The sequence below is a fragment of the Lactococcus sp. KTH0-1S genome, from assembly GCF_052544945.1.
The window spans coordinates 1153429-1211099 of sequence record NZ_CP195165.1; the positions used below are offsets into that span (position 1 = coordinate 1153429).

55 protein-coding genes (2 of these 55 only partly in view) are annotated in these 57671 nt (G+C 34.3%); 43 read left to right on the plus strand and 12 right to left on the minus strand.

What is annotated here, in order from left to right; genetic code table 11:
• The 27 genes from rlmD to ACRYLU_RS05815 form a co-directional block, all read left to right on the plus strand.
• Positions 1–93, plus strand: the 3' end of a protein-coding gene (gene rlmD / locus ACRYLU_RS05685) for a 23S rRNA (uracil(1939)-C(5))-methyltransferase RlmD (protein ID WP_445081376.1). 1278 nt of this gene lie to the left of the window's left edge; the window shows 93 of its 1371 coding nt (coding positions 1279–1371); the start codon falls outside the window, past its left edge; its stop codon occupies positions 91–93.
• Between the two features lie 36 nt (positions 94–129).
• A complete protein-coding gene (locus tag ACRYLU_RS05690; RefSeq protein ID WP_058205670.1) occupies positions 130–1737 on the plus strand; it encodes an NAD(P)/FAD-dependent oxidoreductase in 1608 nt (535 codons plus the stop codon).
• Position 1738: 1 nt separating this feature from the next.
• Positions 1739–2359: a class I SAM-dependent methyltransferase gene (locus ACRYLU_RS05695; protein ID WP_445081354.1), complete on the plus strand. Its 621-nt coding sequence runs from the start codon at positions 1739–1741 to the stop codon at positions 2357–2359.
• 66 nt (positions 2360–2425) lie between these two features.
• Positions 2426–3598: an AI-2E family transporter gene (locus tag ACRYLU_RS05700; RefSeq protein WP_003130134.1), complete on the plus strand. Its 1173-nt coding sequence runs from the start codon at positions 2426–2428 to the stop codon at positions 3596–3598.
• Between the two features lie 27 nt (positions 3599–3625).
• Complete coding sequence (locus ACRYLU_RS05705) at positions 3626–4882, plus strand: tetratricopeptide repeat protein (protein WP_445081355.1); 1257 nt, start codon at positions 3626–3628, stop codon at positions 4880–4882.
• A 154-nt stretch (positions 4883–5036) separates the two neighbouring features.
• Positions 5037–6701: an acetolactate synthase AlsS gene (gene alsS, locus ACRYLU_RS05710; protein WP_003130131.1), complete on the plus strand. Its 1665-nt coding sequence runs from the start codon at positions 5037–5039 to the stop codon at positions 6699–6701.
• Positions 6702–7344: 643 nt separating this feature from the next.
• Complete coding sequence (locus ACRYLU_RS05715) at positions 7345–9975, plus strand: DUF4118 domain-containing protein (protein ID WP_445081356.1); 2631 nt, start codon at positions 7345–7347, stop codon at positions 9973–9975.
• Complete coding sequence (locus tag ACRYLU_RS05720) at positions 9965–10675, plus strand: response regulator transcription factor (RefSeq protein WP_038601017.1); 711 nt, start codon at positions 9965–9967, stop codon at positions 10673–10675. The genes ACRYLU_RS05715 and ACRYLU_RS05720 overlap by 11 nt, the downstream gene beginning before the upstream one ends.
• Positions 10676–10921: 246 nt before the next feature.
• A complete protein-coding gene (gene kdpF, locus ACRYLU_RS05725) occupies positions 10922–11002 on the plus strand; it encodes a K(+)-transporting ATPase subunit F (protein ID WP_072285303.1) in 81 nt (26 codons plus the stop codon).
• Between the two features lie 9 nt (positions 11003–11011).
• Positions 11012–12739 carry a potassium-transporting ATPase subunit KdpA gene (locus ACRYLU_RS05730; protein ID WP_058205674.1) on the plus strand — a complete coding sequence of 576 codons (1728 nt, stop codon included), beginning with the start codon at positions 11012–11014 and terminating at the stop codon, positions 12737–12739.
• An 8-nt stretch (positions 12740–12747) separates the two neighbouring features.
• Positions 12748–14814: a potassium-transporting ATPase subunit KdpB gene (gene kdpB / locus ACRYLU_RS05735; protein WP_445081377.1), complete on the plus strand. Its 2067-nt coding sequence runs from the start codon at positions 12748–12750 to the stop codon at positions 14812–14814.
• A gap of 17 nt (positions 14815–14831) precedes the next feature.
• The gene (locus tag ACRYLU_RS05740) at positions 14832–15461 is read left to right on the plus strand and encodes a K(+)-transporting ATPase subunit C (RefSeq protein ID WP_058205676.1); all 630 of its coding nucleotides are present in this window, start codon (positions 14832–14834) and stop codon (positions 15459–15461) included.
• Positions 15462–15629: 168 nt separating this feature from the next.
• Entirely contained in the window at positions 15630–16094 is a 465-nt protein-coding gene (locus ACRYLU_RS05745) for a pyridoxamine 5'-phosphate oxidase family protein (protein WP_058205677.1), read from the plus strand.
• A gap of 445 nt (positions 16095–16539) precedes the next feature.
• Positions 16540–16884, plus strand: a complete 345-nt coding sequence (locus tag ACRYLU_RS05750; protein WP_038601001.1) for a helix-turn-helix domain-containing protein — start codon at positions 16540–16542, stop codon at positions 16882–16884.
• Positions 16885–16941: 57 nt separating this feature from the next.
• Positions 16942–18423, plus strand: a complete 1482-nt coding sequence (locus tag ACRYLU_RS05755) for a MucBP domain-containing protein (protein ID WP_428924055.1) — start codon at positions 16942–16944, stop codon at positions 18421–18423.
• A gap of 100 nt (positions 18424–18523) precedes the next feature.
• Complete coding sequence (gene rnr, locus ACRYLU_RS05760; protein WP_195927931.1) at positions 18524–20521, plus strand: ribonuclease R; 1998 nt, start codon at positions 18524–18526, stop codon at positions 20519–20521.
• A 469-nt stretch (positions 20522–20990) separates the two neighbouring features.
• Positions 20991–22073: a histidinol-phosphate transaminase gene (gene hisC / locus ACRYLU_RS05765; RefSeq protein ID WP_445081357.1), complete on the plus strand. Its 1083-nt coding sequence runs from the start codon at positions 20991–20993 to the stop codon at positions 22071–22073.
• Positions 22061–23047: an ATP phosphoribosyltransferase regulatory subunit gene (locus ACRYLU_RS05770; protein WP_445081358.1), complete on the plus strand. Its 987-nt coding sequence runs from the start codon at positions 22061–22063 to the stop codon at positions 23045–23047. Before hisC ends, ACRYLU_RS05770 begins: the two co-directional genes overlap by 13 nt.
• On the plus strand, positions 23040–23666 hold the full coding sequence (gene hisG, locus ACRYLU_RS05775; protein WP_038600989.1) for an ATP phosphoribosyltransferase: 627 nt from the start codon (positions 23040–23042) through the stop codon (positions 23664–23666). Before ACRYLU_RS05770 ends, hisG begins: the two co-directional genes overlap by 8 nt.
• On the plus strand, positions 23650–24942 hold the full coding sequence (gene hisD, locus ACRYLU_RS05780) for a histidinol dehydrogenase (protein ID WP_445081359.1): 1293 nt from the start codon (positions 23650–23652) through the stop codon (positions 24940–24942). The genes hisG and hisD overlap by 17 nt, the downstream gene beginning before the upstream one ends.
• Positions 24943–25040: 98 nt before the next feature.
• Entirely contained in the window at positions 25041–25787 is a 747-nt protein-coding gene (locus ACRYLU_RS05785; protein WP_235589891.1) for a class I SAM-dependent methyltransferase, read from the plus strand.
• Positions 25784–26386: an imidazoleglycerol-phosphate dehydratase HisB gene (gene hisB / locus ACRYLU_RS05790; RefSeq protein WP_195362400.1), complete on the plus strand. Its 603-nt coding sequence runs from the start codon at positions 25784–25786 to the stop codon at positions 26384–26386. The genes ACRYLU_RS05785 and hisB overlap by 4 nt, the downstream gene beginning before the upstream one ends.
• Positions 26387–26989: an imidazole glycerol phosphate synthase subunit HisH gene (gene hisH, locus ACRYLU_RS05795; protein ID WP_058205685.1), complete on the plus strand. Its 603-nt coding sequence runs from the start codon at positions 26387–26389 to the stop codon at positions 26987–26989.
• Positions 26989–27708, plus strand: a complete 720-nt coding sequence (gene hisA / locus ACRYLU_RS05800) for a 1-(5-phosphoribosyl)-5-[(5-phosphoribosylamino)methylideneamino]imidazole-4-carboxamide isomerase (RefSeq protein ID WP_038600973.1) — start codon at positions 26989–26991, stop codon at positions 27706–27708. Before hisH ends, hisA begins: the two co-directional genes overlap by 1 nt.
• Positions 27698–28477, plus strand: coding sequence for an imidazole glycerol phosphate synthase subunit HisF (hisF, locus tag ACRYLU_RS05805; RefSeq protein WP_195362399.1), 780 nt, complete (start codon positions 27698–27700; stop codon positions 28475–28477). The genes hisA and hisF overlap by 11 nt, the downstream gene beginning before the upstream one ends.
• On the plus strand, positions 28474–29112 hold the full coding sequence (gene hisIE / locus ACRYLU_RS05810) for a bifunctional phosphoribosyl-AMP cyclohydrolase/phosphoribosyl-ATP diphosphatase HisIE (protein WP_195362398.1): 639 nt from the start codon (positions 28474–28476) through the stop codon (positions 29110–29112). The genes hisF and hisIE overlap by 4 nt, the downstream gene beginning before the upstream one ends.
• The gene (locus ACRYLU_RS05815; protein WP_445081360.1) at positions 29113–29922 is read left to right on the plus strand and encodes a histidinol-phosphatase; all 810 of its coding nucleotides are present in this window, start codon (positions 29113–29115) and stop codon (positions 29920–29922) included.
• A gap of 13 nt (positions 29923–29935) precedes the next feature.
• Here ACRYLU_RS05815 and trhO read toward each other — a convergent pair whose 3' ends face one another.
• Positions 29936–30895: an oxygen-dependent tRNA uridine(34) hydroxylase TrhO gene (gene trhO / locus ACRYLU_RS05820; RefSeq protein WP_098393842.1), complete on the minus strand. Its 960-nt coding sequence runs from the start codon at positions 30893–30895 to the stop codon at positions 29936–29938.
• Between the two features lie 425 nt (positions 30896–31320).
• On the opposite strand from trhO, the gene ACRYLU_RS05825 reads away from it, so the two are divergent.
• From ACRYLU_RS05825 to trmFO, 15 genes are all read left to right on the plus strand, one after another.
• Positions 31321–32862 carry a 2-isopropylmalate synthase gene (locus ACRYLU_RS05825; RefSeq protein WP_311865923.1) on the plus strand — a complete coding sequence of 514 codons (1542 nt, stop codon included), beginning with the start codon at positions 31321–31323 and terminating at the stop codon, positions 32860–32862.
• Positions 32863–32873: 11 nt separating this feature from the next.
• On the plus strand, positions 32874–33911 hold the full coding sequence (leuB, locus tag ACRYLU_RS05830; protein ID WP_200984564.1) for a 3-isopropylmalate dehydrogenase: 1038 nt from the start codon (positions 32874–32876) through the stop codon (positions 33909–33911).
• Between the two features lie 361 nt (positions 33912–34272).
• Positions 34273–35655, plus strand: a complete 1383-nt coding sequence (leuC, locus tag ACRYLU_RS05835; RefSeq protein ID WP_195927920.1) for a 3-isopropylmalate dehydratase large subunit — start codon at positions 34273–34275, stop codon at positions 35653–35655.
• Between the two features lie 19 nt (positions 35656–35674).
• Positions 35675–36250: a 3-isopropylmalate dehydratase small subunit gene (gene leuD, locus ACRYLU_RS05840; protein ID WP_195362392.1), complete on the plus strand. Its 576-nt coding sequence runs from the start codon at positions 35675–35677 to the stop codon at positions 36248–36250.
• Positions 36251–36263: 13 nt separating this feature from the next.
• Positions 36264–37043: an ABC transporter ATP-binding protein gene (locus tag ACRYLU_RS05845; RefSeq protein ID WP_237579825.1), complete on the plus strand. Its 780-nt coding sequence runs from the start codon at positions 36264–36266 to the stop codon at positions 37041–37043.
• A 121-nt stretch (positions 37044–37164) separates the two neighbouring features.
• Entirely contained in the window at positions 37165–38877 is a 1713-nt protein-coding gene (gene ilvD / locus ACRYLU_RS05850) for a dihydroxy-acid dehydratase (RefSeq protein WP_058205691.1), read from the plus strand.
• Positions 38878–38887: 10 nt separating this feature from the next.
• Positions 38888–40615, plus strand: coding sequence for an acetolactate synthase large subunit (locus tag ACRYLU_RS05855; RefSeq protein WP_445080753.1), 1728 nt, complete (start codon positions 38888–38890; stop codon positions 40613–40615).
• Positions 40608–41084: an acetolactate synthase small subunit gene (gene ilvN / locus ACRYLU_RS05860; protein ID WP_010905839.1), complete on the plus strand. Its 477-nt coding sequence runs from the start codon at positions 40608–40610 to the stop codon at positions 41082–41084. The genes ACRYLU_RS05855 and ilvN overlap by 8 nt, the downstream gene beginning before the upstream one ends.
• 44 nt (positions 41085–41128) lie before the next feature.
• Positions 41129–42151 (plus strand): ketol-acid reductoisomerase, encoded by a 1023-nt coding sequence (gene ilvC, locus ACRYLU_RS05865; protein ID WP_445080754.1) that lies wholly within the window; start codon positions 41129–41131, stop codon positions 42149–42151.
• Between the two features lie 55 nt (positions 42152–42206).
• Complete coding sequence (gene ilvA, locus ACRYLU_RS05870; protein WP_038600936.1) at positions 42207–43457, plus strand: threonine ammonia-lyase IlvA; 1251 nt, start codon at positions 42207–42209, stop codon at positions 43455–43457.
• Positions 43458–43572: 115 nt separating this feature from the next.
• Complete coding sequence (gene budA, locus ACRYLU_RS05875; protein ID WP_038600933.1) at positions 43573–44283, plus strand: acetolactate decarboxylase; 711 nt, start codon at positions 43573–43575, stop codon at positions 44281–44283.
• A 40-nt stretch (positions 44284–44323) separates the two neighbouring features.
• A complete protein-coding gene (locus tag ACRYLU_RS05880; RefSeq protein WP_058205694.1) occupies positions 44324–44704 on the plus strand; it encodes a RidA family protein in 381 nt (126 codons plus the stop codon).
• Positions 44705–44849: 145 nt separating this feature from the next.
• A complete protein-coding gene (dprA, locus tag ACRYLU_RS05885) occupies positions 44850–45698 on the plus strand; it encodes a DNA-processing protein DprA (RefSeq protein ID WP_038600928.1) in 849 nt (282 codons plus the stop codon).
• 261 nt (positions 45699–45959) lie between these two features.
• The gene (topA, locus tag ACRYLU_RS05890; RefSeq protein ID WP_098393837.1) at positions 45960–48098 is read left to right on the plus strand and encodes a type I DNA topoisomerase; all 2139 of its coding nucleotides are present in this window, start codon (positions 45960–45962) and stop codon (positions 48096–48098) included.
• A 71-nt stretch (positions 48099–48169) separates the two neighbouring features.
• Complete coding sequence (gene trmFO / locus ACRYLU_RS05895; RefSeq protein WP_445080755.1) at positions 48170–49513, plus strand: methylenetetrahydrofolate--tRNA-(uracil(54)-C(5))-methyltransferase (FADH(2)-oxidizing) TrmFO; 1344 nt, start codon at positions 48170–48172, stop codon at positions 49511–49513.
• Between the two features lie 44 nt (positions 49514–49557).
• Here trmFO and xerS (ACRYLU_RS05900) read toward each other — a convergent pair whose 3' ends face one another.
• From xerS (ACRYLU_RS05900) to xerS (ACRYLU_RS05910), 3 genes are all read right to left on the minus strand, one after another.
• Entirely contained in the window at positions 49558–50628 is a 1071-nt protein-coding gene (gene xerS / locus ACRYLU_RS05900; protein WP_038600916.1) for a tyrosine recombinase XerS, read from the minus strand.
• A gap of 482 nt (positions 50629–51110) precedes the next feature.
• Positions 51111–51398: a hypothetical protein gene (locus tag ACRYLU_RS05905; protein ID WP_015426413.1), complete on the minus strand. Its 288-nt coding sequence runs from the start codon at positions 51396–51398 to the stop codon at positions 51111–51113.
• 83 nt (positions 51399–51481) lie between these two features.
• The gene (gene xerS, locus ACRYLU_RS05910; protein ID WP_445080756.1) at positions 51482–52537 is read right to left on the minus strand and encodes a tyrosine recombinase XerS; all 1056 of its coding nucleotides are present in this window, start codon (positions 52535–52537) and stop codon (positions 51482–51484) included.
• 547 nt (positions 52538–53084) lie between these two features.
• Between xerS (ACRYLU_RS05910) and ACRYLU_RS05915 the strand changes: the two genes are divergently transcribed.
• Positions 53085–53255 (plus strand): hypothetical protein, encoded by a 171-nt coding sequence (locus ACRYLU_RS05915; RefSeq protein WP_445080757.1) that lies wholly within the window; start codon positions 53085–53087, stop codon positions 53253–53255.
• 62 nt (positions 53256–53317) lie between these two features.
• Here ACRYLU_RS05915 and ACRYLU_RS05920 read toward each other — a convergent pair whose 3' ends face one another.
• The 8 genes from ACRYLU_RS05920 to arsB form a co-directional block, all read right to left on the minus strand.
• On the minus strand, positions 53318–53782 hold the full coding sequence (locus ACRYLU_RS05920; protein ID WP_445080758.1) for a dihydrodipicolinate synthase family protein: 465 nt from the start codon (positions 53780–53782) through the stop codon (positions 53318–53320).
• 41 nt (positions 53783–53823) lie between these two features.
• Positions 53824–54138 carry a dihydrodipicolinate synthase family protein gene (locus tag ACRYLU_RS05925; RefSeq protein WP_445080759.1) on the minus strand — a complete coding sequence of 105 codons (315 nt, stop codon included), beginning with the start codon at positions 54136–54138 and terminating at the stop codon, positions 53824–53826.
• Positions 54139–54221: 83 nt separating this feature from the next.
• On the minus strand, positions 54222–55424 hold the full coding sequence (locus ACRYLU_RS05930) for an MFS transporter (RefSeq protein ID WP_260317814.1): 1203 nt from the start codon (positions 55422–55424) through the stop codon (positions 54222–54224).
• Positions 55396–56097 (minus strand): B3/B4 domain-containing protein, encoded by a 702-nt coding sequence (locus ACRYLU_RS05935; protein ID WP_012897832.1) that lies wholly within the window; start codon positions 56095–56097, stop codon positions 55396–55398. The genes ACRYLU_RS05930 and ACRYLU_RS05935 overlap by 29 nt, the downstream gene beginning before the upstream one ends.
• 18 nt (positions 56098–56115) lie before the next feature.
• Positions 56116–56649: a GNAT family N-acetyltransferase gene (locus tag ACRYLU_RS05940; protein ID WP_445080760.1), complete on the minus strand. Its 534-nt coding sequence runs from the start codon at positions 56647–56649 to the stop codon at positions 56116–56118.
• Complete coding sequence (locus ACRYLU_RS05945) at positions 56650–57105, minus strand: MarR family winged helix-turn-helix transcriptional regulator (RefSeq protein WP_445080761.1); 456 nt, start codon at positions 57103–57105, stop codon at positions 56650–56652. It abuts the gene before it with no gap.
• Between the two features lie 294 nt (positions 57106–57399).
• Positions 57400–57603, minus strand: coding sequence for a hypothetical protein (locus tag ACRYLU_RS05950; RefSeq protein WP_023189252.1), 204 nt, complete (start codon positions 57601–57603; stop codon positions 57400–57402).
• 8 nt (positions 57604–57611) lie between these two features.
• A protein-coding gene (arsB, locus tag ACRYLU_RS05955; protein ID WP_445080762.1) for an ACR3 family arsenite efflux transporter crosses the window boundary here: on the minus strand, positions 57612–57671 show its 3' end. 993 nt of this gene lie beyond the right edge of the window; 60 of the gene's 1053 nt are visible here — the last part of the coding sequence; its start codon lies off the right edge, out of view — the gene reads right to left on this strand; its stop codon occupies positions 57612–57614.

Below are 57671 nucleotides of genomic sequence, written 5' to 3' on the forward strand. Positions count from 1 at the left end.
GCTGAAGGGTATTTGTTGGATAAAGTTCAACCAGTTGATTTATTCCCACAAACGCATCATATTGAATTAGTTGCTAGTTTTAATAAAAAATAAAAGAGGATAATAAATCCTATTCATAGAAAGAAAATCATGATTCGCATAACACAAATCAAAATTTCAATTGATGAACCTGTCAGTAAGGTTAAAAGTCTTGTTTTGAAAAAACTAAGACTACAAGAATCTGACTTACTGGATTATCGAATTTACAAAGAATCAATTGATGCAAGACATAGAGGCGAAATTGATTTTATTTATACTGTTGATATTAAACTTAAAGATGAAGCAAGAATTCTGTCTAAAAAAATAAAAAATGTTTCCTTGGCACCTGAATTAGATTATGTCAATCCAGTTATAGGAAATAAAAAAATGCTTCATCGACCTGTGGTCATTGGTTTTGGTCCCGCAGGAATGTTTGCGGCTTTATTATTGGCTCAAAATGGTTATCGTCCAATTGTTCTTGAAAGAGGCCAAGCTGTTGACGAGCGTGTAAAATCAATTGATAAGTTTTGGCTTGAAGGAAAACTTAATCCAAAATCGAATGTTCAATTTGGTGAAGGTGGTGCAGGAACTTTTTCTGATGGGAAATTAACGAGTCGTGTTCGTGATTTACGTGGTCGTAAGGTTTTGGAGGAGTTTGTACAAGCTGGTGCCCCAGAAGATATTCTATATAAGGCACATCCTCATGTCGGAACTGATTTACTTCGTGACATTGTTAAAAATATCCGAAAACAAATTATTGAGTTGGGCGGAGAAGTTCATTTTGATGCTCAAGTTGAAGAATTTTTAATTGAAGATGAACAATTACAGGCTGTAAAACTTGCTGACGGAAATATTATTAAAACAAATCAGGCTATTTTAGCCATTGGTCATTCGGCACGTGATACTTTCTCAGAACTTTATGATAAAGGGGTAACGATTACAGCTAAACCCTTTGCTGTTGGAGTCAGAATTGAACATCCCCAATCTTTAATCAATAAAGCACAATATAAAGAATTTGCTGACCATCCACGTCTTGGAGCAGCAGAATACCGCTTAACTTATAAGGCATCATCAGGCCGTGGCGTTTATACTTTCTGTATGTGTCCAGGAGGATTGGTTGTCCCAGCTGCATCAGAAGAGGGTGGACTTGTGACTAATGGGATGTCTGAACATGCTAGAGACCAAAAAAATGCAAATTCTGGACTTTTAGTCCAAGTTTTTCCAGAAGATTTTCCAACTGACCATCCCCTTGCTGGAGTAGAGTTTCAAAAGGAATTAGAACATAAAGCCTTTGAATTAGGTGGTTCTAATTATCAAGCACCAGCTCAACTTGTTGGAGATTTTCTTGATGGAAAAGCCTCTAAAGCAATGGGATCAGTTGAACCTAGTTATGCTTTGGGAGTGAAACCAACTAATCTTGAATCACTATTCCCAGACTATGTTACACAATCGATGCGTGAAGCAATTATTGGATTAGATAAAAAAATGCATGGCTTTGCCCTTTCTGATGCTGTAATGACAGGAGTTGAATCTCGTTCATCTTCACCGGTCAGAATTAATCGTGATGAAGAAAATTATCAATCTGTTTCGACAAAAGGAATCTATCCTTCAGGTGAAGGGGCTGGTTTTGCTGGCGGAATTGTCTCAGCAGGTATTGACGGTTTGAAATGTGCTGAGAGCATGATTGCAGAATTCGCTAAACCTTTGATGGAGGACTAAAATGGCTCAAAAGACTCATGATTACGAAAGAGAATCTGAAGACTTTTATGACCATATTGCGAGTCGTTTTGATCATAGTTTTGATGGATTTTTAGCCAGTTTTTTCAAGAGATTTATTATAAAACATTTAAAAGTTGAAAAAGATTCAAGAATCTTAGATGTTGGTTGTGCTAATGGAAAGCTTTTGGCAATGTTAAATCAAAAAGAGAAAATTTTTGGAAGTGGCTTAGATATTTCGTCAGAAATGATAAAAATTGCTCAAGCTAAGCATCCTAATTTTACTTTTAAGCAAGGTTCTGCTCAAAAAATTCCCTTTGAGGATGCTAATTTTGATTTGATTATTTGTTCAGCGAGTTTTCATCATTTTCCTTCACCTGAAGTTTTTTTAGCAGAAGCTAAACGACTGCTGGCACCAGAGGGGAAACTGGTCATCGCTGAGATTCATATTCCATTTATTACAAAAGCCTATAATTGGCGACTTAATAAATTTTCAACAGAAGGAGATGTAAAAGTCTATCAGCCAAAAGAACTGACAAGAATTTTTAATCACAACGGTTGGAAAATTACTGACAAAAAGAATTTTTTACAGATTCAATATTATGAACTAGAAAAAAGTTACTGACAGAAAAACAAAAAGACTTTGAACAATATCTGTCAGTAATTCTAAAAAAAGAATTAGGAAAAAAATATGGAACAAGAACAACACCGAGGTTTCAAAGCCTCTTGGTTTTTCAAGTGGTTTATTAATAATAAAGTAGTTGCAGCTTTAGCAATCGTCCTTCTCTTATTACTGAATATTCTCTTACTTAATAAAGTTGGATTTATTTTTAAACCTGTTGGAGAATTTATAACGGTTATCTCGCTGCCCGTTATTTTGGCAGCTGTATTTTATTATCTTCTTAACCCAATTGTTGATTTTTTGGAAAAGAAAAGAGTCCCACGAGTTGTTACGATTATTGTTCTTTTCTTAATAATTGCAGCTTTGATTGCTTGGGGCTTAATTGTTGCTATTCCTAATATTATCAGTGGAGTAGATAATTTTGCTTCGTCAGTCCCTCACTATGTGAATACAGCTCAAAAAGAGATTAATGCTTTAGCAAAAAACCCACATTTTGAACAATTTAGACCACAAGTTGACCAGTTTGCTAAGTCAATTGGTAATCAATTGATTGATTGGTCAAAAGCTTTCTCTGTTAATGCTGTTACGACTCTTTCACATCTCATCAGTAAAACAACAAGTATCTTAATTTCATTAATTGTATTCCCATTTGTTCTTTTTTACTTATTGAGAGATGGTCAAAGATTAAATGGTTTTGTCACTCATTTATTGCCAAATGATTGGCGTAAAGAAACTTCAAAAGTTTTGCACGAAATTAATAGTCAGCTTTCAAATTATGTCCGTGGCCAAGTTTTGGTCGCAATTGCGGTTGCTATCATGTTTATGATTGGTTTACCTATTATTGGTTTGCGTTATGCAGTTGCTTTAGCAATCACCGCTGGATTTTTGAATTTAGTTCCATTTTTAGGCTCATTTTTAGCTGCTATCCCAATGGTAATTGTTGGTTTAGCAATTGGTGGACCTTTGATGCTTGTAAAAGTAATCATTGTCCTTATTATTGAGCAAACACTTGAAGGAAGATTTATTTCTCCTTTAGTTCTTGGAAAACAAATGTCAATTCATCCAATTACAATATTATTTGTTTTACTGACAGCAGGTCAAATTCTTGGTGTCTGGGGAGTATTACTTGCTATCCCATTCTATGCAACTTTGAAAGTTATTATTGTCCATGTTTACGAATGGTATCGTGAAATTTCAGTTCTTTATCGTGAAGAAACGGCTACAGAAGAAGCAAATGAGTAATTAATAGAATAAAAAATAAGGAGAAAAATGTCTTATTCAGAAGATACAATTGATTTCTTACATCAGGGAGATCTGATTGGAATGCAAAATTCACTTGCTAAAGCATTAAAAAATGATAATAGTGAAATGTTGGCTGACCTAGCCGAATATTTGCAAATGATGGGTTTCATTGATGAAAGTCAAAAAATTTATGACCAAATCATGTCAGAAGATCCGGAAACAACTGATTACCTGATTAACTTAGCAGAAATTGCAGAAGATAACGGTAATTTGGATGAAGCATTAAATTACCTTTATCAAATCCCGGTGAATGATGAAAATTATATTGCTGCTTTAGTCAAAATTGCTGACTTATACCAATTTGAAGGTGATTTTGAAACAGCAATTTCTAAGTTAGAAGAAGCAAGAGAATTATCGGATTCTCCTCTGATTACTTTTGCTTTGGCTGAGTCCTACTTTGAACAAGGTGATTATTCAGCTGCCATTACCGAATATGCAAAACTTTCAGAACGCAAAATTTTACATGAAACAAAAATTTCTATTTATCAAAGAATTGGTGACTCTTATGCCCAATTAGGTAATTTTGAGAATGCCATATCATTTCTTGAAAAATCACTAGAATTTGATGAAAAACCGGAAACCTTGTATAAAATTGCTCTTCTTTATGGAGAAACTCATAATGAAACAAGAGCCATTGCTAATTTCAAACGATTAGAAAAAATGGATGTCGAATTTTTGAACTATGAATTAGCCTATGCCCAAACCCTAGAAGCTAATCAAGAATTTGAAGCTGCACTAGAAATGGCAAAGAAAGGGATGAAAAAAAATCCTAATGCCGTTCCTCTCTTACACTTCGCTTCAAAAATTAGTTTCAAACTTAAGGACAAAGCTGCAGCAGAACGTTATCTCATGGATGCTTTAAATTTACCAGAATTACATGACGAAACAGTCTTTTTGCTTGCTAATTTATACTTCAAGGAAGAAGATTTTGAAGCTGTCATTAATCTCGAAGAGCTTTTAGAAGATGAACATTTATTAGCTAAATGGCTTTTTGCAGGAGCGCATAAAGCTTTGGAAAATGATTCTGAAGCGGCTGCTTTGTATGAAGAACTCATTCAAACCAATCTGTCAGAGAATCCAGAGTTTTTAGAAGACTATATTGATTTTCTTAAAGAAATTGGTCAAATTTCTAAAACAGAACCAATTATTGAACAATATTTGGAACTTGTTCCGGATGATGAAAATATGAGAAATTTACTGACAGACTTAAAAAATAATTACTGACAAAGCTGTCAGTAATTATTTTTATTGTAAGCTAGAAAATTCACAAACTTGCGTCAAAATAATTGTAAAAGGTCCTATTATCTGATAAAATGATTGTGAAGTAATCCAAGAGATTATGAAATATGAATTAGAACAAATAGAGGTAAAATAAAAAATGTCTGAGAAACAATTTGGGGCAAACTTGGTTGTCGATAGTTTGATTAACCATAAAGTGAAATATGTATTTGGGATTCCAGGAGCAAAAATTGACCGGGTTTTTGATTTATTAGAAAATGAAGAAGGCCCTCAAATGGTCGTGACTCGTCATGAGCAAGGAGCTGCTTTCATGGCTCAAGCTGTTGGTCGTTTGACTGGCGAACCTGGTGTAGTAGTTGTTACGAGTGGGCCTGGTGTATCAAACCTTGCGACTCCGCTTTTGACCGCGACATCAGAAGGTGATGCTATTTTGGCTATCGGTGGACAAGTTAAACGAAGTGACCGTCTTAAACGGGCGCACCAATCAATGGATAATGCTGGAATGATGCAATCAGCAACAAAATATTCAGCAGAAGTTCTTGACCCTGATACACTTTCTGAATCAATTGCCAATGCTTATCGTATTGCAAAATCAGGACATCCAGGTGCAACTTTCTTATCAATCCCCCAAGATGTAACGGATGCCGAAGTATCAATCAAAGCGATTCAACCACTTTCAGACCCTAAAATGGGGAATGCCTCTATTGATGACATTAATTATTTAGCACAAGCAATTAAAAATGCTGTATTGCCAGTAATTTTGGTTGGAGCTGGTGCTTCAGATGCTAAAGTCGCTTCATCATTGCGTAATCTATTAACTCATGTTAATATTCCTGTCGTTGAAACATTCCAAGGTGCAGGGGTTATTTCACATGATTTAGAACATACTTTTTATGGACGTATCGGTCTTTTCCGCAATCAACCAGGAGATATGCTTCTGAAACGTTCTGACCTTGTTATTGCTGTTGGTTACGACCCAATTGAATATGAAGCTCGTAACTGGAATGCAGAAATTGATAGTCGAATTATCGTTATTGATAATGCCATTGCTGAAATTGATACTTACTACCAACCAGAACGTGAATTAATTGGTGATATCGCAGCAACATTGGATAATCTTTTGCCAGCTGTTCGTGGGTACAAAATTCCAAAAGGAACAAAAGATTATCTCGATGGCCTTCATGAAGTAGCTGAGCAACACGAATTTGATACTGAAAATACTGAAGAAGGTAGAATGCACCCTCTTGATTTGGTCAGCACTTTCCAAGAAATCGTCAAAGATGATGAAACAGTAACCGTTGACGTAGGTTCACTCTACATTTGGATGGCACGTCATTTCAAATCATACGAACCACGTCATCTCCTCTTCTCAAACGGAATGCAAACACTCGGAGTTGCACTCCCTTGGGCAATTACAGCCGCATTGTTGCGCCCAGGTAAAAAAGTTTATTCACACTCTGGTGATGGAGGCTTCCTTTTCACAGGGCAAGAGTTGGAAACAGCTGTACGTTTGAATCTTCCAATCGTTCAAATTATCTGGAATGACGGCCATTATGATATGGTTAAATTCCAAGAAGAAATGAAATATGGTCGTTCAGCAGCCGTTGATTTTGGCTATGTTGATTACGTAAAATATGCTGAAGCAATGGGAGCAAAAGGTTACCGTGCACATAGCAAAGAAGAACTTGCTGAAATTCTTAAATCAATTCCAGATACTACTGGACCAGTGGTAATTGACGTTCCTTTGGACTATTCTGATAACATTAAATTAGCAGAAAAATTATTGCCAGAAGAATTTTACTGATAAGAAACAAGAAATTTGTGAAATAACAAAAACAATAGAAGAAGTCCCTGAACCTCTAAGCGTTCAGGGACTTTTTTTGTGAAAATAACAGATGAAATCTTAAACAATTTTTGTGAAACTCCCCCTCAGTTTGTGAAAAATTGCCTATAATTTCCGAATAAAATAACATTTTACCACTCTAAGAGATGCTTCAAATTAGCCAAATACCCTTTTTAGAGGATGTGGAAAACAACAAAAGAGGATGAGTATAAACAGATAAATTTTTTATCGGCTGAAAGAATTGAAGGTAATATAATATGTAGGTATTGTACAATAAATATGTCCTTAACATCACTCATATTCATATACATAATATAATTATATTTATATTTATATCAAAACCCATGATATATTATTTATGTTTGCGATAACTTTATATTTTAAATTTACTATTGAAAAATAGTAACATAAGCCATAATGTTTCGTGCACTATCAAAAAAATTAAACAGATTTATTTATCAATCTAAGCTTAGTGATTTAGTTAAGTGGAAATCTAAAAAATAATTTTATAAGATAGTAAAATTAGGAAGGCCAAAAAGTTTATGTCATTAATGGACTACGTTTTTTATGCTATAATATGGACAAGAAAATTTAGAGGCAACCAATGAAAAAGGGAAAACTAAAAATATATTTTGGCTATGCTGCTGGTGTTGGAAAAACATTTGCTATGCTCGAAGGGGCGCGTGAGGTTCAGGAATCTGGAATTGATGTTGTTTCAGGTTACATTGAACCTCATAATCGACCAGAGACCTCAAGATTAATTGAAGGGCTGGAAACCTTACCTTTAAAAAAAATAAATTATAAAGGAATTCAATTAAAAGAGTTCAATTTAGAAGAAGCTTTGATTCGTCGACCTCAGGTTATCCTAGTTGATGAATTAGCCCACACAAATTGCCATGGTTCAAGGAATAAGAAGAGATTTCAAGACATTGAAGAACTTTTGAAAGCAGGAATAGATGTTTTTACAACAATAAATATTCAGCATCTTGAAGGTTTAAATGATGTAATTGAAAAAATAACTGGGATTATTGTTAATGAAAAAATTCCTGATTACATATTTGAAGAGGCTGATCAAATTGAGCTAATTGATATTGAACCCGTTGATTTATTAGAACGACTAGATAAAGGAAAAATTTATCAGTTAAACAAAGTAAATCAAGCAAAAGAAAATTTTTTTACATTAGAAAAACTTATCGCCCTTCGGGAAATTGCTTTACGAAAAACTGCTGACCAAGTCAATAAGAGCGCTATTCGTAAAGCTCAAAATAAAAAAAGCATTTATGCAAAAGAACATGTTTTAGTATGTGTTTCAGCTTCACCCTCAGCCTCTCATGTTATTCATGCAGCGGCGAGACTTGCAGTTGCATTTAAAGCAGAATTTACGGCATTGTATATTGGTGATTTAGAAAATTCTTCCAAAGAAGAAAAAGATAGATTGAGACAGAGTTTACGTTTAGCTGAACAGTTAGGTGCAAAAATATCTGTCCTTTACGGAGATAATGTTTCTAAGCAAATTGTCGAATATGCTAAAATTAGTCAAATATCAAAGCTGGTAATTGGTAAAAGTGTGCAAAGTTCATTTTGGAATAGGGAAAATATTGTAGATCTTATAAGTCAGGAAGCACCAGAACTTGATATCTATGTCATTCCTAATGCAAGGGGACAACAAAAAAATACTTCTGAAACTTTGTATAATTTTAAAAAAATCCGGTTTTCATTAAGTGATTTATTGAAAACAATACTGATGCTAGCTCTTGTCACTTCATGTGGGTTAGCCTTCAAATATTGGAACTTCAATGTTGCTAATATAATTATGCTTTATATTCTAGGAGTTCAGATTAATGCTATTTTTACAAAAGGAAGAATTTTTAGTCTCATTTCCTCAGTCTTATCTGTACTTTGCTTTAATTATTTTTTCACAGAACCTTATTACACTTTTGTAGCTTTTAGCTCTAATTATCCAATTACTTTCTTAATTATGTTGGCTGCTGGATTAATTACGTCGACATTAATCAAAAGAATTCAAGAACAAGTTCGAGTCTCTACGGAAAAATCATATCGAACAGAAGTACTTTTACAAACGAATAAAGATTTAGCACAGGTTGATTCGGTAGCAGAAATTCTAGAAGCAACAGTTCAACAGTTAAAAAAATTACTTGATCGAGATATTGTGATTTATCCAATCAAAGATAAAGTTTTAGGAGATGAATCATATTTTTCAACTGAGTCTTCTAAGTATAATTTAGAAAAATACCAGAATTTTAATGAGAGAGGTGTAGCTGAGTGGGTAATGCACAATAATAAACGTGCAGGAGCAACGACCAATACATTATCATCTGCTAATTACTTATATTTGTCAATTCGTGGGAAAAATCAATCTTTTGCGGTGATCGGTATCTTAATGAAGGATAAAAATGAGTTGGAAACATTTGAAAAATCTATAATTCTTGCTATATTAGGTGAAGCGGGATTAGCTTTAGAAAAAGAAATTCTTCGAGAAGTCCAACAAAAAAACGAAATTCAAATTGAGCAAGAACAGTTACGTGTAAATTTGTTACGTGCTATTTCGCATGATTTAAGAACTCCACTAACTAGTATTTCTGGACATGCAAAATTACTGATGAAAAATGATAGCACAATAAACAAACTTCAAATTCAAGAATTATCAGCTTATATCTATGATGATTCAATGTGGTTGATTAATTTAGTTGAAAATCTTTTATCTATCACAAGATTGGATGAAAAAATAGAATTAAAGTTGGAAGCAAATATTATTGATGAAGTAGTTGAAGAAGCCCTTAAACATGTAGACAGGCATTTTGAACAGCATGAATTTAGTTTAAATTTAGCCGACGAACTCTTAATGGCAAAAATGGATGTGGCTCTTATGATACAAGTGATTGTAAACTTGATTAATAATGCGGTGAAATATACGCCAATTAATTCTAAGATAAAACTACAAACCAAAAAATTTAATGATGAGTTAGTTCTTGAAGTTTCTGATAATGGGCCTGGGATTACTGATAAAGCCAAAGAAAGAATTTTTGATTTATTTTATACTGATGAAAATCGGCAAGTTGATTCTAAGCGTGGTTTAGGTTTAGGACTTTCTTTGTGTAAAAGTATTATTTTAGCACATGGAGGACAAATTTATGTTAAAGATAATCAGCCAAATGGAGCAATTATTGGTTTCAAATTACCTTTGGAGGAGGTTTTAATTTCTGATGAACAATGATGATATAAAAATATTGATTTGTGAAGATGATTTGTCAATTAATAAACTCTTATCTTTGACAATGGAGGTTGAAGACTATAATTATGTAGCCGTTCAAAATGGAAAGGAAGCGTTAAGAGAAATTATCTCTCAGCGCCCAAATTTACTAATTTTAGATTTAGGCTTACCGGATATGGACGGAAAAGAAATTATTTCTAAAGTTCGTGGATTCTCTCAACTTCCAATTATCGTAGTCAGCGCCAGAGGAGAAGATGCTGATAAAATTTCAGCTTTAGATGCTGGTGCAGATGATTATTTGACAAAACCATTTAGTACTGATGAACTTTTGGCTCGACTTAGGGTAAGTTTGAGAAGAGCTAAGTTTTCTGGAAATAATCAAAATTTACTGACAGAAGTAACAACTTTTACTAATGGCTGGTTGAAAATAAATTATTTATCAAAGTGTGTTTTTGTAAATGAAAAAGAGATTCATCTCACACCTATTGAGTACAAACTTCTTTGTTTATTAGCAGAAAATTTGGACCGTGTAATGACCTATAACTATCTTGTCAAAGAAATCTGGGGGTATTATGAGGAAGATTTTTCAGCACTTAGAGTATTTGCAAATACGCTACGTAAGAAGATTGAACTTGATTCCAATTATCCAAAGATGATACAAACACATATTGGCGTCGGCTATCGTATGATAAAAATTGACTAAAAAGTACTGACAGATTTGTCAGTACTTTTTTTATGAGAATCTTTAGATTATCTTTATACAAACAAGCTAATCTTTACACTCTTTTTATTTTTCAAGTGTTAAAATAATTTCAACATCAAGGAGGAGGAAAATATTTTGATGGATTTATTAATGCTTGGAGGACTAGTAGTAAGTTTTTTACTAATTCTGGCTCTAATAGCTTGGTGTGACAAGCAAATTAAAGAAAATTAGAAAGAAGTTTTTAAAATGTTTATTATTTTAGGGATTATTATCATGTTATTGGCGATTTATCTCTTTTATGCTCTGATTTATCCAGAGAGGTTTTAGGGGGAACAAATGTTACAAATTATTTTCGTATTGGCAGTGGCCATATTATTAATGATACCTACAGGTAAATACCTTTATCACATAGCGACAGATCAAAAGACCTTTGCAGATCCGGTCATGGATAAATTTGATGGCTTTATATATAAATTGATTGCTATGAAAAAACAGCCCATGACTTGGAAAAAATACGCGCTATCTCTAGTATTAACAAATGCTGTAATGGTTTTTATTGGTTATTTAATTTTGAGAATTCAAGAAATTCCCTTTCTAAATCCTAACCATATTGGGGCAATGGAGCAAAGTCTAAGTTTTAATACAGTAATTTCATTTATCACTAATACTAACTTACAAAACTATTCTGGAGAGTCTGCCCTTTCCTATATGAGTCAAATGATTGTCATTACCTTTATGATGTTCACATCAGCAGCTTCTGGTTTTGCAGCCTCAATGGCTTTCATTCGAGGATTGTCTGGAAAATACAAAGATATGGGAAATTTCTATTATGATTTTGTACGAGTAATTACTCGTGTATTACTTCCATTTTCTATTATTGGCGCTTTATTATTGATATCACAAGGCGTACCTCAGACATTAGTACATAATTTAACAATTACAACCCTTGAAGGGAAAATGCAAGATATTGCTCTAGGCCCAGTGGCAGCTCTTGAAATCATAAAACATTTGGGAACAAATGGTGGCGGATTTTTTGCGGCAAATTCGGCAATGCCTTTTGAAAATCCAAATATTATTACAAATATAATTGAAATGCTATCAATGATGCTATTACCTGGTTCGATATTATTTGCTTTTGGATATATGGTTTCAGATAGTCATCAAGAAAATAAATTATTAAATTCTCAATTAAAAAGTAAAAGAAGATTTTTCTTAGGAAAAGAGGCTCGACCATTATTTATCGTAATGAGTGTTTTATTTTTAATCGGGCTTACAATAATTATTTGGGCTGAGTCCAAAGGTAATCCTATTTTACAGCACCTAGGCTTAAGTCAAGCTATGGGTAACATGGAAGGGAAAGAAACTAGATTTGGCACAAATATGTCAGCCTTATTTACCGAAATTACTACTGCTTTTACAACAGGTTCTGTAAATAACATGCATGATAGTCTGACTCCATTAGGTGGTGGTATTGCCATGATTAATATGATGCTTAATCTTGTTTTTGGAGGAAAAGGCGTTGGATTAATGAATATGATTCTCTACGTTCTTTTGACAGTATTCATCTGTGGTTTAATGATTGGCCGAACTCCTGTTTACTTAGGGAAAAAAATTGAAGGAAAAGAAATGAAATTGACTGCTCTAGCAATTATCATTCACCCTTTAATTATTTTAAGTTTTACGGCACTAGCCGTTTCTGTTTCCGCGGGTATTGCTGGAGTATCCAATCCTGGCTTTCACGGTTTATCGCAAATTGTTTATCAGTATACATCTTCGGCGGCGAACAACGGTTCGGGTTTTGAGGGGTTAAAAGATAATACCGCTTTTTGGAATATTACGACTGGAGTTGCTATATTTTTAGGCCGCTATCTCACTTTAATTATTCAACTTGCGATTGCTTCATCATTAATGATGAAAAGGTCGGTAAATAATTCTGTAGGTTCACTTAAAACAGATAGTGGAACTTTCACCGTCGTTCTATTTGTAATAGTGATTGTAATATCAGCATTAACATTTTTACCAGTTTTGGTTCTTGGACCAATCGCTGAATCTTTAACATTATGAGGCTTATGATGATTTCTAAAAATAAAAAACTATTGAATCAAGAGATTCTAAAAAGTTCTATCAAAGGAGCTTTTATCAAACTTAATCCGGCATATATGATGAAAAATCCAGTCATGTTTGTCGTTGAGGTTGGATTTACTATTACATTAATTCTATCTATTTTTCCTAACTTATTTGGGACAGTTCAATCGTCAAGTCAAATTTATAATATAATTGTGACTTTAATCTTATTCTTAACAATTCTTTTTGCTAATTTTGCAGAATCTGTCGCTGAAGGCAGAGGAAAAGCTCAGGCGGAGAGCTTGAAAAAGACGCAAAAAAATATGAAAGCAAGAATTATTAATAAAGATAAAGCTACTAATCAGATTAAGGAAACTATTATTGATGCAATTGAGTTAAAAAAAGATGATATAGTTCTAGTTAAATCAGGAGAATTGATACCAAGTGATGGGGAAGTGATTGAGGGAATTGCTTCCGTTGATGAATCAGCAATAACAGGAGAATCTGCTCCTGTTGTAAAAGAATCTGGTGGTGATTTTGCCTCAGTAACAGGAGGAACAACTGTTTCAAGCGACTGGCTCAAGATAAAAATCACTTCTAGTTCAGGAGAATCATTTCTTGATAAAATGATCTCTCTTGTTGAAGGAGCCTCACGGAAAAAAACGCCGAATGAAATAGCATTAAATACTCTACTTGTGAGTTTAACTATTATTTTCTTAATAGTTATTGTGACACTCTACCCCATTGCTTCTTTTGTTCATGTGAAGTTAAGTGTAACAACACTCATTGCCCTTACGGTCTGCTTAATTCCAACAACAATAGGTGGTTTACTATCGGCAATAGGGATTGCTGGAATGGATAGAGTCACACGTTTTAATGTGATTGCAATGTCTGGTAAAGCAGTTGAAGCCAGTGGTGATGTGGATACTATGATTTTAGATAAAACGGGAACAATTACATTTGGTAATAGAATGGCCGCAAAATTTCTTCCAGTAAACGGTGTATCTTTAGAAGAGTTAACAGAAAATGCTGTTTTAACTTCATTGAAAGATGAAACACCAGAAGGCAAGTCTATTATTAGATTGGCAGAAGAACAAGAAGATAAGGATTTTATGACTCCAGCTGAAATGACTTTTGTAGAGTTCACAGCTCAAACAAGAATGAGTGGAGTTGATTTTCTGACAGGAAAAACAATTCGCAAAGGAGCAACAGATGCTGTGATTGATTATATTCAACAACAAGGAGGGGCAGTTCCTAATGATTTGAAGAGAATTACCGATGAAATATCTTCAGTAGGTGGCACCCCATTGGTAGTTTCAGAAGATTCAAAGATTCTGGGAGTTATCTATTTAAAAGATACAATAAAGCCAGGATTGGTAGAACGGTTTGCTCGTTTACGAGAAATGGGAATTAAAACAATTATGTGTACTGGTGATAATCCTTTGACGGCCGCAACGATTGCTCAAGAAGCTGGGGTTGATAGTTATATCGCTGAATGTAAACCAGAGGATAAAATCAAAGCAATAAAAGTTGAACAAAACGATGGAAAAGTTGTTGCAATGACAGGGGATGGAACTAATGATGCACCAGCACTAGCACAAGCTGACGTTGGTATTGCAATGAATTCAGGGACAAGCGCGGCCAAAGAAGCAGCAAATATGGTAGATTTAGACAGTGATCCGACTAAAATTCTTGATATTGTAGAGATTGGTAAACAACTTTTAATTACGAGAGGAGCATTAACAACATTTTCTATTGCCAATGATATCGCCAAATATTTTGCGATTATTCCCGCAATGTTTATGCTTGCTATTCCACAAATTCATGTTTTAAATATCATGAATCTTGCAACGCCTTCCAGTGCAATATTATCAGCATTAATTTTTAATGCAATAATCATTCCACTTTTAATTCCTCTAGCGATGAAGGGCGTAAAATATAAACCACAGCATTCGGATAAAATGCTGACACATAATATGTTAGTTTATGGCTTAGGGGGAGTTATTGCTCCATTCATTGGAATAAAAATTATTGACTTAATCATTGCTCCGTTACTGCACATGATTGGTCTTTAATGCTGAAAGGAGAAGTGATGAGAAAAATATTTAAAGAATTAAAAACACCTTTTCTAGTTACAGTAGTTTTTACAGTGATTTGTGGTCTTTTCTATCCATTGCTCATAACAGGTCTGGGACAAAGTATCTTTCCTTATCAGGCTAACGGTAGTCTTATCGTTAATAAGGGGAAAGTGATAGGATCTCAATTAATTGGCCAACAATTTTCTGATGAAGGATTCATGAAGGGACGTCCCTCAGCCGTTAATTATAATACTTATACCGCAAAAGAAAAATCTGAGGATAAATATTTGGGAGTGGCTTCAGGTTCTCAAAATTTATCACCTAGTAATCCCTTACTAAAAAAACGAGTAGAGAGTGATTTACAAAACTTTCTAAATAATAATCCGAGCATAAATAAAAAGGATATCCCTACAGATTTATTGACATCATCAGGATCAGGCCTTGATCCTAGCATTAGCCAACAAAGTGCCCTGATTCAAATTCCTCAAATTTCGAAGTCTACAGGTATAAGCGTGGATAATTTGAGAAAAATTATTGATAAAAATACTCAAAATAAAACTTTAGGATTTCTAGGTGAAAAAACAGTTAATGTATTAAAAGTTAATCTTGAAATTTACAATCAATTAAGTGAAAAAAGTGATTAATAACGGTAAAAAAGAAAAACTATAAATCATAATAATTTATAGTTTTTTTGTAGATATTTTTTCATTATTAAAGCTCTATTGAAAGATTTTTAAAATACTTTTTCGGTTGTAAACTTTTAAAAATAAGCATATACTGACAGTAGGATAAAGAAAAGAAAGGGGTATCAAATGAGTTACAAATTAAATCAAAGTGACTTGGAATATACGCTTTTAAATGGTACTTATTTAGTTTTAGGACTTCTTAACATGGATAAAGAGGTAGAAACGATTCCGATGATGTATGTTTGGGATAAGGAAAAAAACGTTATATATCTCCATACTTCTAGTAAAAAGAAAGTTGTTAAATATCTCCAAAAGAATGCGAGCGTATCATTAAATATTGTTGATGCAATAAAATTGGATAAGGATAATTTTACTTTGCATTATAAATCGATTATCATTCACGGAAAACCAAAGGAAATAATAGATGAAGTCACTAAAAGAAAATCAATGGCCTTAGTTTGTAAGAAATATATTGGTGAGGATTATCCTATAGAACACTTTCAAAGAACCTACAAAAACACTAGTGAAGTATTGATGGTTTTTGAAATTTCTATCGAAGAAATTAGTGGATTGGGGCATGAAACGGAATAAAGGTGTTCTGACGGAATTAATGTATATAAAAAACATGTTGGCAAAAATAATAAAAAAATGTATAATATAGAGTACATGTAACTAATGTAATATTTTTATAATTTAAAAAGAAAGTCTAATAAAGTAGATATTTAAACAGTCTGTTGTATAAATATCATGATGCTTTGTAAAATACCATAAAAAGACTCCGAAAAATTAAGATTTTTCGGAGTCTTTTTATGCCGACAAACACTTAATAAGCCACTTATAATTCTTTAACATTCTTATATCATGACTTTTGTTTACTAAAGTATGTTATTTTAAATGCTGTATTTTATATACTGTTTTAATAAATGTTAGTATTAGTGAATTTTCCATAAGTGATTATAACAGAATAATCACAGTACTTTCAGAAAAATCTTAATTTTTCTGAAAATTAGATTTTGATATTTTGAAAGGAAAAATGATGGAAGAAAGTATATTTTATAAGAGAATTAAAAAACTAGCAAATGAGTTAGGAAAGTCATTCAATCAAATTGAAAAAGAATTAGGGTATTCTCGCAATGCCTTGAGCAATTATAAAACACAAACGATTCCTTCAGCTATTCGTTTATTAGAATTAGCAGAGTATTTTGATGTAACACCAAGATATTTATTGGGAATGGATAGTATTTACTCAAAAAAACAGGATAAAGCAAATTTTGCTGAGTTTCTTTTTAAAAATCTTGATAAAAATCAAAAACTTGAAATATGTAAGTTTTCGCAAATTTGGATGTTGCAAGAGCTAAAAGAGGAGCAATCTCAAAATTAAGAGAAGCATTACTTTTAGTGAAAAAATATTTTACAGATTTTATGGAGTTTATTTATTATGATTAAAAAAGCCAAAATGGAGAAGATGATGACAAAAAAATTAATCAGAGACTTATTTATATCATTGTTATTTGCAACAATAATAGCAGTGTTTGGAGTTGGAAAAGTATACGCTCAAGGTTCAGTTTCGAGTAAGAGTTTGCAGGTTTCTGCAGATGGATCAGACTATTATACTTTAGGTTCTGACTTTTATAATCACTTTGTTAAACCTACAACTGTTGATTTAACGAAGAATAAGATTGTATATAATAAACAGACACTGATAGTATTTAATGGCAGAATTGATAAATGGAAGATGTCCTTTATAAATCAGGATTCATCAGGAAAATCTTGGTTCAAATTTTTATCTTATCCAGAAGCAACTAAAGGAGACATAAAAATTACTTATACAACGGATGGGATGAACTATTCTGATAGTAAACCAAGTCTAGACCAACTCAAAGGCTATATGGTCGAACTTCTTAAACCAATTGTATATCCAGATGATGCAAATAACCAAGAGAATGATATAGAGGTCTCTTTTCAACTTTCTCCAGATACTGATTACATATTGAGTAATTTCAATTTAAATAAACAGTTTATTCCTTTTAGCGGAGAGTCATGGTTACAAAATTATAGTCCTGATCCCTTCTTTACTGATCGAAATCAACTCCAATTCATTTATCCCAATTATTCTAAAGGAGTGACAGTAGAGTACGTTGATGAGGAAGGAAACAAAATTCATAACTCACAAACTATTAGTGGTTCAAAAGGAGACGTTTATGACGCCAGTACAGAACAGTACAAGTTGGCATTGGATGGTTACACATTAGACACAACTAAACTACCACAAAATAGTACAGGAAATTTTGAAGAAGAGCTTCAAACGGTTACTTACGTATATTCTAAAAATCCAGTGGTTGCAGCTGATGTGACAGTAAGGTATGTAGATATAAAGAATATTCCCATTTCAGAAGACATCATTTTACAAGGAAATATTGGTGAAAACTATTATACTGATAAAAAAGATATTAAAGATTATACTTTAAAAGAAGTTCAAGGAAATTCATCAGGTCAGTTTTCAGAAAAGGCACAAACAGTTACTTATATATACAAAAAAAATGAGTTACCTATTGCTACAGGAAAAGTTGTTATAAAATATATAGATACAGATGGAAAATCAATTTTAAAAGATGTTATTAGAACTGGAACTGTTGGGGAAGATTATATAACTGAAGAAAAAAATATTTCTGGTTATACTTTTCAAGAAATTCGAGGTAATTCAAAAGGTAAATATACGGATAAAATTCAGACCATAACTTATGTTTATACTAAAAATCATATTATAAAACCAAAAGATAAAAACTTCAGTTCGGAAAAATCCCAAAAACTACCTGAAACTGGTGAAAACAAAAAAAGGAGTATATTGTTTTTTATTAGTGGACTCACTCTTATAACTTTAGGATCAACTATTATAGTATTTCGACATAAAAAAGAATAAATAAAAGGCTATCAAAGGCCTTTTTATTATTAATAGTCGAATATTGCTTACTGATTATGTTATGATAGAAAGATACAATTGGAGGAAGAAATAAATATATATGGTTCAGCTATCAGAATTAGCATCAGCACTTAATCAAACAGAAAGTAAAGGAGTATTTTCTAAACATCCTAAAGGTTTCGGATTTGTTCATCCAGAAGACGCAACAGATAAAACAAATGATATCTATATCGGTAAAAATGATACTAAATTTGCGATGGATGGGGATAAAGTTACTGTTAAAGTTACCTATCCTAAAACTGAAAAACGCGGTGCAAGTGGACAAATTACTAAAATAAATGAACGAGCAGTAGTTGATACGGTCGGGACTTACCGTTCTTTGTCTAATCGTCAAGTCAAAGCATTAGGATACAAAGGGAGAATCGAACTCTATAATGACCGAATTTCCGATACTTTATATATCAAACAACCTTTATCAGGGGTTCAAGAAGAAGATGTGGTGAGTCTTAAAATCACCCAATATCCAACCGATACGAAGACATTTGAAGGGAAAATTACCGGTATTATTGGACATAAAGGTGAAGTAGGACTAGATATTTTAGAAGTGCTTTGTGCTATGAAAATTCCACAAGAATTCTCTTCTGAAACTATAGCTGAGGCTGAGACATTTTCCGAAAAATTAACTGATTCAGATCTGCACAATCGTGTAGATTATCGGAATGAAATCACCTATACCATTGATGGAGATGATTCTAAGGATTTGGATGATGCCATCCACGTTAAAAAATTATCAAATGGACATTTTGAATTAGGAGTCCATATCGCTGACGTCAGTCATTATGTGACTGAGGGTTCTTCTTTAGATGAAGAAGCCTACTCACGCGCAACATCAGTCTATGTAACTGACCGAGTTGTTCCGATGTTGCCTGTTAGGTTATCCAATAATTTGTGTTCACTCAATGAAGCTCAAGAGCGACTGACAATGTCTTGTCTAATGGAAATTGATGACAAAGGTAAGATTGTCAGTTATAAAATATCACCTTCAGTCATAAAAACAACTTATCGAATGACTTATAATAATGTCAATAAAATGATTCATCAAGGACAAGAAGGTCATAGAGAAGCCCTTGAAAACTTCACTAAAATTACCGATTCGATTAAAGTGGCCGTTGAACTTCATGAAATTCTTGAAACAATGCGAAAAGACAGAGGAATGATTGAATTTGACGAGAGTGAAGCAAAAATTATTTTAGATGAAAAAGGTCATCCAATCGAAATTGTAAAACGCAATCGCGATACTGCAGAACGAATGATTGAATCCTTTATGTTGATGGCAAATGAAACTGTTGCCCTTGATTTTCAAAAGAAAAAACTACCTTCCTTATATCGAGTTCACGATAACCCTAAAGAGAAAGCTTTTGCTAAATTGATGGAAGCTGCTGCTAATGCTGGCTTTTCCTTGAATTCAGATTCTCATCAAGCCATTAATTTCTTTGCTGATGAGATTAAAGGAACAAGTTCTGAAAAGGCATTGACTTATCAACTTCGACATACGATGTCAACAGCTGTTTACTCTGAAAAAAATACAAAACATTTTGGGCTCGCAGCGACTAACTATACGCATTTCACAAGCCCAATTAGACGTTATCCTGATTTAATTATCCATCGTTTATTACATTTATATCCTTCTGACCATTCTAACCGTACTAAAGACGAATGGAAAGAACGTTTACCTGAAATTGCTAACCATTCTTCTGATATGGAACACCGTGCGGTCGTCACTGAACGAATTATTGATGCAATGAAAAAAGCAGAATATATGTTAGAGCGAATCGGAGAAGTTTATACAGGTACAATTACAGGTGTTCAAAAATTTGGAATTTTTGTTGCATTAGATAATACAGTCGAAGGTTTAGTTCGTGTGCCTAATTTACATACTGGGACTACGGAAGAACTTGAATTTGATGAAGAAGCAAGTATTTTTAAAGGAAAAAAATCAGAAACAGTCTATCAAATAGGACAAGAAATAAAAATTCGTGTTATTGCTGCTAATAAACGAAAAGGAACAGTTGATTTTGAACAAATTGCTCCTGAATAAATCCAGTCTACTATTATGTCGAATAAATAAAGGGCTAATAAGATAAATTAAACTATTGAAATTTAAATATTTTCGAGTAAAATACCAGTATTTTCTGGTATTTTTATTATGCTAAATAACAAGATAGATATCTTATTAAAATAAATGTTGACTTTTAAAAATATAAGTATTATAATTCAGATAATTAAGAATTAACAAACAAGAGATGAAAGAGTAGTCTTAGGTATCAGTTGAGAGAGCCTTGTTGCTGAGAAAAGGTCTGATAATGGGATGAACCACACTCATCGCTATCTTACTCACATTATTATGTGAGCGTTAGCTGCGTTAATGCTAAGTTGTTATAACTTACCGAGGTCACTTTTGTGAAAAAGTGATAAATTAAGGTGGAACCACGATTAAACCGTCCTTTAAGCCAAGTGCTTTTAGGCGTTTTTTTATATTATCTTTCTATTCTCGAAAGGAGAAATCTATGAGTTGGCAAAATAACCTTCGGTCAGTAAGTCCCTATATTGCAGGTGAACAACCTGAACTTACTGACATGATCAAATTAAACACTAACGAAAATCCATATCCGCCCACTGGTGTAGCTCAATTATTTAATGAACGTTATAAGACAAAAAATTTGCGTCTTTACCCAAGTACTGACGCGAAAAGTTTAAGAAAAAAATTGGCCGAATATCATCATTTAGAAGTTGAACAGGTTTTTATTGGAAATGGCTCTGACGAAGTTTTGTCACTTAGTTTTCTGACTTTTTTTAATAGTCAAAGTCCTTTATTAATGCCTGACATTACTTATTCTTTTTACCATATTTATTGCGAACTCTATCGAATTCCCTTTCAAAAAGTCCCTGTGGATGATGATTTTAAAGTTTCAATAAAAGATTATTGTATTGAAAATGGCGGAATTGTGATTGCAAATCCTAATGCTCCAACGGCTTTGGCACTAAATCTTAAAGATATAGAAGAAATTCTGAAAAAAAATCAAAACTCAATTGTCTTGATTGATGAAGCCTATATTGATTTTGGCGGTGAAACATGTCTTCCTTTGCTTAAAAAATACGATAATTTAGTAGTGGTTCAAACTTTTTCTAAATCACGGAGTTTGGCAGGAATTCGTTTGGGTGTAGCTTATGGCTCTGCTGAAGCAATTTCTCATTTGTATGATGTGAAAAATTCATTTAATTCCTATCCAATTGATAGTTTGGCACAAATTATTGGAGAAGCAAGTTTAATGGATGAACATTATTTTCAAAAAAATATTCAGAAAATCATTAAGACAAGAGAAGATTTTAAAGATAATCTGATTAATTTAGGATTTGAAGTGACTGATTCAAAGGCTAACTTTGTTTTTGTTCATCATCCAAAAGTAAAAGCAGAAGAACTTTTTAAGGCACTTTATGAGGCAAAAATTATTGTCAGGCATTGGAATCAACCACGGATTGATGATTGGTTACGGATAACTATTGGGACTAATAAAGAAATGAACAAAGTGATTGAATTTTTAAAAGGCTATTTAAAAAAGAATGAGGAAATTGACGAATGGAAAAAATAAATTATCTGCTTCCTGAAGAATCGGCAGAAATGACCTTGAATCAAGTTAAAAGTCTACGGCAGATAGAAGGTCGTTTAAGGAAATTATTTGGCTTGAAGAATTATCAGGAAGTCATGCCCCCAAGCTTTGAATATACACAACTCTATACAGCACTTGAAAGTAATGGAAAAACTTTTAATCAAGAAAAAATGTTTCAGTTTATCAATCATGAGGGACAATCAATTACACTCCGTTATGATTTTACACTTCCTTTAGTGAGACTTTATTCGCAAATCAAGGATTCTACTAGTGCTCGTTATTCATATTTTGGAAAAATATTTAGAAAAGAAAAACGGCATAAAGGTCGTTCAACGGAAAATTATCAGATTGGTATTGAACTTTTTGGTGAATCAGCCGATAAGTCAGAATTAGAAATTCTTAGTTTAGCCCTTCAAGTGATTGAACAGTTAGGTTTGAATGAAACTGTCTTTGAAATAGGCTCAGCAAAATTTTTTCAACGTTTATGTCAGTTAGCTGATGGTTCAACAGAGTTACTTACAGAACTTTTACTCAAGAAAGATTTGAGTGGCCTCAATGCTTTTATCGAAAAACATAATTTTTCTAATGAATTAAGAGGACTTTTCAAAGAAATATTTATTACTAATGATTTATCAAGGTTGGAAAATTTAGTGACAAATACAAAAGATGAAGTGCTCATTTCTTCCTTTGATCAGCTCAAAGAGTTTTCAGAAAAACTTTCAGTGATCAAACCAGTTATCATTGATTTGGGTATGGTTCCTAAAATGGATTATTATACTGATTTGATGTTCAAGGCTTACAGTTCAGCAACTAATCAACCTGTTTTATCAGGAGGAAGATATGACCAGCTATTAAGTAATTTTCAAAAAGAGGCGGTTGCCATTGGTTTTTGTTGTCATATGGACACCATTCTAAAGGCTCTGGAAAGACAAGAATTGGAGGAAGACAATGATTAAAATTGCCATAACTAAAGGACGAATCCAAAAACAAGTCACCAAACTTTTAGAAAATGCGAACTATGATGTTGAACCAATTTTAAATCTAGGACGTGAACTACAAATTAAAACGAAAGATGATTTACAAATCATTTTTGGAAAAGCTAATGATGTCATTACTTTTTTAGAACATGGAATTGTTGATATTGGCTTTGTTGGTAAAGATACGCTTGATGAAAATGATTTTGATGATTATTATGAATTATTGGATTTAAAAATTGGGCAGTGTATTTTTGCTCTTGCTTCCTATCCTGACTTTTCAAATAAAAATTTTCAAAGACGTAAACGAATTGCTTCAAAATATCCAAGAGTGACAAAAAAATATTTTGCTCAAAAGCAAGAAGATATTGAAATTATCAAGTTGGAAGGTTCTGTTGAGCTTGGACCAGTTGTTGGTTTAGCCGATGCAATTGTTGACATTGTCGAAACAGGAAATACTTTATCTGCAAATGGTTTAGAGATCATTGAAAAAATCAGTGACATTTCAACACGGATGATTGTCAATAAATCTAGTTTCAAATTTAAAAAAAATAAAATTATTGAAATGGTGGAGAGGATAGAAGATGCTCAAACAAATTGATTATCAAGGAAAGCTTGAAGAAATTGCTGAAAAATTTCAAGGTCGAAAAACAGAAGTATCAAAAGAAGTTAATAAAACAGTTCAACAGATTGTAGAAGATATTCAAAAAAATGGAGATACTGCCTTATTTAACTATGCTAAAAAGTTCGATAGTTATGATGTGAATACTAGTAATTTACTCGTCACGCTCATGGAACGTGAAACAGGACTAGAACAAATTGATGAGGATTATTTTAGAATTCTTAGACGCACCAAATCACAAATCGAAAAATTTCATAAACATCAACTAGGAAATTCATGGAATATTTTTAAGGAAAATGGTGTTATCATGGGACAAATTGCACGTCCTCTGGAACGCGTTGCTCTCTATGTTCCTGGAGGAACGGCTGCATATCCCTCAACAGTCATTATGAATGCTGTTCCAGCACTTTTAGCAGGCGTCAAAGAAATTGTTATGATTACTCCAGTTAAAGCTGATGGAAAAGTAAATCCTAATATTTTAGCAGCTGCTGAAGTTTGTGGAATAGAAACAATCTATAAAGTGGGTGGAGCACAAGGTGTTGCTGCCGTCGCGTATGGGACAGAATCTATTCCTAAAGTTGATAAGATTGTGGGACCCGGAAATATTTTTGTAGCTACGGCTAAGAAAATTTGTTACGGAGTGGTAGATATTGATATGATAGCCGGTCCGTCAGAAGTTCTAGTTATTGCTGACGAACAAGCCAATCCAAAGTATATTGCTGCTGATTTAATGGCGCAAGCAGAACATGATAAACTTGCGTCAGCGATTTTAGTGACGACTTCTGAAAAACTTGTTCAACGAGTAGATGAGGAATTAAATAGACAAGTTCAAAATTTGGAACGTCGTGAAATCATTGAAAGTTCCATCAGTAATTACGGTGGAGCCATTGTTGTGAAAAATATTGTTGAAGCCTTTGATGTTTCCAATCAATTGGCTCCAGAACATTTAGAAGTTTTGACTAGTGAACCTTTAACCCAGCTTCCAAAAATCAAAAATGCTGGCTCAATTTTTCTTGGAGAGTATACGCCAGAACCGTTAGGCGACTATATGTCAGGAAGCAATCATGTTTTACCAACTGGAGGAACAGCCAAATTTTACTCTGGTTTGGGTGTCTATAATTTCATAAAATATTCGACTTATAGCTATTATCCTAAAGAAGTTTTGGCTGACTTTAAAGAGGATGTTGAGACATTTGCTAAATCAGAAGGGTTGACGGCTCATGCTAACTCAATTTCTGTGAGATTTGAGGAGTAGTAATACTTGAGAAAAGATTTTATAAATTTATTGGTCAAGGCGTGAGGGGCCACATGGATTTTAAAATATTGAATAAGAAAAATAGTAGGGAGAAAAACATGACAAAACAAGAAAATTATTACGCAGAAGTTTTCGAAAAACCATGGGGTCGGATGTTCTATGACTTACTTTTTCCACAGCTCCTACCAAATTTGACAAAAGATTCAAAAATTCTGAGTTTCGGCTCTGGATTTGGACGGACGGAAACATTTTTGATGGAACAGGGATTTGAAGTCACGGGCTATGAGCCTGACGTAGAAAAACTCGAGATGATGTCTGACCAAACTTTTCGTCAGTTGACAGGAACTTTTGACGACTTTGCAGAAACTGTTAAAAATGAGCGTTACGACGTGATTCTCATTCACAATGTTCTAGAATACCTCCCCGACCGAAAAGTCGTGTTGGAATTGCTCTTGTCACTTTTGACAGATGGCGGCACGCTTTCTATTGTCAAGCACAGCAAGTACGGTAGCATGATAGAAATGGCAGCAGGACGTGATAATCCGCAGGCAGCGCTTGATGTTTATGAAAATGAAGCTGTCGCTTCTCACAACCACGGCGATATCCTAGTTTATGACGATGATTGGCTGACAGATTTTGTGGCAAATTACAAACTGAAACTCCAAGAAAAATTTGGCATTCGCCATTTTTACGGTATTTCACAAAACGCAGAAATCAAAGAAACAGACAACTGGTATCAACCCATGCTTAAGTTAGAGCAAAAAGTAGCGAAAGACCAAACGCTGTATCCAGTCGCACGATTACACCATTTGATATTAAAAAAAACTAAGGAGAATCTGTTATGACACGCATATCACACATCACGCGTAAGACCAAAGAAACACAAATCGAACTTTCCATCAATCTTGACGGCACAGGTCAAGCGGACATTAGTACAGGTATTGGTTTTTTCGACCACATGCTGACACTTCTCACCTTTCACAGCGATTTTGACTTAAAAATCATAGGACATGGGGATCATGAAACAGTAGGGATGGACCCGCACCATCTCATTGAAGATGTTGCGATTGCTCTTGGCAAATGTATCAGCGAAGCATTAGGTAATAAGCTCGGTATTCGACGTTATGGAAGTTTTACCATTCCAATGGATGAAGCTTTGGTGACTTGTGATTTAGATATTAGTGGACGACCTTATTTGGTATTTCATGCTGATTTATCAGGAAATCAAAAACTTGGTGGCTATGATACAGAAATGACCGAAGAATTTTTTCGTGCCCTTGCTTTTAATGCTGGGATTACGTTACATCTGAACGAACATTATGGGCAAAATACGCATCATATTATTGAAGGCATGTTTAAATCTACAGCGAGAGCGCTAAAACAAGCTGTAAGTATTGATGAAGCGAAAGCTAATTTAATTCCGTCATCGAAAGGATTACTATAAATGATTGTTATCATCGACTACAATATCGGAAATCTTCAAAGTGTACAGGCCGCATTTTTACGATTGGGACAAGAAACAGTGATTTCAAGAGATTTAGAGGAAATTCGTAAAGCAGATGCACTTATTCTTCCAGGAGTTGGGGCTTTTCCTACAGCAATGAATAATCTAAAAAAGTTTAATTTGATTGAACTTATACAAGAACGAGCTGCTGCTGGAATACCAATATTGGGAATTTGTTTAGGGATGCAAGTACTTTTTGAAAAAGGATACGAGATAGAAGAAAAACAAGGTCTTGGACTTTTAAAGGGAGAGGTAATTCCAATCAAAACTAATGAGAAAATTCCGCATATGGGATGGAATCAATTAAAACTGGCTAAAACCAGTCCAACAACTCATTATTTGTCTGATAATGATGAGGTCTATTTTGTCCATTCTTATCAGGCGACTTGTCCTGATGATGAACTCATTGCCTACACCACTTATGGCGAAGTAAAAATTCCGGCAATTGTTGGAAAAAATAATGTGATAGGCTGTCAATTTCACCCTGAAAAGAGTGGAGTAATTGGCAGAAAGATACTAAAAGCATTCTTGGAGGAAATTTAATGAAGATTATTCCAGCAATTGATTTACAAAATGGAGAAGCCGTGCGTCTCTACAAAGGTGATTATGATAAAAAAACGGTCTATTCAAAAAATCCACTTGAAATTGCTCAAAAATTTGAAAGAATGGGCGCGACTGACCTCCATTTGGTTGATTTAGATGGTGCTAAGGTAGGACAAACTCGCAATTTAGAGCTTGTGCGAAAAATAAAAGATGAAACAAGATTGAAAATCGAAATTGGTGGTGGGATTAGAGATTTAGATACAGTTAGACTTTATCTTGAACAAATTGGTGTGGAACGAGTAGTTTTAGGAACCGCAGCAGTAGAAAAGCCTGATTTTCTTAAGGAACTATTAATTAAATATGGCCCAAGCAGAATCGTTGTTGGGGTTGATATTAGAGAGGGGTTTGTATCAACAAGTGGTTGGTTAGAAAAAACGAGTCTTCCTTATCTGTCATTTTTAAAAAAATTAGAGAGAATCGGGGTTAAAACCACTATTGTTACTGATATCTCCAAAGACGGAACACTGACAGGTCCAAATTTTAAACTTTATGACGAAATTTCAAAGGAATGTTCTCTAAACGTGATTATTTCTGGAGGTGTAAAGGATAGTTCTGATATTCAACGTGCAACTCGTTCTGATTTCTATGGGATTATTGTTGGGAAAGCTTACTATGAGGGGAAAATAAATCTTGAAAAGGAGTTCAGGAATGCTAACTAAAAGAATTATCCCTTGTCTTGATATTAAAAATGGTAAGGTTGTTAAAGGAATCAATTTTGTGGGTTTAAGAGAAATAGGTGATCCAGTGGAATTGGCCAAAATATATGAAGAACAGTGTGCAGATGAAATTGTTTTTCTTGATATTACGGCATCTTTTGAAGAACGTGAAATTATTGGTGAATTAATTGGTCGGGCGGCGCGTGAACTTTCAATTCCATTAACCGTTGGTGGAGGAATACGTTCAATTGATGATTTTAGAAGAATTCTTGCTAGAGGAGCTGATAAAGTATCCGTCAATTCAGCTGCAATTGAAAATCCTGAACTTATTCGTCAAGCGGCTAACGAATTTGGCGTTCAATGTGTTGTTGTTGCTATTGATGCTAAAAAACGAGCAGACTATAGGGGATATGATGTCTATATCAAAGGTGGGCGTGAAAATGCAGGTCTTGACTTAGTTGATTGGGCTAAAAAGTGTGAAAGATTAGGAGCAGGTGAAATTTTACTAACCTCAATGGATAAGGATGGAACAAAGACAGGCTACGATTTGGAAATGCTGGATGTCGTTTGTACTGCTGTTAATATTCCTGTTGTAGCAAGTGGCGGTTGTGGGAAGATTTCGGACATTGTTGAAGTTTTTCAAAAAACAAGAAGCGATGCTGCCCTTGTTGCTTCATTATTTCATTATGGCGAAGCAACAGTTGATGAAGTTAAAGACGAACTTATAAAAAATAATATTCCAGCAAGAATTATTAAGAAGGAGACATTATGAGACCAGATTTTCATAAGCAGGAACTTATTCCTGTTATTGTTCAAGATTATCAAACAAATCAAGTATTAATGCTTGCCTATACAAATGAAGTGGCTTTTGAGAAAATGCTTGAAACTGGTGAAACTTGGTTTTGGTCACGTTCACGACAAAAGCTTTGGCACAAAGGAGAAGAATCAGGGCATTTTCAAAAAATAAAAGGAATGCGTTTGGATTGTGACCAAGATACTTTACTGATTTTTGTTGAACAAATTAGTAATGCTTGTCATACTGGTGCTTACTCTTGTTTTTATGATGAACTTATTCCTTTTGATGACTCTGATATTTTTAGTGAGTTGGAGAAGCAAATCATCGACCGAAAGTTACATCCAGTCGAAAAATCTTATACGAATTATTTGCTTGAAGAGGGCATCGATAAAGTATTAAAAAAGATTGGTGAAGAAGCAAGCGAAGTAATCATTGCTAGTAAAAATTCGGATAAAGGAGAACTTTTAGGAGAAATTGATGATTTACTCTATCATTTGTTTGTATTAATGAATCAGCAAGGTATTTCTCTTGAAGAAGTACGACAAAAAGCAAAAGAACGGCATCAGCTTGAGGGAAATAAGAAGGAATTTCATACAAGGACGGCAGATTAAATGAAAAAATTAGATTATCATTTCCACTCTCATTTTTCGGCTGATAGTGAGGAGCTTCCTAGAAATCATGTGATAGAAGCTATAGCACATGGTTTAGAAGAAATTTGTTTTACAGAGCATCGAGATTTTTATTTTCCAGGAATGGATTTTTCACTAAATCTACCTGAGTATTTTCAAGAAATCAATCGATTACAAGCGGAATTTAAAGATAAAATTAAAATAAAAATTGGCTTGGAAATGGGAATTGATTTACGTTTTAAATCAGAAATTAATCAGTTTATTGATTCGGCTCCTTTTGATTTTGTGATTGCCTCTGTTCATGAAATTGGAGATATTGAAGTTTATGACGGAACAGAATTTTATCTACAGAAAACAAAAGAAGAAGCACAAAGAGAATATCTTTTAGCTTGTTTAGATGTTGTTCAAAATTTTGAGACTTATAATTCATTTGGTCATTTAGATTATGTTGCTAGATATGGACCTTACACGGATAAATCTATAAAGTTTGCAGAGAATCGGGAGATTTTATTTGAAATCTTGCGGGCTTTAGCTTCAAAAGAAAAAGCATTAGAAATAAATACTAGATTGTTTGATGATCCGAAAACTGGACAATTTTATAGTGATTTATTGATTAATTTTAAAAAATTAGGTGGAAAATTTATAACTTTAGGAACGGATAGTCATATAGCAAAGCGTGATTGGCTTTCAATTCATAAAGCAAGAACTTTAATTAAAAAAGCTGGTTTTCATGAACTAGCAACTTTTAGTGGGATGAAAATTGATAAAAATAAAAAGTCTATTAAAGAATAATAGACTTTTTATTTTATGAGGCTAAATCTTTCTCAAGTAGCGCAAGACGTTCTTGAACTTCTTGATTTGATAGTTGGTGGGCTTTGATGTAACGGTTATTTGGATGAACTCGACATTCATGTGAACAAGCACCAAGATATTTTGCTTCGTTTTCCTCTGAAGCTAACATTTGTCTGTTGCATTCTGGATTTCCGCAATTGATGTAACGTTCACATGGGCTTCCATCAAACCAATCACGTCCGACAATGACATGTTCTTTTTGGTTGATTGGAACTGCGATTCGGCTATCAAAAACATACATTTGTCCGTCCCAGAGATCTCCTTGAACTTCTGGGTCTTTTCCGTATGTGGCAATTCCTCCGTGAAGTTGACCAACGTCTTTGAAGCCTTCACGAACGAGCCATCCTGAAAATTTTTCACAACGTATTCCACCGGTACAGTAGGTTAAAACACGTTTTTCCATGAATTGTTCTTTGTTATCTCGAATCCACTGTGGAAGTTCTCTAAAACTTCTTATTTCTGGACGAATGGCGCCACGAAAATGTCCTAAGTCAAATTCATAATCATTTCGTGCATCAATTACTACAGTATTTTCATCAAGCATGGCCTCACGAAACTCTTTTGGATCAAGATAAGCCCCAGTAAGTTCCAAGGGATTGACATCATCTTCTAAACTTAAATTGACTAATTCAGGGCGATAACGGACATGCATTTTCTTAAAAGCATTTTGCTCGGCTTCATCAATTTTGAAAATTGTTGAGCTAAAGCGAGGGTCATTTTTCATCAGTTCCATGTAGGCATTTGTTTGCTCGATAGTACCAGAAACAGTTCCGTTAATTCCTTCGTCAGCGACTAAAATGCGTCCTTTTAAACCTAATTCTCTACAGTCTGCGAGGTGTTTTTGGGCAAAAGTTTCTCCATCTTCAATTGGGACATATTGGTAATATAATAAAACTCGATAATCTTGAGTCATAATTTCTCCTTAATCTTATTAGTACATTAGAATCCATTATAATTTAATCATTTTCTGTCTATCAAAAGCAACAAAATTGCTTGTATATTTTCTAACAAGCTTAATTATTGTGGATTTAATTGAATATTAAAGGGAGAAGTTGTAATCTATTTGTTGTTAAATTCTTGTTAATAGAAATAAATGCATTAAATATTATTATTTTATTGACAATTTAAAATATTAAGAGTATTATAATGTAAATTAACAAAAAAAGAGGAACTTGAAATGACATACACACAATTTTCATTGTTGTTGATCAAGGTGGACCTACATTAGCTTTTGTGGCTAAAAGATGTGGGTCCTGTTTGGCGATAGTCATTTCGAGGACCGAGAGACGTCCTCACGGGCGTCTTTTTTGTTTCTTAATAAAAAATAGAGGTAATATTATGCGAAAAATTGAATTCTTTGACACAAGTTTGAGAGATGGCGAACAGACACCAGGCGTTAGTTTCTCCATTTCAGAAAAAGTAACGATTGCTAAACAACTGGAAAAATGGGGGATTACTGTCATAGAGGCTGGTTTTCCCGCGGCAAGTCCAGATAGTTTTGAAGCAGTAAAGCAAATTGCTGATTCTTTGAATGATACGGCTGTCACTGCATTAGCTCGTTGTGTTATCTCAGATATCGATAAAGCGGTTGAAGCGGTAAAGGGGGCAAAATATCCGCAAATTCATGTTTTCATTGCCACTTCACCTATTCACATGAAATATAAACTTAAAATCAGTCCCGAAGAAGTTTTGAAAAATATTGATAAATGTGTGAGATACGCACGTGAACGGGTCGAGGTTGTTGAGTTTTCTCCAGAGGATGCAACAAGGACAGAGTTGAATTTTCTTTTGAAGGCTGTTCAAACGGCTGTCGATGCAGGAGCAACTTATATTAATATTCCTGATACTGTCGGTTATACGACGCCAGAAGAATATGGAAAAATTTTTAAATTTTTGATTGATAACATTAAGTCTGAGAGAGAAATTATTTTTAGTCCACATTGTCATGATGATTTAGGGATGGCTGTAGCTAATTCATTAGCTGCAATTAAAGCTGGGGCTGGGAGAGTTGAAGGAACTGTCAACGGCATTGGAGAGCGAGCTGGGAATGCTGCTCTTGAAGAAATTGCTGTGGCACTACATATTCGTAAAGATTTTTATCAGGCACAAAGTCCTTTAAAACTTTCAGAAACTGCTGCAACGGCAGAACTAATTTCGCAATTTTCAGGAATTGCTATTCCAAAAAATAAAGCAATTGTTGGTGCTAATGCTTTTGCACATGAATCAGGAATTCATCAAGATGGTGTCCTTAAAAATGCTGAAACTTATGAAATTATTACACCAGAACTTGTCGGAATAAAGCATAATTCGTTGCCTTTAGGTAAACTTTCTGGTCGTCATGCTTTTAGTGAAAAATTGACGGAACTTAATATTGCTTATGACGACGAAAGTCTTGCAATTTTATTTGAAAAATTTAAAAAATTAGCTGACAAGAAAAAAGAAATTACTGACGCAGATATTCATGCCTTGTTTACAGGAGAAACGGTAAAAAATCTGGCTGGATTTATACTTGATAATGTTCAAATTGATGGGCACAAAGCACTGGTGCAACTAAAAAATCAAGAAGAGGAAATTTATGTTAGTCAAGGAGAGGGGGCAGGTTCAGTGGATGCAATTTTTAAAGCTATTGATAAAGTCTTTAATCATCAACTAAAATTAATTTCCTATTCAGTTGATGCTGTAACTGATGGAATTGATGCACAAGCAACGACTTTGGTTTCTGTTGAAAATCTATCTACGGGCACTATATTTAATGCTAAAGGTGTTGATTATGATGTATTGAAAGGAAGCGCCATTGCTTACATGAACGCTAATGTTTTAGTTCAAAAAGAAAATTTACAAGGAAAGGTTGAACAAATTTCAGCTCATGATGGAATTTAAGGTGAAAAATATTGTCTAAAAAAATTGTGACACTTGCGGGAGACGGAATTGGGCCAGAAATTATGTCAGCTGGTTTAAGTGTTTTAAAAGCTGTCAGTAAAAAAATTGATTTTGAGTATGAATTAGAAGCCAAAGATTTTGGAGGAATTGCAATTGATAAGCATGGTCATCCTTTACCAGAAGAAACTTTGCAAGCAGTTAAAAATGCGGACGCAATCTTGCTCGCTGCAATTGGTCATCCTAAATACAACGATGCAAAAGTTAGACCAGAACAAGGGTTACTTGCTTTACGGAAAGAATTAGGACTTTACGCTAATGTTCGTCCATTAAAAATTTATCCGGCTTTAAAAAAACTTTCTCCCATCCGAAATGTTGAAAATGTTGATTTCCTAGTGATTCGCGAACTGACAGGGGGAATCTATTTCGGTCAGCATGAATTGGCAGATGATAAAGCACGAGATGTCAATGATTATTCTGCTGATGAAATAAGAAGAATTCTTCATTTTGCTTTCAAAAGTGCTCAAAGTCGGCCCAGAAAATTACTGACTTCGGTTGATAAACAAAATGTCCTTGCAACTTCTAAATTATGGCGAAAAATGGCTGATGAAATTGCTGACGAATATCCTGATGTACGATTAGAGCACCAATTGGTCGATTCTTGCGCGATGTTACTGATTACTAATCCGCAACAATTTGATGTAATAGTCACTGAAAATCTATTTGGTGATATTCTCTCTGACGAAGCGAGTAGTTTGGCTGGAACTTTGGGAGTGATGCCATCGAGTTCACACGGCTTTAACGGTTTGTCACTTTATGAGCCAATTCACGGTTCGGCACCAGATATCGCAGGAAAAGGAATTGCGAACCCTGTTTCGATGATTTTGTCAGTTGCCCTGATGCTAAGAGAATCTTTTGGGCAAGAAGAGGGGGCTGCGATGATTGAAAAAGCCGTAACTCAAACTTTTACTGACGGAATTTTGACTAAAGATTTAGGTGGAACCGCGACAACTGAAGAAATGACAGAAGCAATCCTGAAAAATTGTCAGTAAAATGCGATTGAATAGTGAGCATTTTAGTTGTAGATAAAAGAACCGTCAGCATAGCTGACAGTTCTGTCAGAATTGCGATTGAAGAATGAGCATTTTAGTTGTAGATAAAAGAACCGTCAGCATAGCTGACAGTTCTGTCAGAATTGCGATTGAAGAATGAGCATTTTAGTTGTAAATAAAAGAACTATCAGCGTAACTGACAATTCTGTCAGTAAAATGCGATTGAGCAATGAATATTTTAGTTGCAGACAAAAGAACCGTTAACAAATTTGAGAGATCTGTCAGTAAATATTACTGACAGAAAGTACAAAATTACTGACAGAATTTGTCAGAATAAATTTTTAAAAAAGGAAATAAAAAAATGTCAAGTAAAACAATATTTGATAAACTTTGGGATCAGCATGTGATTGCTGGAAATGAGGGAGAACCTCAACTGCTTTATATTGACCTTCATGTTATTCATGAGGTTACGAGTCCGCAAGCATTTCAGGGCTTACGTGAAGCAGGACGTCGTGTTCGGAGAAAAGATTTGACATACGGAACTCTTGACCACAATGTTCCAACACAAGATATTTTTAATATTCAAGATTTGATTTCTAAAAAACAAATTGATACTTTTACTAAAAATGTCAAAGAATTTGATGTTCCAGCGGAGACTCATGGTGGAAAAGGACAAGGAATTGTTCACATGGTAGCACCTGAATCTGGCAGAACTCAACCGGGGAAAACAATTGTTTGTGGCGATAGTCATACCGCAACAAATGGAGCATTTGGTGCAATTGCATTTGGAATTGGTACAAGTGAAGTTGAACATGTTCTTGCAACTCAAACCATTTGGCAAGTTAAACCCAAGCGTATGAAAATTGAATTTCAAGGTCATCCACAAAAAGGAATTTATAGCAAAGACTTTATCCTCGCATTAATTGCTAAGTATGGTGTGGATGCAGGTGTAGGTTATGCGGTTGAATATAGTGGGGATGCTATCAGTGATTTAAGCATGGAAGAACGGATGACAATCTGTAACATGTCAATTGAATTTGGGGCAAAAATTGGCCTGATGAATCCTGATGAAAAAACTTATGACTATGTCAAAGGGCGTGAACATGCACCTGAAAACTTTGAGGAAGCTGTCAGTAAATGGGAAAAACTTGTCAGTGATTCTGATGCACAATACGATAAGATTTTAAGTCTTGATGTCAGCCAGTTGAAACCAATGGTGACATGGGGAACAAATCCCGGAATGGGCTTAGAATTTGGCGAAAAGTTTCCAGAAATTAATAATGATTTGAATTATGAACGTGCTTATCAGTACATGGATTTAAAGCCAGGCCAAACTGCTTCTGACATAGATTTAGGCTATATTTTCATTGGCTCTTGTACGAATGCTAGACTTGGTGATTTAGAAGAAGCTGCAAAAATTATTGGAGACAGACATATTGCTGATGGACTGACAGGAATAGTCGTCCCCGGAAGCAGACCTGTGAAAGAAGCGGCTGAAGCACAAGGGCTTGATAAAATTTTTAAAGAAGCTGGTTTTGAATGGCGGGAGCCGGGTTGCTCAGCCTGTCTTGGAATGAATCCTGACCAAATTCCAGAATACGTTCATTGTGCTTCAACCTCTAATCGAAATTTTGAAGGACGTCAAGGACATAATGCAAGAACGCATCTGTGCTCTCCAGCTATGGCTGCTGCCGCCGCAATCGCCGGTAAATTTGTAGATGTTAGAACGCTCGTAACAGATTAGTCTGTAGAAAGATAAAAAGATGGAAAAATTCACGATTTACAAAGGGACAAGTGTTCCAGTCATGAACGACAATATTGACACAGACCAAATTATTCCTAAACAATTTTTGAAAGCAATCGACAAAAAGGGCTTTGGAAAAAATTTATTTTATGAATGGCGTTATCTTAAAGATTACGATGAGAATCCTGATTTTATTTTGAATGCTCCAAAATACAAAAAAGCTTCTCTGTTAATTTCAGGAGATAATTTTGGTTCTGGTTCTTCAAGAGAACATGCAGCGTGGGCGCTATCAGATTACGGATTTCGAGCAATTATTGCTGGCTCTTACTCAGATATTTTTTATAATAATGCTTTAAAAAATGGCTTGTTACCAATTAAACAACCAAGAGAAGTTCTAAATCAACTGACAAAACTGTCAAGTCAAGAAGAAATTACAATTGATTTACCCGATCAGCTAATCATCACAAGCCTTGGTGACTTTCATTTTGAGATTGACCCCATTTGGAAAGACAAATTAATTAATGGATTAGATGATATTGGAATAACTTTGCAATATGAAGAAGCAATCTCAGCTTACGAACAAAAAAATCAATAAGAGCGAGCCTAAAATGACAATTATTAATTTGAAGAATGTAAATCTTACTCGAAATAAAAAAGAAATTCTTAAAGATATTACTTGGAAAGTAAATCCCGGCGAAAATTGGGTTATTCTGGGCCTCAACGGCTCTGGAAAATCAAGTCTTTTGAAATTGATTTTAGCAGAAGAATGGAAAACTTCTGGCGAAATCACTGTTTTAAATACTCAATTTGGAAGTGGAGAAATTCCAAAGTTGAGAAAAAGAATCAGCGTAGTTGGCTCATTTATTGCTGAAAGATTTCAACCAAATATTAAGGCTGAAAACCTTGTTTATACTGGGAAATTTAATTCGAGCATGCTCTATAAACCCTACACAGATCAGGAACTTGATGAGGCACGTCAGCTTTTAAGACAAATGGGCGCAAAATCACTTATTGGCCGAAATTATGCCAGCCTTTCTCAAGGAGAAAAGCAAGTTCTTCTTATTGCTAGGAGCTTAATTTTAAAGCCTGAGCTTTTAATTTTGGACGAAGCAACGAACGGCTTAGATTTATTTGCTAAAGAAAAATTATTAAAGCAACTGCAGCAGATTAATCAATTAAAAACCGCACCAACACTCATTTATATTTCTCATCATCCCGATGAAATTACTGATATTTTTACTCACCTTTTACTTTTAAGAGAAGGAAAAGTGATTCAATCAGGGAAAAAAGAAAACTTATTAAATGAAAAGATACTTACAGATTTTTATCAAGAAAAAGTAGAAGTTCACCGTTTTGAGCAGAAATATTTTGTAATTCCTGCTAACTGATAAAGGAAAGCAAAAGTATTTTATATACTATATAGAATATTCTGACAAATTATTGTATTTTCATTTTTTTAGTGATAAAATAGCTCTATGTAAATTTACGGGGAGGTCAAAAAGATAACATATGGAATTCAAATATAACGGAAAAGTTGAATCAGTGGAACTCAATAAATATTCTAAGACATTGACGCAAGATCCAACGCAGCCAGCAACTCAAGCGATGTACTACGGCATTGGTTTTAAAGATGAGGATTTCAAAAAAGCTCAGGTCGGAATCGTCAGCATGGATTGGGACGGAAATCCATGTAATATGCACTTAGGAAACCTTGGGAGTAAAATCAAAAGTTCTGTCAACCAAACTGACGGATTGATTGGACTTCAATTTCATACAATTGGAGTTTCTGATGGAATTGCCAACGGAAAGCTTGGCATGAGATATTCTTTGGTCAGTCGTGAAGTGATTGCTGACAGCATCGAAACCAATGCTGGTGCTGAATATTATGATGCCATCGTTGCCATTCCTGGTTGTGATAAAAATATGCCAGGGTCAATTATCGGAATGGCTCGCTTAAATCGTCCGTCAATTATGGTCTATGGTGGAACGATTGAACATGGCGAATATAAAGGTGAAAAATTAAATATTGTTTCGGCCTTTGAAGCTCTGGGACAAAAAATCACTGGAAATATTTCTGATGAAGATTATCATGGCGTCATTTGTAATGCCATTCCAGGACAAGGTGCTTGCGGAGGAATGTACACTGCCAATACCCTGGCTGCCGCTATTGAAACTTTGGGAATGAGTTTACCTTATTCCTCTTCCAATCCAGCAGTCAGTCAAGAAAAACAAGAAGAGTGTGATGAAATTGGTTCAGCCATCAAAAATTTATTAGAAAAAGATATTAAACCAAGTGATATCATGACCAAAAAAGCTTTTGAAAACGCCATAACAATGGTCATGGTCCTTGGAGGCTCAACCAATGCTGTGCTTCATATCATTGCAATGGCAAATGCCATAGGCGTAGAAATTACGCAAGATGATTTCCAACGAATTTCAGATATTACCCCTGTTCTTGGCGATTTCAAACCGAGCGGAAAATATATGATGGAAGATTTGCACAAGATTGGTGGCCTTCCTGCTGTTTTGAAATACCTGCTTAAAGAAGGAAAACTTCACGGTGATTGTTTGACCGTCACAGGTAAAACTTTGGCTGAAAATGTTGAAACAGCATTAGATTTGGACTTTGACAGTCAAGATATTATGCGACCACTCAGAAATCCAATTAAAATAACTGGACATTTACAAATTTTGTACGGCAATCTTGCCCAAGGGGGTTCTGTTGCAAAAATTTCTGGTAAAGAAGGCGAATTTTTCAAAGGAACTGCTCGTGTTTTTGATGGAGAACAACACTTTATCGATGGCATTGAGTCTGGCCGATTGCATGCCGGTGATGTTGCGGTCATTAGAAATATTGGCCCAGTCGGAGGTCCGGGAATGCCAGAGATGTTAAAACCAACTTCAGCATTAATTGGAGCAGGACTTGGAAAATCTTGTGCCCTCATTACTGACGGAAGATTTTCTGGTGGTACACACGGCTTTGTTGTGGGGCATATCGTCCCTGAAGCAGTTGAAGGTGGGTTGATTGGTTTAGTTGAAGATGATGATATTATCGAAATTGATGCGGTGAATAATAGTATTAGTTTAAAAGTTTCTGATGAAGAAATTGCTAAACGACGTGCTAATTATCAAAAACCAGCTCCTAAAGCAACGCGTGGTGTCCTTGCAAAATTTGCCAAACTTACACGCCCCGCTAGTGAAGGTTGCGTTACAGATTTATAGAAAGGTTTGAATGAAAAAAATAAAGTTAGAAAAACCTACTTCCGGTTCCCAACTTGTTCTCCAAACCTTAAAAGAACTTGGAGTAGAAATTATTTTTGGTTATCCTGGTGGGGCTATGCTCCCATTGTATGATGCAATTCATAATTTTGAAGGAATTCAACATATTTTAGCCCGTCATGAGCAAGGAGCAACACATGAAGCTGAAGGTTACGCTAAATCGTCTGGTAAAGTTGGTGTCGTCGTTGTTACTTCTGGACCGGGAGCGACTAATGCAGTAACCGGAATTGCTGATGCTTATCTTGATTCAGTCCCATTGTTAGTTTTCACAGGTCAAGTTGGCCGTCAGTCAATTGGTAAAGATGCTTTTCAAGAAGCAGATACTGTTGGAATTACAGCCCCAATTACAAAATATAATTATCAAATTAGGGAAACCGCAGATATTCCAAGAATTGTTACAGAAGCCTATTATTTGGCAAGGACAGGACGTCCTGGACCAGTAGAAATTGATTTACCAAAAGATGTTTCCACCCTTGAAGTCACTGAAATTAATGACCCAAGCTTGAATCTTCCTCATTATCACGAAAGTGAAAAAGCGACTGATGAACAATTGCAAGAATTACTGACAGAACTTTCTGTCAGTAAAAAACCAGTCATTATTGCTGGCGGAGGAATTAATTATTCTGGCTCAGTTGATATTTTCAGAGCATTTGTCGAAAAATATCAAATTCCAGTTGTTTCTACATTACTTGGCTTAGGAACATTACCAATCAGCCACGAATTGCAACTAGGAATGGCAGGAATGCACGGTTCATATACTGCAAATATGGCTTTAGTTGAGGCTGACTATATCATTAATTTAGGATCACGATTTGATGATCGAGTTGTATCCAATCCGGCAAAATTTGCCAAAAATGCTGTCGTTGCTCATATTGATATTGACGCTGCTGAACTTGGCAAAATTGTAAAAACCGATATTCCAATCCTTTCTGATTTGAAAGCGGCTTTAAGCAGACTTTTGCAATTAAATAAGGTTAAGACTGATTTTAATGATTGGATTAAAACTGTCATTGAAAATAAAGAGAAAGTACCATTTACTTATGAGCCACAAAACCATGATATCCGTCCACAGGAAACAATTAAATTAATTGGAGAATACACTCAAGGAGATGCAATCATTGTGACCGATGTTGGGCAGCATCAAATGTGGGTGGCGCAATATTATCCTTATAAAAATGCAAGGCAACTGATTACTTCTGGGGGAATGGGAACGATGGGCTTTGGCATTCCTGCAGCAATCGGTGCAAAACTAGCACAGCCAAATAAAAATGTCATTGTTTTTGTTGGCGATGGTGGCTTTCAAATGACTAATCAAGAATTAGCATTACTTAACGGCTACGGTATTGCAATCAAAGTTGTTCTGATTAATAATCATTCATTGGGAATGGTACGTCAATGGCAAGAATCATTCTATGAAGAGCGACGTTCGCAATCGGTTTTTGATGTTGAACCCAATTTTCAATTGTTAGCCGAAGCTTATGGCATCAAACATGTTAAGTTAGATAATCCAAAAACTTTGGCTGATGATTTAAAGATTATTACTGAAGATGAGCCAATGCTTATTGAAGTTCTAATTTCAAAATCTGAACATGTTTTACCAATGATACCAGCCGGATTACATAATGACGAAATGATTGGACTTCATTTTACTGATGAGAACGAGGAGGTAGATAATGCGTAGAATGATTATCGCAAAACTTCATAATGTGACAGGAATTATGAATCGATTTACCGCTGTTCTCAATCGGAGGCAAGTGAATATTCTCTCAATTACCGCTGGAGTTACAGAAAGTCAAGACTTAACACATACCACTTTTGTTATTGAAGTTGATCATCTTGATGAAGTAGAACAAATCATTAAACAATTAAATCGCTTAATCGACGTGATTGAAGTAGCTGATATTACAGATTTGCCTCATGTAGAACGTGAAGTCGTCTTGATTAAAGTATCAGCTCCACCGACCATTAGGGCAGAAATTTTTACAATGATTGAACCTTTTAGAGTAAATGTAGTTGATGTCAACCTGGAAAATGTCACCATTCAATTAACGGGTGATTCAGCAAAAATCGAAGCACTTATTGATGTTGTTAGTCCTTATGGCATTCTTAATATGGCTCGAACAGGTAGTGCAGGTTTTGAGCGTGGCTAAATTAAATAAGTTAACAAATAAATAGAAAAATAGAGGAAACAAAAATGGTAGTTACAATGTATTATGAAGATGATGTAGAAGTATCAGCGCTTGCTGGAAAGCAAATTGCAGTAATCGGTTATGGTTCACAAGGACATGCTCACGCACAGAATTTGCGTGATTCTGGTCACAACGTTATCATTGGTGTGCGCCACGGAAAATCTTTTGATAAAGCAAAAGAAGATGGCTTTGAAACATTTGAAGTAGGAGAAGCAGTAGCTAAAGCCGATGTTATTATGGTTTTGGCGCCAGATGAACTTCAACAATCTATTTATGAAGAGGACATCAAACCAAACTTGAAAGCAGGTTCAGCACTTGGTTTTGCTCACGGATTTAATATCCATTTTGGCTATATTAAAGTGCCAGAAGACGTTGACGTCTTTATGGTTGCACCTAAGGCTCCAGGTCACCTTGTTCGTCGGACTTATACTGAAGGTTTTGGTACACCAGCTTTGTTTGTTTCACACCAAAATGCAAGTGGTCATGCGCGTGAAATCGCAATGGATTGGGCCAAAGGAATTGGTTGTGCTCGAGTGGGAATTATTGAAACAACTTTTAAAGAAGAAACAGAAGAAGATTTGTTTGGAGAACAAGCTGTTCTATGTGGAGGTTTGACAGCACTTGTTGAAGCCGGTTTTGAAACTCTGACAGAAGCTGGATACGCTGGCGAATTGGCTTACTTTGAAGTTTTACACGAAATGAAATTGATTGTTGACCTCATGTATGAAGGTGGTTTTACTAAAATGCGTCAATCCATCTCAAATACTGCTGAGTTTGGCGATTATGTGACTGGTCCACGGATTATTACTGACGAAGTTAAAAAGAATATGAAGCTTGTTTTGACTGATATTCAGTCTGGAAAATTTGCTCAAGATTTCGTTGATGACTTCAAAGCGGGGCGTCCAAAATTAACAGCCTATCGCGAAGCGGCTAAAAATCTTGAAATTGAAAAAATTGGGGCGGAACTGCGTAAAGCAATGCCATTCACACAATCTGGTGATGACGATGCCTTTAAAATCTATCAGTAATTTCTCTTATTGATTGAACAAAAACATAAAAGCATTTTATGGAGGAATGACATAAATGATAAGTGCCAAAGAGGTTGAAGATGCCTATGATTTGTTAAAACCAGTTGTCACTAAAACACCTTTACAATTAGACCCTTACCTTTCCAATAAATATCAAGCAAATATTTACTTAAAAGAAGAAAACTTACAGAAAGTTCGTTCTTTTAAATTACGAGGAGCTTATTATTCTATCAGTAAATTATCTGATGAGCAACGCTCTAAAGGTGTGGTTTGTGCCTCTGCAGGTAATCATGCACAAGGAGTTGCTTTTGCTGCAAACCAATTAAATATTTCTGCGACAATTTTTATGCCGGTTACAACACCTAATCAAAAAATTTCACAAGTTAAATTTTTTGGCGAAAGTCATGTAACAATTCGTTTAATTGGTGATACTTTTGATGAATCAGCCAGGGCAGCAAAAGCTTTTTCTCAAGATAATGACAAACCATTTATTGACCCTTTTGATGATGAAAATGTAATTGCTGGTCAAGGGACAGTGGCTTTAGAAATTTTTGCTCAAGCTAAAAAACAAGGAATAAGTTTAGATAAAATTTTTGTACAAATTGGTGGAGGTGGTTTAATTGCAGGAATTACCGCCTACGGTAAGGAACGATATCCAAAGACTGAAATTATCGGAGTTGAAGCAAAAGGGGCAACAAGTATGAAAGCCGCTTACTCTGCTGGTCAGCCCGTCACCTTGGAACACATTGATAAATTTGCTGATGGAATTGCGGTTGCGACTGTCGGTCAGAAAACTTACCAAATTATTAATGACAAAGTGAAACAATTGCTTGCGGTTGATGAAGGTTTAATTTCTCAAACCATACTCGAATTGTATTCAAAATTAGGAATTGTCGCCGAGCCAGCAGGTGCAACATCTGTTGCCGCACTTGAACTTATTAAAGATGAAATCAGGGGTGAAAATATTGTCTGTATCATCAGCGGGGGAAATAATGATATTAGTCGAATGCAAGAAATTGAAGAAAGAGCTTTGGTTTATGAAGGTCTAAAACATTATTTTGTCATTAACTTTCCTCAAAGACCAGGAGCCCTACGAACTTTTGTCAGTGATATTTTAGGGCCAAATGATGATATTACCCGATTTGAGTACATCAAAAGGGCTGATAAAGGTAAAGGGCCTTGTCTTGTTGGGATTTTACTTTCAGATGCTAGTGATTATGATTCATTGATTGATCGGATTGAAAGATTTGATAATCGTTATGTTAACTTACATGGAAATGATAGTTTATACGAACTTTTGGTCTAACTAGCCAATTGGTTTGAGCCATTTTCTAGTTTCAATTCTCTTTAAATCACTAGAAATTTGATATAATTTAATTAATAAATTATTTAAATTTAATGAGATAGAAAAGAGAAATATCATGACAGAAATCACACAACTTTTTCAATATAATACCCTTGGAGCTTTAATGGCAGGCCTTTACGAGGGGACAATGACAATTGGTGAACTTCTGAAACATGGTGATTTAGGAATTGGAACTTTAGATTCTGTTGATGGAGAATTGATTGTTTTGGACGGTAAAGCTTACCAAGCTAAAGGTGATAAAACCATCGTCGAATTAACTGACGACATCAAAGTTCCTTATGCTGCGGTTGTTCCCCATCAAGCGGAGGTAGTTTTTAAACAAAAATTTACGGCCAGTGACAAGGAATTAGAAGACCGAATTGAAAGTTATTTTGATGGGCAAAACTTATTTCGCTCAATCAAAATAACAGGTGAATTTCCAAAAATGCACGTTCGTATGATTCCACGGGCAAAATCAGGGACAAGATTCGTAGAAGTTTCACAAAATCAACCCGAATACACTGAAGAAAACGTCACAGGAACAATTGTTGGGATTTGGACTCCAGAAATGTTTCATGGTGTGAGTGTTGCTGGTTATCATCTCCATTTTATTAGTGAAGATTTTACTTTTGGTGGACATGTCCTTGATTTTATTATTGATAATGGTACTGTTGAAATTGGTGCAATTGACCAATTGAACCAGTCATTCCCTGTTCAAGATCGCAAATTCTTGTTTGCTGACCTTGATATTGAAGCACTAAAAAAAGATATCGATGTAGCTGAATGATAATCACTAGATTTCTTTAGCTATATTAAAGGAGAAATCTATGAAAAATATTGCAACATCAGATGCACCAGCCGCTATCGGTCCTTATATTCAAGGCAAAATTGTCAATGGTTTACTCTATGCATCAGGCCAAATTCCGTTGAATCCATTGAATGGAGAGATTGTTGGAGATAGTATTGAGGCTCAAACTGAACAGGTGATGAAAAACATTTCTGCTATTTTGAAAGAAGCGCATTCTGATTTTGACTTAGTCATCAAAACAACATGTTTCTTGAAAAATATTGAAGATTTTTCACGATTTAATGCAATTTATTCAAAGTTTTTTGATAAGGACTTCCCAGCGCGTTCCGCTGTTGGAGTCGCAGGATTGCCTAAAAATGTCCTTATCGAAATAGAAGTCATTGCAGAAGTTAAATCCTAAAATTAAAACATATTAGCTATAAAAATTACTGACAAAATTTCTGTCAGTAATTTTTTTGGTTACAAATCACTCTTTTTTACGTATAGAAAATTATAAGCCAATTTTAAAATTGCTGACAAAGCTGTCAGTAAAAAATGGAGGAATTATGATAACAAATTTTGATTTATATCGTTGGAAAAAAGCTGGCATGACCAATTTAGAAGTAAATAAACTTTTAAAATTTTTTCATAGATATGATAAAAAAATAAGTTTAAGACAAATGGGACAAGTAGCACAACTTAAATCTATTCCCAACTTTATTGAACAATATAAAAATCAAGACGTAATTAAACTGAGAGAAGAGTATAAAATATACCCATCATTTTCTCTTCTGGATGAAATTTATCCCGAAAGGCTCAAAGAAATTTACAATCCACCGGTTCTATTATTTTATCAAGGAGATATAAGTCTCTTAAAAACTCCTAAATTAGCTTTTGTTGGTAGTCGACAAGCAAGCTCGCAAGGAATTAAAGCCGTCCAAAAAATTGTGACAGAGTTGAACCAAAATTTTACGATTGTCAGCGGACTCGCTAAAGGAATTGATACAGCAAGTCATCTTTCTGCCATTAAAAATAAAATCCCTACAATTGCAGTTATCGGTACAGGCTTAGATATCTTTTATCCTTTAGAAAATCGAAAAATTCAAGAGTATCTTGCTAAAAACCAACTAATTCTATCAGAATATCCAGTCGGAGAAAAGCCCCTTCGCTATCATTTTCCTGAACGTAATCGCATCATTGCGGGACTTTCACATGGAGTAGTGGTGATAGAAGCAAAGTTACGAAGCGGTAGTTTAATTACTTGTGAGCGCGCTCTGGAAGAAGGAAGAGACATTTTCGCTGTACCAGGAAACATAGCAGATGGATTTTCAGATGGCTGTAATCATCTAATTCAACAAGGAGCAAAATTAATTTATCAAGCCCAAGATATCTTAGAAGAATATTTGTATGATTAAAAAAAGCCTTTATCACCTTGCACCACAAGACTTAAGTCAGTTTTTATAGTACAAAAAAATATCAAGTTCTACTATAAGAAAACTAAATAACTTGACATATTGAAGAAAAGCATTTATTATGAGAGAGTGAATTTAATGTAAATAAGAGCATTAACACCTCTTAAACTATTATTTTACTTCCACATTCGATATATACCTCTATGAATTAAGATACAATAACTAAAAGATAGTGGATACCAAAAAGAATAAATAGGAAAAATTATGCCAACTTCAACTAAAAGTAAAACAAAAACAAAAACAACCACAAAGAAAAAAACAACACGAAAAAGAGTTACTCCAGGTAAAAATCTGGTTATTGTCGAATCGCCAGCAAAAGCTAAAACAATTGAAAAATATTTAGGGCGAAACTACAAAGTGGTAGCATCAGTAGGTCATATTCGTGATTTGAAAAAATCAACAATGTCTGTTGATATAGAGAATGACTATGAACCTCAATATATTAATATTCGTGGGAAAGCGCCATTAATCAACTCTCTCAAAAAAGAAGCAAAGGCTGCCAAAGCCGTCTATCTCGCAAGTGACCCGGACCGTGAAGGTGAAGCAATTTCATGGCACTTAGCACATATCTTAAATCTTCCCCTTGAAGAAAAAAATCGAGTGGTCTTTAATGAAATCACTAAAGATGCTGTTAAAAATGCCTTTAAGGAGCCACGTCAAATCGATGTGGACTTAGTTGACGCTCAACAAGCACGTCGAGTCCTTGACCGTTTGGTGGGCTATTCAATTAGTCCTATTCTATGGAAAAAAGTCAAAAAAGGACTCTCAGCAGGTCGAGTTCAATCCATTGCCTTAAAACTAATTGTTGACCGCGAAAATGAAATTAATGCTTTTATTCCAGAAGAGTATTGGTCAATTGATGGTGAATTTAAAAAAGGAACTAAAAAATTCAAAGCATCCTTCTGGGGAATTGACGGAAAAAAACATTCTTTAAAAACCAATGAGGATGTCATCAAAGTCATGGAACGTTTAGACGGGCCTGATTTTAACGTAGATAAAGTTGAAAAGAAAGAACGTCGCAGAAATGCTCCTCTTCCTTATACAACTAGCTCAATGCAACAAGACGCGGCTAATAAACTTAACTTTCGTACCCGTAAAACAATGATGGTTGCTCAACAACTTTATGAAGGTCTTACTTTAGGAAGCCAGGGCCATCAAGGTTTAATTACCTATATGCGTACAGACTCAACACGTATTTCTCCTGTCGCACAAAGTGCAGCTCACAATTATATTGCTGATCAGTTTGGAGAAAAATATAGTAAACACGGTTCAAAAGTTAAAAATGCCTCTGGAGCCCAAGATGCTCACGAAGCAATTCGTCCTTCAAATGTTTTTAATACTCCAGATGCCATTGCTAAATATCTAGACAAAGATCAATTAAAACTTTACACACTCATCTGGAACCGTTTCGTTGCCAGTCAAATGGTCGCAGCTATTTTTGATACTGTTAAAGTAAATCTGTCTCAAAATGGTGTTATCTTTATTGCGAATGGTTCTCAAGTAAAATTTGACGGTTATCTGCGAATCTACAATGATTCTGACAAATCAAATATGCTCCCAGAGATGAAAGAAAATGAAACTGTCAAAAAAGCGAATGTTAAACCAGAACAACATTTTACTCAACCACCAGCTAGATATTCCGAAGCAACACTCATCAAGACTTTGGAAGAAAATGGAGTGGGACGTCCCTCAACTTATGCGCCTACACTAGAAACAATTCAAAAACGTTATTATGTGAGATTGTCAGCAAAACGTTTTGAACCTACAGAGCTTGGAGAAATTGTCAATAAGCTTATTGTTGAGTTCTTCCCTAACATTGTAAACACTGAATTTACAGCTGAAATGGAAAAAGATCTTGATGAAGTTGAAGAAGGAAAACGTCAATGGATTGAGGTTGTTGACCAATTTTACAAACCCTTTGCAAAAGAACTTGAAAATGCCGAAGAAGGTATGGAAAAAATCCAAATTAAGGATGAACCTGCTGGCTTTGACTGTGATGTTTGTGGAAGTCCGATGGTAATTAAGTTGGGACGTTTCGGAAAATTTTATGCTTGTAGCAACTTCCCAGATTGCCGAAATACTAAGGCAATTGTCAAAGAAATCGGCGTAAAATGTCCGCTTTGCCATGAAGGAAATATTATCGAACGCAAAACAAAGAAAAATAGAATTTTCTATGGTTGTGATCGTTACCCAGAATGTGAATTCACAAGTTGGGACAAACCTATCGGACGTGATTGTCCTAAATCTGGACATTTTCTTGTTGAAAAGAAAGTTCGCGGTGGCGGTAAACAAGTGGTATGTTCAAATGATGAATGTGATTATCAAGAAGAAAAACAAAAATAAAAGGCGCTTCCGCGCTTTTTTATTATATTAATCAATGGCAAAATTTACTAAATTTAGATATAATTGGGACTATGAAAAAAACACATATTAACGTTATTGGAGCGGGACTTGCTGGTTCTGAAGCTGCTTATCAAATTGCTAAGCGTGGCATTCCCGTTAAACTATACGAAATGCGAGGCGTTAAACAAACCCCTCAACACAAAACAGATAAATTTGCTGAACTAGTCTGTTCAAATTCTCTTCGTGGAGCTGCAATCACTAACGCGGTTGGTCTCTTAAAAGAAGAAATGAGAAGACTTGATTCTGTAATTATCAAGGCAGCGGAAGTGACTCAAGTACCTGCTGGTGGAGCCTTAGCTGTTGATAGAGAAGATTTCTCTGATTTTGTCACAAGAGAAGTCTCTAACCATCCATTGGTTGAAGTAATTCGAGAAGAAATTACTGATCTTCCAGAAGATGAAATTACAATTATTGCTACTGGACCTCTAACTTCAGATAAATTAGCAGAAAAAATTCATGAATTTAACGGTGTGGATGGCTTTTATTTTTATGATGCAGCAGCACCGATTATTGACGCCAACTCGATTAATTTTGAAAAAGTCTATAAAAAATCTCGATATGATAAAGGTGAAGCTGACTATATCAACTGTCCAATGACCAAGGAAGAATTTCAAGCCTTTCAAGAAGCTTTAATTTCGGCCGAAGAAGCTCCTTTAAACTCTTTTGAAGATTTAAAAGTCTTTGAAGGTTGTATGCCTATTGAAGAAATGGCCAAACGTGGTTATAAAACAATGCTATTTGGCCCGATGAAACCTGTTGGATTAGAATATCCTGAAGAATATAAAGGTCCCAGAGACGGTGATTTTAAGACTCCCTATGCAGTTGTTCAACTTCGCCAAGATAATGCTTCCGCATCTTTGTACAATATTGTAGGATTTCAAACTCATTTAAAATGGGGAGAACAAAAACGAGTTTTCCAAATGATTCCAGGTCTTGAAAATGCTGAATTCGTTCGTTATGGAGTCATGCATCGTAATTCTTACATGGATTCTCCAAATCTTCTTAAACAAACCTTCCAATCTCGCAAACAAGAGAATCTGTTCTTTGCAGGACAAATGACAGGAGTAGAGGGCTATGTAGAATCAGCTGCTTCTGGTTTAGTTGCTGGAATTAATGCTGTCAAACTCTTTAATGACGAAGAAGTAGTTATATTCCCAAAAACAACGGCGATTGGAAGTTTACCTTACTACATCACCCATACTGACAGCAAACATTTTCAACCAATGAATGTAACCTTCGGAATTGTTGAAGAATTAGAAGGCCCACGAATTCGTGATAAAAAAGAACGTTATACTAAGGTAGCAGAGCGTGCTTTAAACAACTTAACAGACATTATTTCAAAAGATAATCTATAACAAATAAAAAACACTTGATTCAAATTCCAAGTGTTTTTTATTTGTTATAGATTATCTAAAGCATTTTTTTGCTCTTCATTGATAATATGAGTATAAAGGTCTGTAACTTGAGTTGAAGCGTGCCCTAACTGATTACTCACCAATACCTGAGAATTTGTTTGAGCATAAAGTCGAGTCGCAAGTGTATGTCTAAGTTTGTGAGGGGTCACTCGTACTTTAAAAGCTTGAGAATATTTAGCAACTAATTTTTCAACACTAGAAGGATCTATTCGACTAGGAACATCTCTATAAAGTGTCACAAAAAATGCCGTATCTTTCGCTGTAGTCTTATAACGTTGACTTCGTACTTCCAAGTATCTTTCAAAATAAGTTTTGGCAAAAGGAGCAAAAGGAACAGCATCCCTTTTTCCTCCTTTCCGAGTTACCTCAACAACCATAGTAATAAGATTTAAATCTCTTAAATCTACATTAACTGCCTCAGAAAGACGAATACCAGAGGCTAAAATAAGTGCGATAATTGCTAAATCACGTTCTTTATTTTTGAAAAAACTAGAACGAGCTCTATTTGATAATGTTTTTTCGTACTCATTGTCAATATAGTCAAGAAAACCTTGAGTTTCATCTCCCAAAAAAAGTTTCCCTTTAATATTCTCCGCACGAGAAGCTAAAGTTTCGGATTTTTTTTTAGTCTGTACTTTCTTCATAACATTACGATAGAAGTAAGGCTCACCATCTTCATTTTCAACCTCTTCAGTAAGGTATTTATAAAGACTAGAAAGAGCAGAAAGAGTACGATTAATTGTTGTTTGACTAACCCCATAACGAGTAGAGCGCGTATTTAAACGGGGTCTCTCCCTAAGATAGAGGATAAAAGACTCCAAATCTCGTTTAGTTAAGTTTTCTAAGACAGAGAGGGAAACATCCGTAATCTTATCAACATCAGCAACTCCAGAATCGACCAACCAACTAAAGAAACGTTCATATTCTTTAAGATATTCATAAAGTGTATTCAAACTATAAGGGATAGTAAGTTTAGATTGATAATATTCTAAAACATAAGAAGGCATGATATGTTTTAGTTTTTCAATATTTTGTATTAATTGTTCACGTTTCATAGATTTAAGTATACCAGAAGAGATATACAATTGTCAAGAAAATTACAGTTTTTCGGAAAGATGTTACTTAAAACATATAGGAGTTCTGTATCACACCTTTCCAAAAGGTTTCGTAAACCTTGCTATTATAAGGTTTTTGTGACACGTTGCTCTCCTGCTTTTTGTTTTAATTATCTTTCAAAATAGTTTTTCCGAAGTTTTTTGTTTTTCCATAAAATAAGACTTATAATAGTTATCATAAAGACTCAGTTACTCACAAAAAAGGGAGATTCCGATTAAGAATCTCCCTTTTACATCATTTGACTTGACTTTTTATGCATATTTATTTATAATATCATTAAGTAAGTCGATTGAACGGAATGGGTTCTTAATCGGCAGGTCTGATAAAGTTGGTGCTTTATCAGACCTTTTTTAGTTGCCTTAATTATAGCATAAACTATTCTTGCGTGCAAGGATTTTTTTGTTATGCTCTATTATGCTAATTAATCGGCTTTTGGTGGGTATTTAACTTCCATTGTTTTTCTGTCAAAGAATGCTAAAACTTCCTGTTTAACTTCAAATTTGTGCCAGGTATCTCCGTTTTTCCAATACAAAAATCCATCCTTTGAGGTAACTACGGCAACAATTTTAACCCTCTGTGGCCCACTTTTAGTTTCAACAGCTGCCTCGTCGCCTTTACGTAGTCTAATCGGTTGTAGGTGGTCTGGTACCTTCCAATAGCGTTTATGTTTGTCAGTTCCGTTAATATGGACGGCTTGAATGATTTTCATGATTACTCCCCTGTCATTTAATTACGTTAACTTGATTATATCAAAAATTCTACAGTAAATAAATTTCAGATAGTTTGTGAATTTTATAACTTTCTTAACGCATCTTTAGCTTCAGCACTGACAATATGGGTATATAACTCAGTTGGTTTGGTTGAAGAATGTCCTAATTGGTTGCTGACAAGGACTTGAGAGTGACTGACATTATAGAGTCTTGTTGCGAATGTATGCCTTAGAATATGAGGGGTTACTCTAACTTTATAGGCTTCTGAATACTTTGCGACTAGCTTATTTATCGATGCGTTAGAAATTTTTCTAATTGTTTGATTATAGTCCGTGATAAATAAAGCTTCTACATCAGTATTTAAGCTACTTCTTGCCTCATAATAATCTGTTATATATTTATGCGAAAAATGAGCAATAGGCACTACATCCTTCTTGCCTTCTTTTCGCATCACTCTTACTTTTCCAGTTTCAAGGTTTAAATCGTTAAGATTGATTCCTACAAGTTCCGCACAACGTAATCCAGATGATAAAAAAAGACTTAATATAGCTAAATCCCTGACTTTATTTTTCTTGAAACTTGTTTTCGCTCGATTACTGATAGACTTTTCATACTCATGTTCAACAAACTCTAAAAATGCTTTAGTTTCGTCTCCTAGGAATAGTTTACCTTCCAGTTGTGCTGCACGGTAATGCAAGGTTTCGCTTTTTTTTCGGATACGAATTAAACGGCTAACATTTCTAGTCATGTAAGTATTGCCATTACTATCTTCGGTTTGTTCACACAGATAGTTATATAGGCTCTTAATCGCAGCAATGGTTCGAATTAATGCTGATGTATGTGTATTAGAGCCACATTTTGATTCTAAACGGAGTCGTTCGTGAAGTACGAAGGCTTCTAGCTCACGTTTCGTTACGTTTTCCATTTCTTTCAAAGTGATTTCTTTGATGTTAGCATGGTTCGTTATGTTATTTTCACTCATCCATTTCAAGTATTTCCTGAACTCTAGGCAGTAAGAGTAAATAGAGGCAATACTCAGCGGTACAGTGTCCTTAGACTGGATAAACTCATTGACGTAGTAGGGAAACTCAAGCATGAGTTTATTTACATTATAACGATAACCATGATTTTCTGACATCTCTTTTTATTGTTCCTCAACATTTTCTATTCAAATTAGAATATATTGTAGTTAAATATTAAAGTATTGTCAATTTTTGTATAAACTCAAAACTTAATACTTTGCGGTCTGTTTTTTCCTGACCGTTTTTTGCTTTGGACTTTTTTTATTATTTTTTTCATCCTCATCTATTCAAATATTTTTTTGTAAAAGATATTTATTTTATTACTATTTTTAGTTTGTTAATAGTGGGTAATTTGTAGTGGCTGATTTAACGGAATCTGGAAAAACCGTAATCCGATAAATCCGGTTTCTGGAATATCCGTAATACGGAAAAGGCTTTCTACGGTTACCGAAATACGGATTTTCAGTATTACGGCATTTTGTCCGAAAAATGGGTTTTCAGTATTTCGGTGTTTAAACCTTAGAAAGAGGCTTCAGCATTTTATAAATGGATTAAAATTACATAGCAGGTACGAACATTTTAAAATGATATATATCTTTCCGAAAAAGTTTGCTTTTTCTCAAAGTAAGGCTATAAATTATTGTAAGTCCAGTATCAAGAACGATGACACTTTTCAATACTGACCCTAATACTGACCCTAATACCGCCCCTGATACTGACCTTAATACTGACCTCAATACTGACCCTAATACTGACCTCAATACTGATATCTTTTATTTCAATACAAAAAGCCCATTTCTGAAAAATCATGTGAATTCAGAAACGGGCTTTTAGGGCTGTTCAAGTTCTCTAAAATAACTTTCTCAAATTTTAAGAATACCCCTTTTGGTTTGGGTTCAATTTCCAAGTGGAGTTCTACATATCCCGAAATTAATATTCTCAATTATAGAAATTTCGTTTTTTATTAAAGGGAGTGGTGAATCTTCAAATAGTTTATCAATTTTATTTTTTAATAAATTATAGTCTTGAGTATCTTCTTTTTTTAATAAAGAATCAAACCATTGTTTGACTTCTAATGGATATAGATTCCCTGCAATAGAAGATAATCCATTATACCCTAAACAGATTTTTTTCTCTAACTCCTTTTCACCTCCAGCAAAATAAATAAGCGGACTATCAATTACCTCGTTCAATTCTGATATCTTTTGTGGATTACCAGCTTCTTTTATTCCAGATATATAATGATTATCTATCAAATCTTTATATGATTGTATAGACAAGTCAAATCCAGTTCTTAGCGGGTTGTTATATATTATTGCTTGTTTATTTACCCTTTCAATGATTGAAGTTGTATAATTCAATGCTTCTTTTTGAGTAGGTAATATATATGGAGGGTATCCAATTAAAACACTTGATATTTGAGGACCCTGCTTATTTTCGATGCAAGCTGTTTGGCTTCAATTTGTCTTATACTTGATATTCCAAACAGAATTTCAAAATCAGAACTTACATCTAAACGTTCTAAATTTTCAACGAGTTCAATCTTTCCACTTAAATTTAAGGAATGTTGCTCGCCTGTTGAGGCACATAGCAAAACAGAGTTGACTCCTAATTTTTTCAAGAAGCGAATGTGCTCAAGAGTTGCGTCAACGTTTAAATCTTCATTTTCATGAAAGGCAGTGGGTACTGCAATGTGATAGTTGTTAGTTAACGACATATTGTTATTTTGCTCCTTTTTTATCTATTATATCTTAATTTTCTCAGTACATTTGATTGCCAAAATTTTCTTCTTTTTCACTTTTAATCTGAAGTATTATATTTTATTTCAAAAGTAAAAATGACTACAAACGAAATAAACATTATGATGCTTATTCCAATATAAGTTTTATAGCTTAAGGAATCTATAAAATTAGAAAATAAGAGACTTCCCAGGGGTTGTGCACCATCAAATGCTAGAAAAGCTAATCCGAAAACTCTCCCTAAGTATTTGCTATCTGTTTCTTTTTGAATAAATGTCGGTATACTCCCAAATAATTGAGCTTGGACAAATCCAAATACGGCAACCATTCCTAACCAAGTATATTGATTAAAATAAGAAACTACTCCCAATAATATTAGTGAAAATATTACTAACTCAAGATATATTTTTGAACTGTTGATACTTTTAGTTTGTCTTGCAAGATTTACGCCTCCTGCCAATCCTCCTAATGACATTAATAATAAAGCTATACTATATATACTAACATTGCTTTGAAAATAGTTTTTAGCTAAGTATGGAATCAATAATATAAACCCTGAATAACATAAATTAAAAATTCCCATTGCAGAGATTAATAATATAAGTTTTCTAGTTCTCCTAATATACTGAAACCCCTCAATGAGATTCTCTATAAACTTTCCGCTTATATTTATTGAATAGGACTTAGGAGAGTCAATTCTATTATTTATTAATGCTGCAAACAAAAAAAGCAGTCCATTTACCAATAAGAATTGATTAAAAGAGAGTTTCCCTAAGGAAAGGAGAATACTACAAATGAGTGGTGCAAGAATACTAGCAAATCCATATATTGTATTAGAAATTGCGTTAAATCTTTGAATTTTATTCGATTTAATAACACTAGGAACTAAAGCTTTTACAGAGGGGTAGTTAATTGCCAACATAATGTTTAGAGAAAAGGTAGTTACTATTAATAGTAAGGTCTGTGGGTGATTAGAATTTACAAGTATTGCTCCTCCAAAATTCACTAGAGCCGACAATAAATTTGTCAGGAGGATAAGTACTTTAGGGTTATATTTATCAACTAATACTCCGACAAACACATCAGTAATGATAAAAGCGACACCGCTTACTGCCTGTATAATTCCTAACTGTTTTGTTGTCCCTGTGGCCTCTACAATTAACCAATTCAGTCCAATTAAATAAACTGAGAGCCCTAATTGTGATACAAAAGGGCTCATCATTAAAGGAATATGTTTATTTTTGAGGTTTTGTAAATACTTCAATTTGCCCCTCTATGCCTAATATATTTTGAATACGGTATTTTAATTCGAGTATAGCTTGCTCACTTATTATTTGTTGCTCTTCATTAATTGCTTCAATTACCATAATTGCATCGGTTGTATTTTCAGTCAACATTGTTCTTTGTGCTTCACGCCAGTTAAAGCTCCGACAAATTGCTCCCTCATTATCATAATATATAACTTCACCTGGTAATGCTGGGTCATCTTTATCTGAACCCAAAGGTCTAAAAGCCTCACCTCCATTAGCAGTTCCTAAATGCATGATATCAGATATCTTGTTTAAGTCTTCACCACCACACGGAACACCATATTCTAAAGAAATACTGTTGTAGATGTCTACTAAAGGGTTTATTGAATTGAATTTTTGACCTTGACTCACTCGTTTTAATAGAGCCTCAATTGATGAACGTGCTCCTTTTTTCTTTTTAAACTTTGTAAAAGCTTGTCTCCAGTCTTGAATGATTGCATTTGAAGAAAAAGTGTCCTCTGTTAAATGTTTTTCAGATTTTATCGTGGAACTATCCAATAATTCCTGCGTTCTGGCAATAACTGCTGACTGAACTTTATTATCAATTCCTTTTATCGTTAAAACACTTATACTCGCATCAGGAAATATATCCCAAAAGCTATTATCTACTTTTAATTTAGAATCCATATTGTTCTCTCCTTTATTTCACTTATTTATGATTAACTTCATGAGAATATCTCTTTGCTTTTCTCCACCAAGTTCAAATACATGTTCACTAAAGCAAACGAAATTCATTTTTTTATAGAAATTTAGTGCATTTATATTTTCTTCCCATACACCAAGCCAAGCACTCGTTTTGTCTAGCTCTTTTGCTTTTTCGACGGCATAGTTCAAGAGGTATTTTCCAAGTCCCAAACGTTTGAAGTTAGGTTTTATATAAATCCTCTCTATTTCTAAAGCATTTATGTCATGTTTTTCCGTTTGAGCATTAGAGACGTTTAGCTTTAAATATCCTGCTAATTCTTTTTTGTAGTAAACAAAATAAAAATTTGAATCAGAATCTGAAAGTTCCGATTCCAATTGCTTAATATTATAAGCACTCTTTAAATATTCTTTTAGATCTGCTTCATCATTGCCATCTTTAAATGTGTCGGAAAAAGTTTCAATACTTATTTTTTGTAATTGTTTAACGTCTTGTAGGGTTACTACTTTTAATATTATTTCTACTTCTTGTTCCATTTAATAATTTCTTTTGATTCCTTTCTTGACATCCAACCAATTTTGAGAGATATTATCAGCCATTTTATTTATTACTTCAACAAATACTTTCATTTTTTCAGGTGAAATATTTTCTGTTGCAACTTTTGTCGAGTATTCATTTTCACGAATAATAACTGGATAAATTTCCTCCCCTTTTTGGGTAATAAAGAGATGCTTTTCTTTTTTATTCACTAAGTCATCCTTTTTAGTGATTAATCCTTTTTTTTCTAACTTATTGATTGCTCTATTGGCAGTAGATTTGTCTACACATAACAGTTCTGATAAACGATGTTGAATGATGCCTGGATTTTCTTTAATCCGACTCAAATAGAGATATTGACCTTTAGCCAGATCAAATTGTGCAAATTCAACGTTACTAATCGAATCTAAAGAACGAGAAATTGTTCCGATTTGTCTTAATATTTCACTTTCCATTTTTAAACTCCTTCGTTAGAAAATATTATACTTCTTTTTTAGTGCATTTGCAACTATATTTTTTGATAATAAAAAAGCTGTCTTTTGACAACTTAAAATCTAATAAAATTGAAGAGACTCTCTAGTTATATTTTTAAGTGTTTCAAAGACGGATTGATGACTAGCAAGATACTTCTCCTTCACGCTAGAGACTCCACATCTTATTTGAACAATTTTCAAAGCAACCTTGCCTGATACCAACCTAATATCAACGTTATTCCTAAAAAACTAAAAAAACACCAAAATATGATGTTTTTAGTTTATTTTTTCAATATTTCTAACAACAAATGATTTTTTCTCATCATCAGTTGTTACAAAACCAGAATTATTAGCTACATATTGAACAGCTGATTTCATATTAATGAACTCTTTAATAATATATTCTCCACTTTTTTCACCCGTGTAATTATTGATAGAATTCTCTTCAGCCGAAGAAAGAGATGTGAATTTAAATTTCATAATACTCCTTATACGGATTCTTTAGTAAAATAGATTTTTTTAAATTTCAAAGCCACATTAACTAAAGC

Bases quoted from the DNA above. Each gene is read 5' to 3' on its own strand.
- kdpF (WP_072285303.1), top strand. From the start codon at position 10,922: ATGTTTATTATTTTAGGGATTATTATCATGTTATTGGCGATTTATCTC.
- hisIE (WP_195362398.1), top strand. From the start codon at position 28,474: ATGAGACCAGATTTTCATAAGCAGGAACTTATTCCTGTTATTGTTCAA.
- ACRYLU_RS05730 (WP_058205674.1), top strand. From the start codon at position 11,012: ATGTTACAAATTATTTTCGTATTGGCAGTGGCCATATTATTAATGATA.
- ACRYLU_RS05750 (WP_038601001.1), top strand. From the start codon at position 16,540: ATGGAAGAAAGTATATTTTATAAGAGAATTAAAAAACTAGCAAATGAG.
- ACRYLU_RS05880 (WP_058205694.1), top strand. From the start codon at position 44,324: ATGAAAAATATTGCAACATCAGATGCACCAGCCGCTATCGGTCCTTAT.
- ilvD (WP_058205691.1), top strand. From the start codon at position 37,165: ATGGAATTCAAATATAACGGAAAAGTTGAATCAGTGGAACTCAATAAA.
- ACRYLU_RS05715 (WP_445081356.1), top strand. From the start codon at position 7,345: ATGAAAAAGGGAAAACTAAAAATATATTTTGGCTATGCTGCTGGTGTT.
- ACRYLU_RS05770 (WP_445081358.1), top strand. From the start codon at position 22,061: ATGGAAAAAATAAATTATCTGCTTCCTGAAGAATCGGCAGAAATGACC.
- ACRYLU_RS05700 (WP_003130134.1), top strand. From the start codon at position 2,426: ATGGAACAAGAACAACACCGAGGTTTCAAAGCCTCTTGGTTTTTCAAG.
- hisB (WP_195362400.1), top strand. From the start codon at position 25,784: ATGACACGCATATCACACATCACGCGTAAGACCAAAGAAACACAAATC.
- alsS (WP_003130131.1), top strand. From the start codon at position 5,037: ATGTCTGAGAAACAATTTGGGGCAAACTTGGTTGTCGATAGTTTGATT.
- ACRYLU_RS05815 (WP_445081360.1), top strand. From the start codon at position 29,113: ATGAAAAAATTAGATTATCATTTCCACTCTCATTTTTCGGCTGATAGT.
- hisH (WP_058205685.1), top strand. From the start codon at position 26,387: ATGATTGTTATCATCGACTACAATATCGGAAATCTTCAAAGTGTACAG.
- xerS (WP_038600916.1), bottom strand. From the start codon at position 50,628: ATGAAACGTGAACAATTAATACAAAATATTGAAAAACTAAAACATATC.
- ACRYLU_RS05825 (WP_311865923.1), top strand. From the start codon at position 31,321: ATGCGAAAAATTGAATTCTTTGACACAAGTTTGAGAGATGGCGAACAG.
- ilvN (WP_010905839.1), top strand. From the start codon at position 40,608: ATGCGTAGAATGATTATCGCAAAACTTCATAATGTGACAGGAATTATG.
- ACRYLU_RS05915 (WP_445080757.1), top strand. From the start codon at position 53,085: ATGACACTTTTCAATACTGACCCTAATACTGACCCTAATACCGCCCCT.
- ACRYLU_RS05940 (WP_445080760.1), bottom strand. From the start codon at position 56,649: ATGGAACAAGAAGTAGAAATAATATTAAAAGTAGTAACCCTACAAGAC.
- ACRYLU_RS05845 (WP_237579825.1), top strand. From the start codon at position 36,264: ATGACAATTATTAATTTGAAGAATGTAAATCTTACTCGAAATAAAAAA.
- ACRYLU_RS05905 (WP_015426413.1), bottom strand. From the start codon at position 51,398: ATGAAAATCATTCAAGCCGTCCATATTAACGGAACTGACAAACATAAA.
- ilvA (WP_038600936.1), top strand. From the start codon at position 42,207: ATGATAAGTGCCAAAGAGGTTGAAGATGCCTATGATTTGTTAAAACCA.
- leuD (WP_195362392.1), top strand. From the start codon at position 35,675: ATGGAAAAATTCACGATTTACAAAGGGACAAGTGTTCCAGTCATGAAC.
- hisF (WP_195362399.1), top strand. From the start codon at position 27,698: ATGCTAACTAAAAGAATTATCCCTTGTCTTGATATTAAAAATGGTAAG.
- ACRYLU_RS05925 (WP_445080759.1), bottom strand. From the start codon at position 54,138: ATGTCGTTAACTAACAACTATCACATTGCAGTACCCACTGCCTTTCAT.
- dprA (WP_038600928.1), top strand. From the start codon at position 44,850: ATGATAACAAATTTTGATTTATATCGTTGGAAAAAAGCTGGCATGACC.
- ACRYLU_RS05855 (WP_445080753.1), top strand. From the start codon at position 38,888: ATGAAAAAAATAAAGTTAGAAAAACCTACTTCCGGTTCCCAACTTGTT.
- ACRYLU_RS05705 (WP_445081355.1), top strand. From the start codon at position 3,626: ATGTCTTATTCAGAAGATACAATTGATTTCTTACATCAGGGAGATCTG.
- ACRYLU_RS05935 (WP_012897832.1), bottom strand. From the start codon at position 56,097: ATGGATTCTAAATTAAAAGTAGATAATAGCTTTTGGGATATATTTCCT.
- hisD (WP_445081359.1), top strand. From the start codon at position 23,650: ATGCTCAAACAAATTGATTATCAAGGAAAGCTTGAAGAAATTGCTGAA.
- topA (WP_098393837.1), top strand. From the start codon at position 45,960: ATGCCAACTTCAACTAAAAGTAAAACAAAAACAAAAACAACCACAAAG.
- ACRYLU_RS05740 (WP_058205676.1), top strand. From the start codon at position 14,832: ATGAGAAAAATATTTAAAGAATTAAAAACACCTTTTCTAGTTACAGTA.
- ACRYLU_RS05695 (WP_445081354.1), top strand. From the start codon at position 1,739: ATGGCTCAAAAGACTCATGATTACGAAAGAGAATCTGAAGACTTTTAT.
- rnr (WP_195927931.1), top strand. From the start codon at position 18,524: ATGGTTCAGCTATCAGAATTAGCATCAGCACTTAATCAAACAGAAAGT.
- ilvC (WP_445080754.1), top strand. From the start codon at position 41,129: ATGGTAGTTACAATGTATTATGAAGATGATGTAGAAGTATCAGCGCTT.
- ACRYLU_RS05755 (WP_428924055.1), top strand. From the start codon at position 16,942: ATGATTAAAAAAGCCAAAATGGAGAAGATGATGACAAAAAAATTAATC.
- budA (WP_038600933.1), top strand. From the start codon at position 43,573: ATGACAGAAATCACACAACTTTTTCAATATAATACCCTTGGAGCTTTA.
- ACRYLU_RS05950 (WP_023189252.1), bottom strand. From the start codon at position 57,603: ATGAAATTTAAATTCACATCTCTTTCTTCGGCTGAAGAGAATTCTATC.
- ACRYLU_RS05720 (WP_038601017.1), top strand. From the start codon at position 9,965: ATGAACAATGATGATATAAAAATATTGATTTGTGAAGATGATTTGTCA.
- trhO (WP_098393842.1), bottom strand. From the start codon at position 30,895: ATGACTCAAGATTATCGAGTTTTATTATATTACCAATATGTCCCAATT.
- ACRYLU_RS05745 (WP_058205677.1), top strand. From the start codon at position 15,630: ATGAGTTACAAATTAAATCAAAGTGACTTGGAATATACGCTTTTAAAT.
- hisA (WP_038600973.1), top strand. From the start codon at position 26,989: ATGAAGATTATTCCAGCAATTGATTTACAAAATGGAGAAGCCGTGCGT.
- ACRYLU_RS05785 (WP_235589891.1), top strand. From the start codon at position 25,041: ATGACAAAACAAGAAAATTATTACGCAGAAGTTTTCGAAAAACCATGG.
- leuC (WP_195927920.1), top strand. From the start codon at position 34,273: ATGTCAAGTAAAACAATATTTGATAAACTTTGGGATCAGCATGTGATT.
- kdpB (WP_445081377.1), top strand. From the start codon at position 12,748: ATGATTTCTAAAAATAAAAAACTATTGAATCAAGAGATTCTAAAAAGT.
- hisG (WP_038600989.1), top strand. From the start codon at position 23,040: ATGATTAAAATTGCCATAACTAAAGGACGAATCCAAAAACAAGTCACC.
- ACRYLU_RS05945 (WP_445080761.1), bottom strand. From the start codon at position 57,105: ATGGAAAGTGAAATATTAAGACAAATCGGAACAATTTCTCGTTCTTTA.
- xerS (WP_445080756.1), bottom strand. From the start codon at position 52,537: ATGTCAGAAAATCATGGTTATCGTTATAATGTAAATAAACTCATGCTT.
- ACRYLU_RS05690 (WP_058205670.1), top strand. From the start codon at position 130: ATGATTCGCATAACACAAATCAAAATTTCAATTGATGAACCTGTCAGT.
- trmFO (WP_445080755.1), top strand. From the start codon at position 48,170: ATGAAAAAAACACATATTAACGTTATTGGAGCGGGACTTGCTGGTTCT.
- hisC (WP_445081357.1), top strand. From the start codon at position 20,991: ATGAGTTGGCAAAATAACCTTCGGTCAGTAAGTCCCTATATTGCAGGT.